General features: G+C 35.1%; 49 protein-coding genes, 1 pseudogene and 2 riboswitches (1 of these 52 running past the window's edge). Of the genes and pseudogenes, 28 read left to right on the plus strand and 22 right to left on the minus strand.

The window, feature by feature from the left end; translation table 11 throughout:
- Positions 1-105: 105 nt before the first annotated feature.
- The 3 genes and pseudogenes from HMPREF3239_RS01760 to HMPREF3239_RS01770 form a co-directional block, all read left to right on the plus strand.
- On the plus strand, positions 106-885 hold the full coding sequence (locus tag HMPREF3239_RS01760) for a hypothetical protein (protein WP_053030115.1): 780 nt from the start codon (positions 106-108) through the stop codon (positions 883-885).
- Positions 886-1060: 175 nt separating this feature from the next.
- Positions 1061-2134, plus strand: coding sequence for an NAD(P)-dependent alcohol dehydrogenase (locus HMPREF3239_RS01765; RefSeq protein WP_053030114.1), 1074 nt, complete (start codon positions 1061-1063; stop codon positions 2132-2134).
- A 197-nt stretch (positions 2135-2331) separates the two neighbouring features.
- Positions 2332-2517 (plus strand): annotated as a pseudogene (locus HMPREF3239_RS01770) (NAD(P)/FAD-dependent oxidoreductase); the annotation flags it as partial.
- A gap of 106 nt (positions 2518-2623) precedes the next feature.
- Here HMPREF3239_RS01770 and HMPREF3239_RS01775 read toward each other — a convergent pair.
- The 4 genes from HMPREF3239_RS01775 to HMPREF3239_RS01790 all read right to left on the minus strand — a co-directional run bounded on the left by HMPREF3239_RS01775 (position 2624) and on the right by HMPREF3239_RS01790 (position 6700).
- Positions 2624-3310, minus strand: coding sequence for a type 1 glutamine amidotransferase domain-containing protein (locus tag HMPREF3239_RS01775; protein ID WP_070854543.1), 687 nt, complete (start codon positions 3308-3310; stop codon positions 2624-2626).
- Between the two features lie 90 nt (positions 3311-3400).
- Positions 3401-4168 carry an SDR family oxidoreductase gene (locus HMPREF3239_RS01780; RefSeq protein WP_070854544.1) on the minus strand — a complete coding sequence of 256 codons (768 nt, stop codon included), beginning with the start codon at positions 4166-4168 and terminating at the stop codon, positions 3401-3403.
- Positions 4169-4188: 20 nt separating this feature from the next.
- Entirely contained in the window at positions 4189-5622 is a 1434-nt protein-coding gene (locus HMPREF3239_RS01785; protein WP_053030110.1) for an acyl-CoA reductase, read from the minus strand.
- A 10-nt stretch (positions 5623-5632) separates the two neighbouring features.
- Positions 5633-6700, minus strand: a complete 1068-nt coding sequence (locus HMPREF3239_RS01790; protein WP_053030109.1) for a LuxE/PaaK family acyltransferase — start codon at positions 6698-6700, stop codon at positions 5633-5635.
- A 71-nt stretch (positions 6701-6771) separates the two neighbouring features.
- Positions 6772-6871: riboswitch (TPP riboswitch) on the minus strand.
- Between the two features lie 99 nt (positions 6872-6970).
- Positions 6971-7069, plus strand: a riboswitch (TPP riboswitch).
- A 98-nt stretch (positions 7070-7167) separates the two neighbouring features.
- Between HMPREF3239_RS01790 and HMPREF3239_RS01795 the strand changes: the two genes are divergently transcribed.
- The 11 genes from HMPREF3239_RS01795 to HMPREF3239_RS01845 all read left to right on the plus strand — a co-directional run bounded on the left by HMPREF3239_RS01795 (position 7168) and on the right by HMPREF3239_RS01845 (position 18097).
- Complete coding sequence (locus HMPREF3239_RS01795) at positions 7168-7740, plus strand: ECF transporter S component (RefSeq protein ID WP_053030108.1); 573 nt, start codon at positions 7168-7170, stop codon at positions 7738-7740.
- Positions 7741-7838: 98 nt separating this feature from the next.
- Positions 7839-8351: a DUF308 domain-containing protein gene (locus tag HMPREF3239_RS01800; protein ID WP_070854545.1), complete on the plus strand. Its 513-nt coding sequence runs from the start codon at positions 7839-7841 to the stop codon at positions 8349-8351.
- Between the two features lie 153 nt (positions 8352-8504).
- Positions 8505-9701 carry a 3M3SH-releasing C-S lyase gene (locus HMPREF3239_RS01805; RefSeq protein WP_053030106.1) on the plus strand — a complete coding sequence of 399 codons (1197 nt, stop codon included), beginning with the start codon at positions 8505-8507 and terminating at the stop codon, positions 9699-9701.
- 13 nt (positions 9702-9714) lie between these two features.
- Positions 9715-10122 (plus strand): carboxymuconolactone decarboxylase family protein, encoded by a 408-nt coding sequence (locus HMPREF3239_RS01810; protein WP_053030105.1) that lies wholly within the window; start codon positions 9715-9717, stop codon positions 10120-10122.
- Positions 10123-10396: 274 nt separating this feature from the next.
- The gene (gene lpdA, locus HMPREF3239_RS01815) at positions 10397-11749 is read left to right on the plus strand and encodes a dihydrolipoyl dehydrogenase (RefSeq protein ID WP_070854546.1); all 1353 of its coding nucleotides are present in this window, start codon (positions 10397-10399) and stop codon (positions 11747-11749) included.
- A gap of 37 nt (positions 11750-11786) precedes the next feature.
- Entirely contained in the window at positions 11787-12734 is a 948-nt protein-coding gene (locus HMPREF3239_RS01820; RefSeq protein WP_053030103.1) for a thiamine pyrophosphate-dependent dehydrogenase E1 component subunit alpha, read from the plus strand.
- Between the two features lie 14 nt (positions 12735-12748).
- Positions 12749-13789, plus strand: a complete 1041-nt coding sequence (locus HMPREF3239_RS01825; RefSeq protein WP_070854547.1) for an alpha-ketoacid dehydrogenase subunit beta — start codon at positions 12749-12751, stop codon at positions 13787-13789.
- An 18-nt stretch (positions 13790-13807) separates the two neighbouring features.
- Positions 13808-15100 carry a dihydrolipoamide acetyltransferase family protein gene (locus tag HMPREF3239_RS01830; protein ID WP_053030101.1) on the plus strand — a complete coding sequence of 431 codons (1293 nt, stop codon included), beginning with the start codon at positions 13808-13810 and terminating at the stop codon, positions 15098-15100.
- Positions 15101-15359: 259 nt separating this feature from the next.
- Positions 15360-16721, plus strand: a complete 1362-nt coding sequence (lpdA, locus tag HMPREF3239_RS01835) for a dihydrolipoyl dehydrogenase (protein WP_053030100.1) — start codon at positions 15360-15362, stop codon at positions 16719-16721.
- Between the two features lie 268 nt (positions 16722-16989).
- Positions 16990-17328 (plus strand): PadR family transcriptional regulator, encoded by a 339-nt coding sequence (locus HMPREF3239_RS01840; RefSeq protein WP_053030099.1) that lies wholly within the window; start codon positions 16990-16992, stop codon positions 17326-17328.
- Positions 17321-18097, plus strand: a complete 777-nt coding sequence (locus HMPREF3239_RS01845) for a hypothetical protein (RefSeq protein ID WP_242450173.1) — start codon at positions 17321-17323, stop codon at positions 18095-18097. The genes HMPREF3239_RS01840 and HMPREF3239_RS01845 overlap by 8 nt, the downstream gene beginning before the upstream one ends.
- Positions 18098-18183: 86 nt before the next feature.
- Here the strand turns inward: HMPREF3239_RS01845 and HMPREF3239_RS01850 are convergent, their stop codons facing one another.
- The 5 genes from HMPREF3239_RS01850 to HMPREF3239_RS01870 all read right to left on the minus strand — a co-directional run bounded on the left by HMPREF3239_RS01850 (position 18184) and on the right by HMPREF3239_RS01870 (position 24682).
- Positions 18184-18942 (minus strand): SDR family NAD(P)-dependent oxidoreductase, encoded by a 759-nt coding sequence (locus HMPREF3239_RS01850; protein ID WP_075108299.1) that lies wholly within the window; start codon positions 18940-18942, stop codon positions 18184-18186.
- A gap of 521 nt (positions 18943-19463) precedes the next feature.
- The gene (locus HMPREF3239_RS01855) at positions 19464-20567 is read right to left on the minus strand and encodes a mannitol-1-phosphate 5-dehydrogenase (RefSeq protein WP_070854549.1); all 1104 of its coding nucleotides are present in this window, start codon (positions 20565-20567) and stop codon (positions 19464-19466) included.
- The gene (locus HMPREF3239_RS01860; RefSeq protein WP_033079814.1) at positions 20567-21001 is read right to left on the minus strand and encodes a PTS mannitol transporter subunit IIA; all 435 of its coding nucleotides are present in this window, start codon (positions 20999-21001) and stop codon (positions 20567-20569) included. Before HMPREF3239_RS01860 ends, HMPREF3239_RS01855 begins: the two co-directional genes overlap by 1 nt.
- Positions 21002-21012: 11 nt before the next feature.
- The gene (locus HMPREF3239_RS01865; protein ID WP_070854550.1) at positions 21013-23049 is read right to left on the minus strand and encodes a BglG family transcription antiterminator; all 2037 of its coding nucleotides are present in this window, start codon (positions 23047-23049) and stop codon (positions 21013-21015) included.
- A 73-nt stretch (positions 23050-23122) separates the two neighbouring features.
- Positions 23123-24682: a PTS mannitol transporter subunit IIBC gene (locus HMPREF3239_RS01870; protein ID WP_053030095.1), complete on the minus strand. Its 1560-nt coding sequence runs from the start codon at positions 24680-24682 to the stop codon at positions 23123-23125.
- Between the two features lie 380 nt (positions 24683-25062).
- On the opposite strand from HMPREF3239_RS01870, the gene HMPREF3239_RS01875 reads away from it, so the two are divergent.
- The 5 genes from HMPREF3239_RS01875 (at position 25063) to HMPREF3239_RS01890 (ending at position 28994) form a co-directional block, all read left to right on the plus strand.
- Positions 25063-25278 (plus strand): zinc ribbon domain-containing protein, encoded by a 216-nt coding sequence (locus HMPREF3239_RS01875; RefSeq protein ID WP_053030094.1) that lies wholly within the window; start codon positions 25063-25065, stop codon positions 25276-25278.
- A gap of 245 nt (positions 25279-25523) precedes the next feature.
- Positions 25524-26429, plus strand: a complete 906-nt coding sequence (gene rarD, locus HMPREF3239_RS01880) for an EamA family transporter RarD (RefSeq protein ID WP_053030093.1) — start codon at positions 25524-25526, stop codon at positions 26427-26429.
- A 189-nt stretch (positions 26430-26618) separates the two neighbouring features.
- Positions 26619-27224, plus strand: coding sequence for a stage II sporulation protein M (locus HMPREF3239_RS01885; protein WP_053030092.1), 606 nt, complete (start codon positions 26619-26621; stop codon positions 27222-27224).
- Positions 27225-27801: 577 nt separating this feature from the next.
- Entirely contained in the window at positions 27802-27936 is a 135-nt protein-coding gene (locus tag HMPREF3239_RS12575; protein WP_256323729.1) for a hypothetical protein, read from the plus strand.
- Between the two features lie 92 nt (positions 27937-28028).
- A complete protein-coding gene (locus tag HMPREF3239_RS01890) occupies positions 28029-28994 on the plus strand; it encodes a hypothetical protein (RefSeq protein WP_053030091.1) in 966 nt (321 codons plus the stop codon).
- A gap of 45 nt (positions 28995-29039) precedes the next feature.
- On the opposite strand, the gene HMPREF3239_RS01895 is transcribed toward HMPREF3239_RS01890, so the two are convergent.
- The 4 genes from HMPREF3239_RS01895 to HMPREF3239_RS01910 form a co-directional block, all read right to left on the minus strand.
- Positions 29040-30365 (minus strand): RNA-dependent RNA polymerase family protein, encoded by a 1326-nt coding sequence (locus HMPREF3239_RS01895; RefSeq protein ID WP_053030090.1) that lies wholly within the window; start codon positions 30363-30365, stop codon positions 29040-29042.
- Between the two features lie 400 nt (positions 30366-30765).
- The gene (locus HMPREF3239_RS01900; protein ID WP_053030089.1) at positions 30766-32001 is read right to left on the minus strand and encodes a restriction endonuclease subunit S; all 1236 of its coding nucleotides are present in this window, start codon (positions 31999-32001) and stop codon (positions 30766-30768) included.
- Complete coding sequence (locus HMPREF3239_RS01905; RefSeq protein WP_070854552.1) at positions 31994-33550, minus strand: type I restriction-modification system subunit M; 1557 nt, start codon at positions 33548-33550, stop codon at positions 31994-31996. Before HMPREF3239_RS01905 ends, HMPREF3239_RS01900 begins: the two co-directional genes overlap by 8 nt.
- A 120-nt stretch (positions 33551-33670) precedes the next feature.
- Complete coding sequence (locus HMPREF3239_RS01910) at positions 33671-36457, minus strand: type I restriction endonuclease subunit R (protein ID WP_070854553.1); 2787 nt, start codon at positions 36455-36457, stop codon at positions 33671-33673.
- A gap of 243 nt (positions 36458-36700) precedes the next feature.
- Between HMPREF3239_RS01910 and HMPREF3239_RS01915 the strand changes: the two genes are divergently transcribed.
- From HMPREF3239_RS01915 to arcC, 6 genes are all read left to right on the plus strand, one after another.
- Positions 36701-38470, plus strand: coding sequence for a zinc-ribbon domain-containing protein (locus HMPREF3239_RS01915; protein WP_053030086.1), 1770 nt, complete (start codon positions 36701-36703; stop codon positions 38468-38470).
- The gene (locus tag HMPREF3239_RS01920) at positions 38463-40103 is read left to right on the plus strand and encodes an ATP-binding protein (RefSeq protein WP_070854554.1); all 1641 of its coding nucleotides are present in this window, start codon (positions 38463-38465) and stop codon (positions 40101-40103) included. Before HMPREF3239_RS01915 ends, HMPREF3239_RS01920 begins: the two co-directional genes overlap by 8 nt.
- Positions 40104-40205: 102 nt before the next feature.
- A complete protein-coding gene (locus tag HMPREF3239_RS01925) occupies positions 40206-43322 on the plus strand; it encodes a choice-of-anchor I family protein (RefSeq protein ID WP_053030084.1) in 3117 nt (1038 codons plus the stop codon).
- A gap of 796 nt (positions 43323-44118) precedes the next feature.
- Entirely contained in the window at positions 44119-45150 is a 1032-nt protein-coding gene (locus HMPREF3239_RS01930; protein ID WP_053030083.1) for a PTS sugar transporter subunit IIC, read from the plus strand.
- A 327-nt stretch (positions 45151-45477) separates the two neighbouring features.
- On the plus strand, positions 45478-46476 hold the full coding sequence (argF, locus tag HMPREF3239_RS01935) for an ornithine carbamoyltransferase (RefSeq protein WP_053030082.1): 999 nt from the start codon (positions 45478-45480) through the stop codon (positions 46474-46476).
- A gap of 18 nt (positions 46477-46494) precedes the next feature.
- A complete protein-coding gene (gene arcC / locus HMPREF3239_RS01940) occupies positions 46495-47424 on the plus strand; it encodes a carbamate kinase (protein WP_053030081.1) in 930 nt (309 codons plus the stop codon).
- Between the two features lie 234 nt (positions 47425-47658).
- Here the strand turns inward: arcC and HMPREF3239_RS01945 are convergent, their stop codons facing one another.
- From HMPREF3239_RS01945 to HMPREF3239_RS01965, 5 genes are read right to left on the minus strand one after another with little or no spacing between them, the layout of a single operon-like run.
- Positions 47659-48681 carry a lipoate--protein ligase gene (locus tag HMPREF3239_RS01945; protein WP_053030080.1) on the minus strand — a complete coding sequence of 341 codons (1023 nt, stop codon included), beginning with the start codon at positions 48679-48681 and terminating at the stop codon, positions 47659-47661.
- Positions 48682-48692: 11 nt separating this feature from the next.
- Positions 48693-49607 carry an SIR2 family NAD-dependent protein deacylase gene (locus HMPREF3239_RS01950; RefSeq protein WP_053030079.1) on the minus strand — a complete coding sequence of 305 codons (915 nt, stop codon included), beginning with the start codon at positions 49605-49607 and terminating at the stop codon, positions 48693-48695.
- The gene (locus HMPREF3239_RS01955; protein ID WP_053030218.1) at positions 49591-50343 is read right to left on the minus strand and encodes a protein-ADP-ribose hydrolase; all 753 of its coding nucleotides are present in this window, start codon (positions 50341-50343) and stop codon (positions 49591-49593) included. Before HMPREF3239_RS01955 ends, HMPREF3239_RS01950 begins: the two co-directional genes overlap by 17 nt.
- 44 nt (positions 50344-50387) lie before the next feature.
- Positions 50388-50729 (minus strand): glycine cleavage system H family protein, encoded by a 342-nt coding sequence (locus tag HMPREF3239_RS01960; RefSeq protein WP_053030078.1) that lies wholly within the window; start codon positions 50727-50729, stop codon positions 50388-50390.
- A gap of 21 nt (positions 50730-50750) precedes the next feature.
- Positions 50751-51752 (minus strand): LLM class flavin-dependent oxidoreductase, encoded by a 1002-nt coding sequence (locus HMPREF3239_RS01965; RefSeq protein ID WP_080365538.1) that lies wholly within the window; start codon positions 51750-51752, stop codon positions 50751-50753.
- A gap of 239 nt (positions 51753-51991) precedes the next feature.
- Here HMPREF3239_RS01965 and HMPREF3239_RS01970 point away from each other — a divergent pair, with 239 nt between their 5' ends.
- The 3 genes from HMPREF3239_RS01970 to HMPREF3239_RS01980 all read left to right on the plus strand — a co-directional run bounded on the left by HMPREF3239_RS01970 (position 51992) and on the right by HMPREF3239_RS01980 (position 54650).
- Positions 51992-53185 carry an NADH-dependent flavin oxidoreductase gene (locus HMPREF3239_RS01970; protein WP_053030077.1) on the plus strand — a complete coding sequence of 398 codons (1194 nt, stop codon included), beginning with the start codon at positions 51992-51994 and terminating at the stop codon, positions 53183-53185.
- Positions 53186-53419: 234 nt separating this feature from the next.
- The gene (gene bioB, locus HMPREF3239_RS01975) at positions 53420-54385 is read left to right on the plus strand and encodes a biotin synthase BioB (protein ID WP_053030076.1); all 966 of its coding nucleotides are present in this window, start codon (positions 53420-53422) and stop codon (positions 54383-54385) included.
- A 64-nt stretch (positions 54386-54449) separates the two neighbouring features.
- A complete protein-coding gene (locus tag HMPREF3239_RS01980) occupies positions 54450-54650 on the plus strand; it encodes a hypothetical protein (RefSeq protein ID WP_053030075.1) in 201 nt (66 codons plus the stop codon).
- 76 nt (positions 54651-54726) lie between these two features.
- On the opposite strand, the gene HMPREF3239_RS01985 is transcribed toward HMPREF3239_RS01980, so the two are convergent.
- From HMPREF3239_RS01985 to HMPREF3239_RS01995, 4 genes are all read right to left on the minus strand, one after another.
- Positions 54727-55257, minus strand: a complete 531-nt coding sequence (locus tag HMPREF3239_RS01985; RefSeq protein ID WP_053030074.1) for a tubby C-terminal domain-like protein — start codon at positions 55255-55257, stop codon at positions 54727-54729.
- A gap of 135 nt (positions 55258-55392) precedes the next feature.
- The gene (locus HMPREF3239_RS12585; protein WP_053030073.1) at positions 55393-55971 is read right to left on the minus strand and encodes a hypothetical protein; all 579 of its coding nucleotides are present in this window, start codon (positions 55969-55971) and stop codon (positions 55393-55395) included.
- The gene (locus tag HMPREF3239_RS12405) at positions 55943-56110 is read right to left on the minus strand and encodes a hypothetical protein (protein WP_174841330.1); all 168 of its coding nucleotides are present in this window, start codon (positions 56108-56110) and stop codon (positions 55943-55945) included. Before HMPREF3239_RS12405 ends, HMPREF3239_RS12585 begins: the two co-directional genes overlap by 29 nt.
- A 194-nt stretch (positions 56111-56304) precedes the next feature.
- Positions 56305-57671: the 3' portion of an anion permease gene (locus HMPREF3239_RS01995; protein WP_070854555.1), read on the minus strand. 52 nt of this gene lie beyond the right edge of the window; 1367 of the gene's 1419 nt are visible here — the last part of the coding sequence; the start codon falls outside the window, past its right edge — the gene reads right to left on this strand; it ends in the stop codon at positions 56305-56307.

The raw sequence follows: 57671 nt of genomic DNA on the forward strand, positions 1-57671 counted from the left end.
TGCTAAATAGCTTCATTATATTATTTTTGTCCCATCTTTTAACTCTATGTAAATTAATGTTATGCTATTATGAAATGACTAACAGATAGAAGGTGTGAGAACATAATGACAAAAATGCTATTTTACATTAACGGTACACAAGTGACTCAAAAGAAAGTGAATAAATGGGAAACGCAACGTTTAAAAAATGTTTATAAATATTTATCGAAATATCCAGAAGCTCAGTTAAATAAAAATGTCAAATTATGGGTTAAAAATAATGATTTAGATAATATGAAACAGGAAATTGCTCAAGCTAAACTTAACATCACCTTTTCAAAACTAAGAAAATCAATGAGATTAAAATATACAGTAGGTAACTTAATATCAGCAATAGCTACTAAGCTATCGTTTGGACAACGCAAAATGAGCACAGTTGAAATCGCTATACCTAATAGTCATTTAAATGCTCAGGAAGTGATGAATGTTTTAAATCAAGTAATGATGCAGAAAACGCCAGAACATGATGAAATTAATGTGAAAGCAAATCCGGATCATTATGTACTCGAAGGCATTACTGCAGAAATTCAAGAAGTGCTTGAAACTACAGGTGGTAGTCCGTTACCGACACATTTCTTTGCTCATTATAATGATGAAACGAAACTTAAATCACGTATGTCGGAAGATTACCAAATTGAATTACCGGGCGTTGCTAAATTGAAAAACGGCATGATTATAGGCGGTATGCGTCATCAAATTCGCAATGAAAATAATGGCTTTCGTTTTAAAGCATTAGTTGAATTTCCAGCGATTTTACCAAATTATATGATTCATCAACATCAATATCATTTATGCTGTGAATTTGGAAACTGGCTGACTTACATTTTAGAAGTTGAAAGTAAATAGAGCTTTAAACTAATATTCGCTACCTAATAAAGTAGCGATTTTTTTATTGAAAAAATTATTGTGAATTCATCATTTTAGTTTAAAATTACTTTACAAATATTTATGAAATCGTTTACATACACCATTTTCAGTGAAAGAATAGTATAAGATACATAAACTTAGGAGGATGTTATTTATGAGTGAAACTATTCCGGAGAAAATGAACGTTGCATTAATGCATGAACCTTATGATATTGAAATTGTCGAAAGAGATATGCCAAAAGTAGGACCTAAAGATGTCTTAATCAAGATGATGGCAGTAGGCGTTTGTGGTTCTGATGTTCACTATTATGCACATGGTCGTGTTGGTGAATTCGTAGTTGAAAAACCAATCGTATTAGGACATGAATGTGCTGGTATGGTCGCACAAGTTGGGGATGAAGTAACAGACTTTAAAGTAGGAGATCGTGTTGCTATCGAACCAGGTGAACCTTGCCGTGAATGTGAATACTGTAAATCAGGACAATATAATTTATGTCCACATATGGAATTTATGGCGACACCACCATACGATGGTGCGTTCTGTGAATATGTAAGCCATCCGGCAGACTTCCTGTATCATTTACCAGACTCAGTGACTTATGAACAAGCAACCCTTGTTGAACCATTCTCAGTAGGTTTACAAGCATGTAAGCGTGCGGATATTAAACCAGGATCAACTGTTGTGATTATGGGTATGGGTCCCGTTGGTTTAATGGCAGTTGTCGCTGCTAAAGCTTATGGCGCAACAAACATTATCGTTTCAGACTTAGAAGATAATCGTTTAGAAGCGGCTAAACGTTTAGGCGCAACAACAACAATTAATATTAAAAATGAAGACGTCGTTGAACGCATTAAAGAATTAACAGACGGTCAAGGTGTTAACTATGCAATCGAAACAGCAGGTAACCCGATTGCCTTAAGAAGCGCATTAAATTCGTTAAAAGATGGCGGTACTTTAGCTATTGTTGGTTTACCTCAAGAAGATATGAACGAAATCAATGTGCCATTTATTGCGAACCATGAAATCAATATTGTAGGTGTGTTTAGATATGCTAATACGTACCCACAAGGTATCCAAATCTTAAGTACAACAGACGCTGACATCGATTCACTATTCACACATCAATTTGAACTTGCCGATACAAAAGAAGCGATGGAATTAACACGTACAAGTAAAGGCGATGCCTTGAAAGTGATGGTATATCCAAATGGCTTTTTAGATAAATAATGAATCACCACCATTAAGCTAAATTGAATATACATTAACAAATCAGTCTGGGACATAAATAATATAATCATGCTAATTAGCAAATTCGCAGTAGCTGACTGAACTGAGAAGACGCTTAAATCGAGCTTTTCTCAGTTCTAGTCATCCTTGCGGGGGTGGGACAACGAATTTAAAAGAATTCTGTCCCACGCCCATTTGTGTTAGATGAAAATAAACGATTGGTCGGCGCAGAAATTTATGGTATTGACGCAGCTGAGTTAGTAAACTTATTCGTATTTATCATTAATCAACGTATGACAGCACAAGATTTAAATCAATTGATCTTTGCCTTCCCTGGTGCCTCTAGTGGTGTCATTGATATGTTGAAAGTGACTATGTTGTAAATTAATATAAATCAATAAATAAGCCTACATATTGGAACTAATGCGTTATTGTTCCAAATCATGTAGGCTTGTTTTTATATTTTAACTGTACGCGCAGTCTAAAATGTTACTTTTGAGATTCTAAGAATTTTTCAGCTACGGCTTTACCAGATTGTGGATTTTGACCAGTAATGATGCGACCATCAACGACTGCAAATTCAGTCCAGTTATCGCCTTGCTCATAGTTAGCACCGCGACGTTTCAGTTCATCTTCAGTAAGATAAGGCACGACGTCTGCCAAACCAACCGCTTGTTCTTCACTATTTGAGAAGCCAGTAACTGTTTTGCCATCGATGATATAGTTACCTTCAGCATCTTTAACATTTAATAGGCCAATTGCGCCATGACAAACAGATGAAACGACATCGTTATTGTCATAGATTTCTTGTGTTAATTTCTGTAAATCTTCATTGTCTTTGAAATCCCAAATCGTACCGTGACCGCCAGCGAAGTAGATAATATCGTAATTCTCAGCTTTGACAGCATCAGGTGTAACGGTATGGCCAAGACGTGTCATAAAATCTTTGTTTTGATAGTATTTCCAATCTAAATCAGTCATCACATCCTCTTGTAGACTTTGTGGATCAATGGCAGTATAACCACCTTCTGGGCTAATGTAATGCACTTTATAACCATTTTTATATAAGACATCCGCGAAATGAACAACCTCGCCAAACCATAGACCAGTTGGACGGTTCATATCTGGATATTTCGTTACACTTGTCACAACCACTAATGCTCTTTTTGTATTCATTGATACGCCTCCTCATTTTATACTACCTTCAGTCTACCCTTTTCAGAAAAGTAGGAAACCGAAGTAGTATATAATGGTCTATTTAAAATGTTAGATAGTAAAGCCACCATCAACATAAAGAACTTGTCCTGTAACAAATTCACTCCATTGTGAAGCTAAAAATAAAGTTGGTCCTGCAATATCTTCTGGTGTTGCAATCCTTCCCAACGGAGTTTGAGTTATAATATTTTCTTTTAGCTTTTCTTTAGTATTGTACGTTCCATTAATTGGATACACTAATCCAGGCGCAATACAATTAACTCGAATGTTATATCGACCTAAGTCCATTGCAAGGTTTTTAGTGAAACTTTCTAACGCTGATTTAGCAACATTATATTGGTGATATGGAATAATAGGTCGTTTAGTTAAGTTACTAGTAATATTGATAATAGAACTTTCTACTTCTTCTTTAAGATAAGGCATGCAATAGTGTATAGTATTATATGCGTATTTAATGGCACCTTGGAATTGTGTGTCATATTCATCCCAAGAAACTTGATCAGCCATTTGTCGTTGCTCAGCATCAAATTTGAATGGAGCAAATGCGTTATTAACTAAGCAAGAAAGTTTACCGTATTTATTAATTATATATTTAATCATATCTTGAACTTCATCTTCATTGCTAATATCAGTTTTTATAGCTTCAACATTAGCACCAAAACTTTTGCATTTTTGAACTGTTTCGTTCGCAGCATTATTATTTGTTTTGTAATTGATAATGACAGTTGCTTTTTCTTTTGCAAATGCAATTGAAATTGCACGACCAATACCTCTACTTCCTCCAGTAATTAAAACAACTTTATTTTGAAAATGGGTCATTAAATTCCCTCCAGCAATTACTAAATTTCATATTCTACAAAGTTTTCACTGTCACTTAATAAATTTTGTTCAATATCTACATAAGAAACTAAATCTTTTAGATTAAACCCACCATCATGATGCCATCCTTCTTCAGGTAGAGTCATAGATTGAATGCTAGTAAAACGACTGACTCCAGTACTAGATAGTTTTTCACACCAATCAAACATTGTTTCCTTAGAAGATGCCATTCCTATCGTTTGGATGTATTTTTTATGAGGTGCTATTAATTGTATAAGTTCATTAATTTTATTAAATGGCATGATGCGAACAAAACGATTTAAAGGGGTAGGATAAAAGCATTGATTTTCATGATAAACAACCACCCATGATGAGTTTTGGTTTTTATATATTTTTAGAGAATCATCAAACATAATTTGTGTTTCAACCTCTTTAATTCTTTGCACACGTTCTATACTTTCTTCAAATGTGAGTGCGCGTATAGGATATTGCTTTTCTAATTGATGTAATGCACTACAAATTATCTGAGCAAAATTTTTAGGATTAATCTGTGCATTATCTTGTATGAATATCATTTGTGGTGAATAGCAACCTTGTTGATCATAACGCATGATTTCTAAAGCCATATTCTTAGCGACATTTTGAACTTTATTAGGTTTTAAAGATTCGCTACTTATAATAGATAAACCTACTTTTTCACCATAACTTAAGAACTTTTTAGTAATAGGAATTCGTTTAGAAATTTGGTTTAAAACTGTGTTATTACCATAACCTATAATCACATCTGAATGCTTAATGGCAATATCTTCTAAATTTGTGCTACCTCCAGTCCAATAAACAATAGCTATACTATTACCAATAATTGGATCGATTCTAGCTAAAAGTTGAACAAACCAACTAGCGATAAAAGGTTCAGACTTAGGTAATTTACAAATACTTCCAGATTTTACTATTAAACTATTGATTAGACTCCATAAAGGTAGTCCTGGAACATTTCCAGACCATATATGAGTGATAATATCTGGTGCGATGGCTTTTGAGAAGCCGCCTTTATGATTAGGAACAAAGTGTTCTAAAATATTAGGGTTATAAAAATCTTCTGATACGAAGCGTTGTAGTTCAAATTTTCTAAAAGTAGTTAAGTATTTTGTAAATCCTACTTTAAGTATTTCTGAACTATATCCTGTAGTTTGAGGTATGATTCTATCAATATTTTTTCTCCATTCGGATTGGGAATCTAGGAGTTCATGAATAGCTTGGTCAATTAAACTAATAATTTTTGAAGTTGAATAACTTCTCAATTTTGCTCTATGTTCTTTTATTTTAGAGCAAACGAATTCTAATTGATTTTCGGTTAATTCAGGCACTAAAGCGGTACAGTCTTGAAACTCGATTTCTTTATAATGTATTTCATGACTCGCTATAAAAGGCACATGTCCAACTTTTAATTTCATAAGTATCTCCTTAATTTTTAGAATTTAAAAATTCCTCTACAGCTAATGAACAACCTTTTGCCAATGATCCTTCAGTTCGACCATGTAATATAAATCCTTGCTCAGTAGGTTCTCCAACATCTTCCATCATGATTGTTGCCACAGAGTTATAGTTTGCTAAATCATAGTGAATTAAAATACCTTTTTCATTATAGGAAACATCCTTCATAGTCATTGGATTAACAACACGACTTCTACACCAATGAGGTGAAAATTTAATTGATGGAGATATTTGATTCCCTTTATCATAAAATTGTGTACTTAATTCTGTAACACCATACATATTGATACACATGTTTTTTGAGATATTAAATATATTTGATAATTTATCGTAAAATTCTTGTTGAGGTAGTTCTTTAGAACGATTTTTGTAACCTCCTGTATCTAATATACGGCTACCTTCAGGTAATATAAAAGTTAAATTATGTTCTTCTAGATATTCCATTAAATGAACAATGCTATAACTTGCACCAAGCAATGAAAATGGTGTTCCATTTGTTTCAGATTGTCTTAAAGCTTGAATAAGTTTTGTATATTGAATACCGCTATTGTCAATATATATTGCACTATTTTTTGTTCCGAATGTTGATTTCGCTACTTCAAGGTAATGAGCTAATGAAGAACTTGGAAGTTCTTTAGGAGAAGGGAATAATATAGCCATCTCAATCTCACTGTAATCTGGAAGAAACATTTTCTTAAAAAATGAAGTCATAGCTAAGTCATAAACATCTAAATCTTTATGATAGTTTTTGCCTTTAATTCCGCTAGTAGTACCGCTAGTCATATAGATAAATTGGGCATCTTCAATCGGTATAGTACTAAATGTTGCATGTTTGAATGCATTAATTGGGACAGCTGGAATATCTTTCCAATCATTAATTGTTTGAGGTGTTTTTCCTTGAGATAGGCAAAATCTTTTATAGTCACGGTTGTTATTAAATTGATATTCAAATAGTTTTAAAGCAACTGTTGGGAAATCATCAGAACTACCATTTTCAATAAATTGATAAATATATTGTTTAATTTGTTTAAAGTTCATTTGTATCTACTCCTTTAAAATAAAAAACAGGGAGCAACAATACAGTGCTCCCTGCTTTAATAGGTATAATAGTTATCTCGAAATCACTTTCCTACGTTGGTTTTAGCCATATCAGGTTCAATGGTTGAAGTTGATAACTTCTCTCAGCAAATAGCACCCATAGTGATATATAATTTTAATGTTGCTTATATTATATTAAAATATTAATTGAATTTCAAAATTAATTTTTGACAAATGAATAAAAGGTAATTATATTTAAAATAAAGCAGATATCAGTACTAGGGGTGTTTTTTAACTGAGATGGAGCAATCCAAACCCTTTGAACCTGAACTAGTTAGCACTAGCGTAGGGAAGTATATATCAAATATAAATCTATATACTTTTTTATGCGCAAACTTTCTGGTTAGATAAGTTTGTGTTTTTTTATGTACTTTTCTGCATATTTCTTCTAAAGGAGTAGGAAAAAGTTGAAAAATTTAAATTTGGCAGATATATTGGTAACTGTTTTAATTAGCTTTATTTTTGGTTTGATTTATAAGGGTGTAGGACTAACTGTTGCAGCATTAAAACCATTAGGTCTTCATTTAGATCAAATAGCTTATGGACTTTGGTTTATAGCTGCAGTAGTTGCATTTTTAATAATTCGTAAACCAGGAGTGGCGTTACTAGCTGAGCTAGCTGCAGGAGCCGGGGAGACAATTTTATCGGGAGATATTAATATGTCCATCTTATTACATAGTTTAGCGCAAGGCTTAGCATGTGAAATTATATTTTTAATTTTTAAATACAAATCTACTAAACTAGCAGTAGCTATGTTAGCTGGTGCGACTGCTGGAATATTTACTATACCAGTTGATTGGTTATTTAACTATTTGGGAGAATTATCTACTTGGAATATAATCTTACTTTATACGATTAGAATTTTAAGCGGAACGTTATTATCAGGTGCATTTGGCTACTATATTGTAAAAGCGTTAGAAAAAACAGGCGTAACGAACTTATATCGAAATTCAACTAAAGATGATATTGACGCATTATAAAAATGTATCATTTTTATAATGAAATTTTATTTATTGTTACCTGACCATAAATTTCTTATACTTGAATTATTGTTTTTTAGTTGGAAGGAGTTATTACATTGGCACAAGATAATAACAAATTGAAATGGTCAAGCTTAATAATAGGGACATTACTGTTAATTGTGGCAGTTATCATCTTTAGTTATCCTGTTAAAAACTTCTACACGCTGACTTGGCTTATTGGTTTATTTATTCTTATTAACGGTGTGATTCAGCTGTTATTCCGTCGTGCTGCAAGAGCGGTCGCTGGTAGTGGTACTGGACTTATTATGGTTATAGGAATTATAGATATTATATTTGGACTGCTAGTCATGTTTAATGTTGGAGCAAGTTCAACATTCTTTATTTTCATGTTTGCCGCATGGTTTATTGTAAGTTCAATTATCGGTCTACTTACGATTTCTAAGCAAAGCCGTTTAAAAGGACTATCTATCATAGTTAATATTTTAGGCTTGCTATTAGGAATGATTTTATTATTTAATCCTATGATGGGGATGATACTTGTTTCAACAATGATTGCGATCACATTTGCAATTTTAGGTGTAACTTATGTCATTGACGGCCTTGCATAAATTTTCAGGGGAGGGAGAGAGACAGAATTCTATATGAATTTCTTGTCTTTCTCCCAATTTTTATATTTAGAAGAGAAAATCTTAAAAAGTGAATTCATGATTTGGAAGTATTACAATAAAATATATTAAACAATGATTATAGGAGGCATTCATGTGACGTACAATTTTGATGAAATCATTGATCGCCGTGAAACTAATGCGATGAATGTTGAAGGTTATAAAGGTTACTTATTTGGAGATGCAGATACTTCAGACTTAGAAGACCATGATGAACTCATCCGTATGTGGGTCGCTGATATGGATTTCGCGACACCCGACGTTGTGTTAGATGCGATTAAAGATAGACTAGATAAAAAGATTCTAGGTTACACTAACTTATTTGGTACAGATTATTATGATGCCTTTGTCTCATGGACAGAGCGACGATTTGGTTATACATTCCCACAAGACCACCTTGTATTCTCTCATGGTATAGTTGCTGGGTTAATTGAACTTGTAAGTTATATTTGTGATGAAGATGACAAAGCGCTTATTTTAACACCAAGTTATGGACCATTTAAAATGGCATGCGATAAAAACCACATTGAAACGGTTTATTCTCCAATGATTAATCATAACGGTTATTATGAAATTGATTTCGAAGATGTACGCAAAAAAGTAGAATCAGAAAATATTAAACTGTGTATCTTTGCGAACCCACATAATCCAACAGGCCGCGTATGGTCAGAAGATGAATTGAAACAATTTGGTCAAATCATGGCAGATAATGATGTATGGATCATTTCAGATGAAATTCATTGTGACATTAAACGTGCCGGTCAAACCCATATCCCTTTTGCTAAAGCAGTGCCAGATTACGATAAGATTGTGACCGCAATGTCGCAAAGTAAGGCATTTAATATAGCAGGCTTAATGTTCTCAAACATCATTATTCCGAATAGAAGATTATTAAAGACATGGAAGTTACATCACTTTAGTTCTGAGAATCCATTAAGTATCGTTGCGACACAAACAGCTTATGAAAAAGGCGAAGACTGGTTAGCCGCTATGAATGATTATTTAGACGATAACTTCAAATATTTGGCAAACTTCTTAGAACAAGAACTCCCTCATGCAGAATTTAAAATACCAGAAGCCACATACCTCGCATGGGTAGATTTAAGCTATTACATCAAAGAAAAAGAAATCAACGAACCCATCGCGAAATACTTTATCAAACACGCAGGCGTAATCATTGAAGGACAAGAACAATTTGTCCATAACGCGGAAAGTCACATTAGAATCAATATTGCCATTCCACGTGAAGTTATGAAAAAAGGATTACAAAAAATAAAAGATGCATTGATTTAAAAGGAGATTATGCATGTCAATTATACCCCCATCGAACAACGGCCAGACACCATTTCAAAAGTTATTAGGCCATCAAGACAAAATCATGCAGTCATGGTCACAGCTAAGTGATGTGCTAGAAAGTGACGGCACACTTAGCAAGGCATTGAAAGAAGAAATACGAAGAATGTTAGCCCAGAATAATGGGTGCCAATACTGTAAGGCAAAAGGTCAACCTACCGGCAGTCTAAAAGATGAAAAATCATCCATTTGCATAGGATTTACCGAGGTGTTTATCAAAATGGGCGACCACATTCCAGACAACATTATTAAAGTACTTCAAGACAATCTAACAACAGAAGAAATCGTTGAACTCATTGCATTTATTACATTCACCAACGCACAACAGAACTTTGGTGCAATAATGAAATTACAACCATAACACAAACCTCTAGTCTATTTGGCTAGAGGTTTTTTGCTTTGAGAGACTAGTGAGATAGTTAGTGAAATCGTATAAAATCGATATGAAATTTAAGAAATAAGTATATAAAAATTTAATTTTACAATTATTTGAAAATTCAAAATCATGAGTATAAAATGTAATTAAAGAAATAAGATAGCGCTTACATTAAAAATAAAGCATATTTTATTTCTATGTTTTTACAGAGTATTTTGGGTTGCACAATAATATGTTCTTATGAGAGTAGGTGATAGTGATGACAGAATCATATGATTTGATTGTTGTTGGTGCAGGACCTGGTGGATATGTTGCCGCTATTCGCGCTGCACAATTAGGTCAAAAGGTAGCAATAGTAGAGAAAACTAATGCAGGGGGGACTTGTTTAAACGTAGGTTGCATACCTTCTAAAACATTACTTGAACATGGAACAAAGGCGCATGACATCAGTATGGCTAATGATTGGGGGATTGAAACACAATCATTAAAAGTGAACTTCTCAAAATTATTGAAACGTAAACAGCACATTGTTAACACGCTTACGGATGGTGTGAAGTATTTATTAAAGAAAAATAAAGTGACTTATATTGAGGGAGAGGCTACTGTAACAGATGATTTAAAGGTCAAGGTAAATAGTGACACTTATCAATCAAAAGATATTATTTTAGCTACAGGTAGCAAACCATTTATCCCGCCTATTAAGGGATTAGATGATATTAAATATGAAACTACAGACACATTTTTTGATTTAGATACATTACCTAAACAACTTGCCATTATTGGGGGTGGTGTTATTGCGACTGAGTTAGCTTCTTCAATGGCAGATTTGGGAGTTAAGGTCACAATGATTGAAGTAAATGAAGATATTCTCCTGACTGAGATTGAAGTGGTGCGTGAACGATTAAAAGCACATTTGAAGAGTCAAAAGATTAAAATTTTGACCAGCGCTAAGATCAGTCAATTAACCTCATCCGAAGTAATCTTAGAGAATTACGATGATGTGTCATTTGATACATTATTGGTGGCAACTGGTCGACAGCCGAATATTAAAGTAGCTGAAGCATTAGATATAGAGATGGACGGTAAATTTGTACAAGTTGATGACCACTATCAAACGAGTCGTCCACACGTATATGCTATTGGAGACCTAATTAAGGGCTATCAACTTGCACATGCAGCGAGCGCACATGGAATACATGTTGTTGAAACTTTAGCTGGATTAAATCCAAATCCAGTTTCTCCAGAAAATATTACGCGTTGCATCTATACTCGACTTGAAGCAGCCTCTGTGGGTTTATCTGAGGAACAAGCTAAGGAAGCGGGTTATGACGTGTCCGTAACACAATCTACTTTTCAAGGTAATGCAAAAGCGCTTGTAAAAGGAGAATCACAAGGGTTTATCGAAATTGTAGCTGATAAAAAGTATGGTGAAGTATTAGGTGCCTTTATTGTTGGTCCACACGCGACAGATTTAATTGGTGAAGTATTAGGTGTTAAGGCCTCAGAAGGTACGATGAATGAATTATCTAACATCATTCAACCACATCCCGCTCTATCAGAGGCTATTGGTGAGAGTGCGGATGCATACTTCGGAAAAGCCATTCACATGTAATTACAAAACGAATCATGAGTGATGGGAGGAACTAACGATGGAAAAAGAACAAGCACGTTGGATTTATAAAACGATGAATGAAATTCGATACTTTGAAGAAAAGGTGCATAAAATCTTTAGCGATGGTAAAATTCCTGGTTTTGTTCATTTATATGTAGGCGAAGAAGCCGTAGCAACTGGTGTTATGTCACAACTTGAAGATGATGACTATATCACTAGTACCCACCGTGGTCATGGACATGCGATTGCGAAAGGTTGCGACTTAAATGGTATGATGGCTGAAATTATGGGTAAACGCGATGGTCTTGGCCATGGTAAAGGTGGCTCAATGCATGTTGCGGAAATTGATAAAGGGATGTTAGGGGCCAACGGTATCGTAAGTGGTGGCTTTGGTCTTGCGACAGGTGCTGGCATCTCTATTCGAAATCAAGGTAAAAAGAATGTAGCGGTCTGTTTCTTTGGAGATGGTGCAGCAAATGAGGGGAATTTCCATGAAGGACTAAATTTTGCTTCAATTTTAAATCTTCCAGTTATCTTCGTTTGTGAAAATAACCAATTCGGTGAAGGTACAACACATGACTATGCCAGTGCCTCAGAAACAATTGCCGAACGTGCTACAGCCTATAATATGCCAGGCGTCAGAGTAGATGGCATGGATGTAGTCGAAGTGTACAAAGCAGCTCAAGAAGCCGTTGAACGAGCAAAAAATGGTGAAGGTCCTACATTAATCGAGTGTGACACATACCGTAAGTATGGACATTTTGAAGGTGATGAACAAAAAGTTAAATCTCCAAACGACCGTAATGCAGATAAAAATGCAACAGAAGACTTTAAGCGACAAGCACTCGAAGAAGGTTGGTTGACTGAAGAAGAAGCAGATGAAATTGAACAAGCAGCTGAACAAGCTGTCGAAGATGCCGTGAAATATGCAGATGACAGTGAATTGCCAGATGTCGAATCGTTATATAAAGATGTATTTGCTTAAAGGAGGTTATCGCTATGAGTGAAGAACGCAAGTTAACATTTATGGGCGCAATTAACGAAGCAATCGATCAGTCAATGGAACAAGATGACAACGTTATTCTCATTGGTACCGATGTTTCAGGTGGTGCAGGTGTTGAACATATTAAAGATGACGATACTTTTGGGGGCGTCTTTGGTGTCACAAAAGGTCTCGCAAAAAAATATAGTCGTGACCGTGTTATTGATACTCCAATTGCTGAACATATTACATTAAGTTCTGCTGTAGGTGCAGCGGCAACCGGCTTACGTCCTATTGCTGAATTAATGTTTAATGATTTTATTGGTTTTGGATTGGATCCGATTCTAAATCAAGGAGCAAAAATGCGTTACATGTTTGGTGGTAAAGCTAAAATTCCACTTGTCGTACGTACAGTTCATGGCGCTGGTGCAGGTGCAGCAGCACAACATTCTCAATCGCTATATAACATGTTCGCCGCTATTCCAGGTGTGAAAGTGGTTGTGCCGTCTAATCCTTATGATGCTAAAGGACTGTTAATGGCAGCAGTACAAGATGATAATTTGGTAGTCTTTTCAGAAGATAAAACGTTACTCGGTCAAAAAGGCAATGTACCTGAAGAACCTTATACAGTAGAAATTGGTAAAGCAAATGTGACACGTGAAGGTGAGGATTTAACAATTGTAGCAATCGGTAAAATGGTTGCTGTTGCTGAAGAGACAGCAGAGAAATTAGCAGAGGATAACGTTTCAGTTGAAGTCATTGATTTACGTTCTGTATCACCGTGGGATGAAGAAACAGTACTAGATTCAGTGAAGAAGACAGGACGATTAATTGTGATTGATGAATCGAATCCACAATGTAATGTAGCAGGAGATGTGGCATCTGTTATTGGTGATATCGGTTTCGATTACTTAGACGGACCAATCAAAAAAGTCACTGCACCTGATACACCAGTTCCATTCGCAGCTAACCTTGAACAAGCCTATATACCAAACGTAGATAAAGTGTTGGATGTTGCGTCTGAACTAATTGAAGACTTAAAACAAGTTAATTCATAGGCAGGGAGGTGTTGAACGATGAGCGAAAATATTATTATGCCAAAACTCGGTATGACGATGAAAGAAGGCACAGTCGAAGAATGGTTTAAAGCTGAAGGAGACACTGTCGAACAAGGGGAAAGCGTCTGTACAATCAGTTCTGAGAAACTAACGCAAGATGTTGAGGCACCGGCCAGTGGTACGCTACTCCAAATTAAAGTTCAAGCCGGTGAAGAAGCAGAAGTCAAATCTACTTTAGGTGTTATTGGAGACGAAGGTGAGAGTTCTGAAGATAGCAATACTTCTCATTCTGAAAATGTAGAGTTAAACAACGCTCAATCAGACAATGAAAATCAACAAACGAACGATACAACTTCTGCAAATGAAGATGATAGTAAGCATGATGAAGATACAAGAAAATCCAATAATATTGAACATAAAAATGGTAAACGTATCTTTATTTCACCACTTGCACGCAAGATGGCAAAAGATAAAGAGTTTGATATTACGCGAATTCAAGGTACGGGTGGTAATCAACGTATTACGAAACTAGACATCCAACGTGTCGAAAATCAAGGATATGATTTTGAAAATAAAGATGAGCCAACACAATCTACAGTAGAGGCTAGCTTTAACAGTGTAAATGTGGGCGAGGGATTAAATCCTATGCGTAAGCGTATTGCACAAAATATGCGTCAGAGTCTTAATGAAACAGCACAACTCACATTACATCGCAAAGTAGATGCCGACCGCTTGCTAGATTTTAAAGACAAATTATCGGCGGAACTTGAGAATGCAAATCAAGATACGAAACTGACTGTCACAGTATTGCTAGCCAAAGCCATCGTATTAGCGCTTAAAGATTATGGTGCTATGAACGCACGTTATGAAAATGGTCAACTTACAGAATACGATGATGTTCATTTAGGTGTAGCAACCTCACTCGATGAAGGTTTAATGGTACCAGTTATTAACAATGCAGATACTAAAAGTATTGGTGCCTTAGCTCAAGAAATTAAGTCTTCTGCTGAAGCGGTACGTGACGGTAACACTAACGATATTCAACTTTCAGGTGCTACCTTCACAATTACAAATATGGGTACCAGTGGTGTTGAATACTTTACACCTATTCTTAATCTAGGTGAAACAGGTATTCTAGGCGTAGGTGCACTTTCTAAAGAAGTTGTGCTGGAAGGAGATAGTATCAAACAAGTATCACGCATTCCGTTAAGCTTAACATTTGATCATCAAATTCTTGATGGTGCGAGTGCTGCTGACTTCTTAAAAGTATTAGCTAAATATATCGAAAATCCATATCTATTAATTCTGTAATAACAAACCCATTTGATTCGATTAATACCCTCAGCGCATTTAAAATGCTGGGGGATTTTCATGCCTTGTTCTAAATACGTCCCTTATTTAAAAAAGTAAAAAATCTGTCACTTACGTTTATTTGAAATTATAAAAATATAACTCTAATATATAATTGAAAGGGTGTAAAGCGCTTACACCAAATTAGGGTGATTATGTTCAAAGCAAACATTATTAAGGGATGGAAAGACAACTTCAAAGGTGAAAGGGGTAGCAAATGATGTCTAAATCATATGATTTAATCGTTATTGGAGCAGGGCCTGGAGGTTATGCAGCAGCAATTCGAGCAGCACAATTAGGAAAGCATGTAGCGATTGTTGAGAAACAACATGTGGGTGGTGTATGTCTGAACGTAGGTTGTATACCGTCAAAGATATTTTTAGAATATGGTGCGAAAGTGAGAGACATACAATCTGCAAACAATTGGGGAATTAAGACGAATCACATAGATATTGATTTAAACGGTCTAGTGCAACGTAAAGACCAAGTGTTTAAGACCGTAACGGATGACGTTCGAGATGCACTACAGCAACACAATGTTGACATGATTGAAGGCGAAGCGGAAGTACTTGAAGGATTGAAAGTCCAAGTGAATCAGACCATTTACTCGGCGAAAGATATTATTTTAGCAACAGGGACAAAGCCGTTTGTACCACCAATCGAAGGTCTAGATCAAGCACACTTTGAAACAGCTGACACATTTTTCAACATGGATGCATTGCCGAAACAACTCGTGATAATTGGTGGCGGTGTGATTGCCTCGGAAATCGCCTCTTCAATGGCTGACTTAGGCGTAGATGTAACGATTTTGGAAAAAGGCGATAACATTTTATCTAGTGAAATTGAGGAGATACATACGCATCTATCCTCATATCTGAAACAACAAGGTGTACAAATTATTACCAATTCAGAAACAACGAAAGTAAATGCTACAACCTTAGAAATAGATGGTAAAGACGGACCTAAAGAAATACCATATGAAACGTTACTCTTTGCGACAGGACGACAACCTAATGTTCATGTGGCTAAGGCGTTAAATCTAGAACAGGAAGGGAAGTGCCTCCAAGTCAATGAACATTATGAAACAAGCTATGCGCATGTTTATGCGATTGGTGATTTGGTGCCAGGTTATCAACTAGCACATACCGCAAGTGCGCATGGTAAGTATGTAGCAGAACATATTGCAGGCAAACATCCAGAGGCGATTAATCAAGAAGATATACCGCGATGTATCTATACAAGATTAGAATCTGCGTCTGTTGGTTTATCAGCATTACAAGCACAAGAGGCGGGCTATGAGGTTGAAGTGACGACTGCGTCTTTTCAGAAGAATCCTAAAGCAATCTTGAAAGGTGAAACACAAGGACTTGTTAAAATAGTAGCGAATAAGCAAGATGGCAAGATTTTAGGTGGATTTATCGTTGGGCCGCATGCGACAGATTTAATTAGTGAAATCTTAGGCATTAAAGTGGCAGGAGGTACGTTGAACGATATTGCGCACATTATTCAACCACATCCTTCACTATCAGAAGTGATTGGTGAAAGTGCAGAGGCATCTTTTGGAAAAGCAATATACCATTAAATATGAACGATCATTATCTTTCAAAAACCAAGTCAAATACATTAGCGATTTATTTATAAATTACACAAAATGAATTTTAATATTTACGTAACGAGTATGGATAATCCCCCAGGCGCGCCAAAGCTGCTGGGGGTTTTAATGTGTTATTTATGTAACTTATTAATTAGCGTAGCGATTAAAGTATCACTATATTTTATTGTAAGATAGTTGACTTCTTTTTTAAAATGCATTATCTTATATTATAAGATAGTTAACAAAAGGTGATGACATGTCAGTATCTAATCAAATGATGAAGGGGCTTTTAGATGGCGCAATTCTAGGACTTATAGCTAAGGGTGAGACCTATGGGTATGAAATTTTAGAGAAATTAAAAGAAAACCAATTTCCTGAAATTAGCGATGGTAGTATTTATCCAGTGTTACTTAGATTAAGTAAGAAAGGCTACGTTCACACAACCACGCGTAAATCAGATAACGGTGGCCCTAAACGTAAGTATTATACGATTTCTGAAAGCGGCCAAGAAGAATTGGAACGATTTAAGGAGAAATGGCGTTATCTCAACTCAGGAATGAATAATTTATTCGGGAGTGATGAATATGATGACTAAAGAACAGGAAGACTATATATTAAAGCTAAAGGCAGAATTAATGTTTAGAGGTAAGGATGAGGATGAAGTCCATGCCATTGGTGATGAATTACAAGATCACTTTGAAATGGCAGAAGCGAATGGTGGCGATGTGAGCGATATTCTGAATACGCCTGTGAAAGACTATGCGGATAATTTCTCTAAAGAAATGAGCTTCACTAAAGGGTTACCTAAATATTTAACGTACTTCGTATGCTTTATGATTGCGGTATTTACGATACCAGATTTCTTTGAAACGACCTTTACACTCACGGTGGGCTATATTTTAAATATAATTTTTATCTTCGTATTAGCGATTATTGTGCCGTGGTTCTTAATAAGAAAAGCAATTGTAAAATATGGCGATGCTAAACGTGTCTATGTCTATGCGTTTATAGGCGGTATGGTTCTTTTTACACTAATGATTGTAAGTACGTATATTGCTGAAAAATATCCAATCTATACACTTGTGCGCCTTAATCAAACGCAAAGTATCGTTACTGGACTCATATTATTAGCAATTGTCATGTTGCTATGTTTCATTGTGAAACAAAAGCTATTTGCACTTGTCATCTTTATCGTGTGCTTACCTAATTTAATTGGCCAGATTTTTAAAGCACATCATCATTCTAATGAGCAATTTCTAACGATATCACTTGTACTGTATATCGTATTACTTATTGGAATCAATATCGCATTCTTTGGTCATGCTTATTATACGAACCGAAAAGAGCGAAAGCATCATTCTTAAATGATTGATAAAAAGCGTTGAATCACTTCATTAATAGTGACTCAACGCTTTTATTAGTGACGCATCATTGAAATATGATTGCATCATTAATCGACTAACCAACCACCATCGATTGGAATAATTGAACCGTGGATGAAATCAGAATCATCACTTGCTAGGAAGAGTGACAATTGTGCAATTTCCTCTGGTTGACCATAACGACCAGCAGGTACAGAATTTGTTTTTTCCATAACATCTGCAGAACCTTCTTCAAACATCGCATGTGTCATGCCAGTATCAACGGCACCAGGTGCAATGGCGTTTGCTTTAATACCTTTAAGACCATAATCAAATGATAATTGTTTCGTATAACCTGCAATACCATGTTTCGCTGAAGTATAAGCAGCACCGCCACCGCCAGCTACAAATGCACCGATAGAAGCAATATTAATAACCGTACCTTTGCCATTGTCGATCATATGTGGCAACACTGCATTCGTTACAAGATACGTACCTTTTAAATTGATATTAATAATTCTATCCCATAATTCCTCTGACGTTTCTAGCGTTGGTTTATAATCATCTAGAATACCAGCTGTATTACTTAAGATATTGATCGTACCAAATGCTTCAACACCTTGTTTAACAGCGTGGTCAACACTTTCTTTATTAGATACATCGATCGTAACTGGTAGTGCTTCGCCACCATGCGCTTTAATGTCACTAGCTGTTTGGATCACAGTTTCTTCATTGATATCAGCGATTATAACTTTAGCACCTTCTGATGCATAAAGAATGGCCTGTGCTTTACCCATACCTGAACCTGCACCTGTAATAAATGCGACTTTACCATCTAATTTTCCCATTAATAATCCCTCCAAGATATATTCATGAACACCCTTTATTTAACTATTCCTTTAAAATGTGAAAGTATTCATATCACTTATTTATGTGTTCATAACTTTAAGTTATGAGACTTTGAATGATTATTAATTAATAATATAGGTTCAACTAAACTATTGTAGATGGCTAGAATTATAAATTTTACTTGCTAAAATACGAAGTATAGGCTGCGAGACGCTACTAGGAATAGCATTAGCACTGAGACAAAACCTAAGTAAAAAAAGAGTTAAATCACAACCTACAAGACTTTGAAAAAGGCTTATAAAGTGATTTAACTCTTTTCAATTATAAACAGATTGGCTTCACAGTGGTTGATTGGGAGTGGGACGACGAATTTAAAAGAATTCTGTCCCACTCCCTAATCAACTTTGTGGGGGCGAAAAAACGAATTCTTAAACACTAGAATTCTGTTTCGCTCCCAGCAATTCCTAGAGCAAGCGAGCAGCAAACCTGCACGCATTCAATTGTTAGAGTAATTAACGCATTATAGTTCTTCGTACACAGCTACAATTTCATCTGCTAAACGGTCATTGATTTTCGCATATTCTAATAAGAATGCTTTTACACCATGTGCATCAATATATTCACGCATTTCAACTGTTTCTTTATCGTTCATATCATCATATTTCAATAATAACGCTGCTGCTTTTAATAAGCCTTTGCGACGTAAGTTATTTTCATATAGATAAGATAAAGGTTTGATAATACGATCTTTAGGACCGATTTTACGGATTGTGCCACGACCTACACGTGTTACTTCGTCAGAAAGGTATGGATTTTCGAAACGACCAATAATTTTCTCAACATAAGCCGCTTGTTCATCTTTAGTGAAGCTGAAGTTATCTACGATATACTCGCTTGTTTCACCTAATACTTGACGTAAATCTGCAACGATAGCATCGTCTTTAACCGCATCTAGGACAGTATCTCTACCATAGAAACGACCAGCATATGCTAATAAGGCATGACCTGTATTAACAGTTAATAATTTACGTTCGATATAAGGTGTTAAATCATCAACATATTTAATATGTTCTAATTCTTCACCGTACCAAGCGTCTTTTTCGACAACCCATTCAAAGAAAGGCTCAACCATAACGTCTAAAATATTGTCATTCTTTTGAAGAGGGACAATACGGTCAACCGCAGAGTTTGCGAAGTGAATGTTATCGCCTAATGGACCAGTGATATCTAAGATTGCTTCTTTAAGCGTATCAGTCGCCATAATTGCATTTTCACATGCCACGATGTTGACGTGATTTTCTTTTTCTTTTAACACTGGTGCGAATGATTTCGCAATGATAGGAAGAATGTTCACACCAACCGCAGTTGTAATGATATCTGCTTCAAGAATTGCTTGTTTCAACTCATCTGAAGGTTGACCACTGTTAATTGCACTAACACCAGTCACGCGTGTTGTTGTTTTCTCTTCATTAGCAAGAATAACGTTATACGCGCCTTCTTTATCTAATGCAGTGATAATGTCTTCGTTAACGTCTGCAAATGTGACATCAATATTGTTATCTGAAAGAATATAGCCGATGAACCCACGACCAATATTACCAGCTCCGAAATGTACAGCTTTCATTATGCATCAGCCTCCTCGAAGACTTGTTTGATTTCTTCCGCAGATTTAGCATTGACGATACGGTCAACATTTTCTTCTTCACTGAATGTAATTGCGATTTTAGATAATAAGTCTAAGTGTTCGCCATCTTTACCAGCGATACCAACGACAACTTTCACTGTTTCGCCGTTCCAATCTACACCTTCAGGAATTTGAAGTAATGTTAAACCAGATGCTAATACATCACCTTTAGCTTCATCAGTACCGTGAGGAATTGCTAATCCGTTACCCATGAATGTAGAAACAAGTTGTTCACGTTCTTTCATTGCTTGGATATACGCTTCGTTTACAGAACCGCTATCTACTAATGCACGACCTGCTTTTTCGATGGCTTCGTCTTGGCTTCCTACAGATACGTTTAAAAAGATATTGTCATTACTAAATAATTCAGTCATTTTATACACTCCTAAGTTAATTGGTTTTGAATTCGTTTTAAAAAGCTATCTCTCAATATGTGTTTCATAGCGGCAGGGTCTTGCATGAAGTCATCAATTTGCTCGAGATGATGACCCAATTCAGCAGATAGTTCCCCGACAAGTTGTGCCATTTCATCATTATTTGGGATGAATAGGCTAACCATATATTTAATTTTGAAAAGGTCATTTTGAGTACTTTGCATGTCCATCTCTTGATTCAATATCGTGATGAGAATCAACGGACGAAGAATCAAATCATCCTTCATATGTGGAATAGCAACAGGGTAGGGTTGCAATATCCAACCAGGATTCTGATTCAATTTATCTTGCAACAGCTCAGCGAATGACGTCTGACTATTCGGCGCAATCACGCCATTGTCCTCAAGATAGTCAGCTAAATAGTGATTCCAAATAGTTACATCTTTATATTCAAATTGCATAGAGTTCAACAACGCTAAGCCTTGTTCGATGTTCCTGACCACTTGATCAGGATTTTGAATCGAATGTTTTACTTCGCGTATTTCATGTTGTTTTGCTTTATGCTCAGTCGTCTTTAAGAATGATGCCACATAGGTCACGTCAGCTTCTGGTAGTAGCGGGTTAACCGTAATAAATGGTGCTGAAATATCCAATTTAACGGTTGAAATAATACCATCGTAATCTTCAAGATTTAATCGTTTCAAATCACTGACGGACGCTTGTGTAATCTTCTCTATTTCATTAAACGATTGTTGTAGTCGTGTTGCTAATAATCGACTTGTTCCAATACCACTACTGCAGACAACTAAAACATGTAGCAGTTGGCTCGACTGACTTTTTAAGGAGCCACCAAAATGCAAGACAATAAAGGCAATCTCGCTATCTGGGAAGACTAGCTCCGGCCACGTCTGATCAATCGCTTTATGCACGATGTCGAAGAGACGAGAGTACTTGTACTTAATCATCTCAGTGAGTGGATTATATGTCTCAATATTGGCTTCCAAACGATTAATCGCTGGATTGATGTGCAATGATAAGCCATGAACAAGTGTCGCATAGTCTTCAAATGTTTGGCCTGATAGACGTTCAACACGGTTTACAAATGCTTGTATTTTACGGTCGTCAAATTCATTATTCTCAAACATCTTGGAGGTTGTTCGGCGGTTTGCACCGCGTAAATGAATGGTGATAAATGTAACTTCCGCTTGATTAAAGTCGATATCGTATAGTGTCTCTATACGTTTCGCAATTTCTGTAGCAATTTGATGTTCAAATGTGTCTTTAACAGAATGATGAATATCTTCATTTATGGATACATATTCTCCATTTTGAATGCGCGCAATACTCAATACAATATGGACGGTTAAGGTAAGGTAGCTCGACTCCGTTAAGGTGTACGGCAATTGGCCTAAGTAATCCATTAAGATACGTTCAATCTTGAAGATGCTATCCAAATTGACTAACGCTTGTTGTGACTGATTAATCGATTGATAGACAAAGTGATTCTCGATAACGGAGTAAACACTTGTACTATTTAAGTTATTTACCATCAATTGACTTAAGAACTCACGTTTCTTCGATTCAGGGCCATCAAGATATACCCCTTCACCACGTTTGCGATAAAGGTTAAGTTGATAGCTTGCGAGATCTTTCTCTAGGTCATCAAGTAATTTGGTTAATGATTGAACAGATACGCCAATTTCTTGCGCCAAGCTGTATTGCTTCACCGCATGCTTGGATTGAATCAGTGCGTATAAGATAATCGCTTTTTGTTCTTCAACAGACAAGTCAATCGTATCGTGTTGGGCCATTTCTTGTTTTAAAAGTTGAATTTGGTCATCGTTACAAGACAACTTAATGCCTTTTTTATTCGCACGTTCAAGTGTCATATTGAATCCTTGAAGATAGGATTCAATGCCTTTTAATTCACGATGAATTGTACGAGAGGACACGCCAAGTTGTTGAGCAATTTCATAAATCGTGACGTATTGACCGTAATACTTAATTAGCAGTTCAATGATTTCCTTTTCACGTGTACTCATTAACATGGTGTGTCCCCCCTTTGAAGGAAGTCTGAACATAGGAAGCAATCGCGCTATGTTCGACTCCTAAACTATTTAATTATGCTTTGTCTTGATCTTTCTTCAAGTTGTTTAATAATTCTTCATAACGTGGAGAATTTAAGAAGTTATCCACTGAGATATGAATTGCGTTTGGAACTTGTTTGATTGCACGGTCTGTTAATGTTTTTTGTGTAATAACAAGTTGTGCATTATTTGGTAATTGGTTAATCGCAGTATTTGTAACGTTAACGTCTGAAATGCCTGCTTTTTTAAATTTATTACGTAACATACTTGCACCCATTGCACTAGAACCCATACCCGCATCACATGCGAAAATAACATGGTCAACATTGCTATAGTCATGCGCGTCTACGTCTTCAGTGTTGTAGTTATCAAGTAAGTCTTCTTCTTCATCTTCTGATGAAGCTTCTGTATGATTGTCACCTTCAGCTTTGTTTGCTGCTACGCCAGCTGCGCCAGTACCAGTAGTGGCACCAGTTAATTTAGATGACACGCTAGATTTTTTACCTTTAGTAGATTCCATTTTTGCTGTTGCTGCTTCTAAATCTTGTTTAGGTTCTTTCGTAAATTTCATAATTAATGCGGCAACTACGAATGAAACAAGTGCTGCTAAGAATACGCCTAATACCATGTGTAAGAACTCGCCTTTAGGTGCATTTAAGCAATACACGATGAATGAACCTGGTGAAGCCGGACTCTTGAATCCGAAACCAGTTGCTTGATAAGTTGCTACGCCAGTCATACCACCTAAAATAACAGCGATGAATAATAATGGACGCATTAATACATATGGGAAGTAAATTTCATGAATACCACCGAAGAAGTGGATGATTCCTGCACCATATGAAGTTGCTTTAGCTGTCCCTTTACCAAAGATCATGTACGCTAATAAGATACCGATACCTGGTCCAGGGTTTGATTCGATTGCGAATAGAATAGATTGACCTGCACTTGCGGCTTGGTCAGTACCAAGTGGTGTGAATACACCATGGTTAATTGCGTTGTTAAGGAATAAAATTTTAGCTGGTTCTACGATAATACTTACAATTGGTAATAAGTGTAAGTGTACTAAGAATTCAACTGCTACTGATAAGATGTGCATGATGAATTGCATAATTGGCGCCAATAGTTTGAAGCCAAGGATTGTCATAATGAATGCTAGAATACCTGCTGAGAAGTTATTGAATAACATTTCAAAGCCTTGTGGTGTTCTAGGTTGTAAGAATTGGTCAACTTTCTTCATTAACCAACCAACAAGTGGTCCCATAATCATTGCACCGAGTAACATTGGTGTATCTGGTAATGCAACAATAACCCCCATAGTTGCTGTCGCTGCAACGATACCACCACGTAAGTCGTGAATTAAACGACCACCACTAAATGCGATAAGTAATGGAATTAAGTACGTGATCATTGGTCCTGCTAATTGAGATAATTCTTTATTAGGATACCAACCATTATCAATGAAAATCGCAGCAATAAAGCCCCATGCGATAAACGCACCGATGTTTGGCATAATCATACTACTAAGGAATGAACCAAACGCTTGAACTTTACGGCCGAGACCTTTTTTCTCTTGTGTCTCTGTTTGAGCCATAACTACACCTCTTTTTTTATTCTGATTTGATACTTCAATTGTAAGGGCTTAAGAAAGCGTCTTCAACACAAAGAAAATGCCACTTTGTCACAGTAATTGTGACAACAGTGTGGCAAGGTCGTGGCGAATGGGTTTAGGGTTTGGATTGAAGTAATTAGCGAGCAAATCTGAAAGCCAAGTTTTGCATATATTTTGTCGAGAATCCTGCATTTAGATTGTTATTTATAAGATGACTTACCTATAATTTGAGAATTAAAGGAGTGATGCCAAACATCTTTTAAAACAAACGTGTAATTCAACTGGAGATATTTAATATCTAAAGATTAGCGATTAATAAATAGGCTATAAAATAAGTGAGAAACAATAAAGGAGTGTTGTTTATGACTGGAAACACAGGAGACGGTTGTGTGAAATGTGGACATACAGAAGTGGAAGAAGGGACATTATCGGCAACAGGTTCAGGACTTTCTAAAATGTTTGATGTACAACATAACAACTTTAAAACAATCACTTGTAAGAATTGTGGTTATACAGAGTTTTATAAAACTGATAAAAATAGAACGAGTGATATAGTCGATTTATTCTTTGGTGGATAATTGAATACGACGCTTTATGGTAGGACCAGTGACTTTCATGGCGCTGGTTCTTTTTATATTGAAAGGAAGACTTCGGGTTGTGTGATGTTAGAGAGATGGATGTCTAAATTTGGGTTAATTTGATCCGATTTACTGGGAATTTAAGAGATTTTGAGCAGTTTATATATCTAACTTTCTTAACTATTGGTAACATAGTTGTATTACTAAATACATATTTCCAGGGTTATACCAATAGGAGGGTTTGGATGAATTCCAATACTGAATTCAAAAAAGGGATTCTATATGCGTTAGGGGCATATGTACTATGGGGTATCTTGCCAATTTATTGGAAATTAATTGGTGGCGTTAGTGCATTTGAAATCCTAGCTTATCGCATTGTATTATCCATGATCTTTATGATTCTAATGATCGTCGTTTTAAAGAAATCACAAACATTCAAGCGTGATTTACAACATTTATTCTCACATCCAATTGAACTTATCGTCATCATTATTGCCGGTTATGTGATTACGGTGAACTGGGGAACGTTCATTTGGGCTGTATCTAATGGACACGTCCTTCAATCTAGTTTAGGTTATTACATTAATCCATTAGTCAGTATATTATTGGCGTTTATTTTCCTAAAAGAAAGATTTAATAAATTTGAATCTTTAGCCATCGTATTTGCGGCAATCGGAGTACTCTATATGACGATACGCGTTGGAGAATTTCCAGTTATCTCATTAATGCTTGCTTTCTCATTCGGCATTTATGGCTTGTTGAAGAAGATTGTTAAAATCGAAGCCATCAGCAGTATTGCGATTGAATGTATCGTCACAGCGCCAGCGGGATTAATGTATATGATTTATTTATGGAAGACAGGAACGTCATCAGTCGGTATGAACATGGATACCTTCTGGCTACTATTCTCAGGGGCAGTAACAGCCATTCCACTAATTCTATTCTCAGCAGGTGCCAAACGAATTCCATTATCTCTAACAGGATTTATTCAATACGTTGGACCAACGATCATGTTCTTCTTAGGTATCTTTGCTTTTAAAGAACATTTTGACGCACAACAGTTAGTTACGTTCGCACTTATTTGGTTCGGAATCATACTATACAGTATCTCTCAATATGTGAAGATGAAACGCAATCCAAGACCTCAATAATCACTTCAATTTAGTTAAAATAAGCTATGAAGAAACCGATAATGCAAGGTTTCCTCATAGCTTTTATAATGTTAGAGCGCTAATGTGAACGTGTACAAGCGAACATTAAGTCTACCTTAAATCTCTGAAAAAGATATTAAAATACCGTATGAGATTTGTTAGTATATGTGGTGACAGAGGAGGTCGCTTATGCTGAAATCAATTGACTTGGATATTGTTAAACGTGCCGTAAAAATTTTTATAGTGGCTACGATATGTGTAATCATTACTACGCTATTCTGTTATTTTGTTCATCCGTCAATTAATGACTTGAAGAATATGGGAAATGCGAGCGAAAAGATTGGCGAAGCTAAAGGACTTGAAAAAGTGTGGAAATATATCGTTAATAACGGCTTTCAAGTGCCACTACAAATGTTTATCTTAGCCTTACTACCTATACCTTATCTTTATTTGATCAATATAGTGGTTACCATTCTTATGCCTGGCATAATGTTTGGTTTTATTCTGAGTTTTGATTTACATAAAGGCTTGATAGGATGTATTGCATTTATTCCGCATTATACATTTGAAGTCATGGGCTTTTGCATTTTAGCAAGTGCATTGTATATGTTGAACAAAGCCATCACACGCCGCTTTACCAATCTCTTCAGGAAAAGTAAAAAAGAAAATTACGCGATAAAAGTTAACTTAATCAACGTAATCAAATCATATGTATTGATCGCATTACCCTTAATCATCATCGCTGCATTTCTAGAAACATATGTAGCTAATTTTATATTTGAATGGATGAGTTGATTCTTATACAAGAAGCCAAATGAACTATTTCTGCGTTCATTTGACTTTTTTAATGCACTTTTTTAGTTTTGGTTGGATGTTAAGAAGTTCGTGGTTGGAATATTTATTTTGACTAACATTAACGTCAGCGAATGTTAGTGAGAACTCACAACTCTGAGGACTTAATGTTTTATATAAAAGTCATAATGTACATCTATAACAGAAAAATATTAATTGTTACTATAAGTAATTTAATAGGTTTCATAGGTGGTTATTACTTACACCAATTAATCATGAGCACAAAACCACCTAACAATGCCTGGCACTTTATTTGACCAACTTTCGTCTAACAAACGTGCTAATGCTCATCTTCGCGTTTATCATTATGCACCGCTTGGCAAAAAAATATATAAAACAGATATACTTAGCGCTCTAAATTCAGTGGAATAAATATTTAAATTTAAAAAAGTATAGTAAATATAAGTTTTTAGACTTTCGTTAATGAAATTTTTTAATTTACTACAAAAAGTTTTCTTTTTTGATTTATATTGATAGTTTATACTTAATAATAAATTTATTTAATGAAGAGGTACATAAAATGAAGTATGAAATTGATGATTTTAATTTTAACAATTTAAGTAGCAAATTATCACACTTAAATACTAAAGAAGTTGTAACTTTAATTAATCGATATTATGCAGAAGAAAAAATAAATAACTTAATAAATGAATAAATGAATACTCTATTACGGTGCAACCAAGTAAGTTAGTCTCACTATTTCCATATCTAATAATAGATGAAAAATGTATTTATTGTAAATCAAAAATGAATAAAAAGTTAAAGGGTAGAACTGTATCTGCACATTTATATAATGATATTTCATTTTGTTTAAAATGTGGACATGATAACTCTAATAATTGTATTTGTGAAAATTGTAAAAAAAATAAAGATAAAGAACAAAAGCTTATTAAAGAGTTAGAAGAAGAAATTATTTCTAGTTATGGTAATAGGGATTGTAAAAGTATAGAAGAATTAAGTGAAACAGATCGATTTTATTTAGCTTGTCTCTTAAGATGTGGTCTCAGTGATAATTTGGAATATATTGTTCCTTTTAATCAATTGAAAGGTAAGTTAGCACCCACAGGTAAAATGATTAGCGAAATATATGACCATTTATTTTTAGAAGGGATTATATCTCCAAATTTTAATATGAGCAATAATAATGATTTAGTTTTTGATTATAAAAATAAAACTATAGAAGAGTTTTATACATATAAAGTCTATTATTCAATAAATATAGACTTTAAAGGAAAGGGTATTGACTATATAAATATGTTAGAGCAATTAGTTTACCCAAGTAAATCACTATTTTCCAATGAATTTTATTATTCTATGTGGAAGGTTATCGCACTAAATGAAAGTGTTGAAAATTTAAAATATTTAATGGAAGAAGTAAATTTTCATAATTATTCAATTGATAGTGCAGAACAAGTTTTTAAAAAATTACTTGAAAACTTTTCCACGGGCGAAATTTCATACATAATTAATCATGAAATAAAAAATGCTACTAAATTAATACGTACTAAGAAATATACTTTAAAACATGTACAAAATATGGTTGTTTATGGATGTGAACAATATGGAGAGAGAGTTATAGCAAATAATTGGAGTGTAATGAATTTTACACGAAATAGAAATATTGAGCAATCTCAAGTAAGTCTAATTTTATTTAATTATTTAATGCAAATTGATGAAATTGGTTACAATCACAAGCCTATTGAAGACATATAACCTCTCTTGATAAATTAAGAGAGGTTTTTACAAAGATAATATTCCTTATAATCTCGAGTGAATTTTATAGCCAAGTAGCTTTTCAATTTTCTTCTTTCGATTATTTATTTGTTGCATTATTATATTGTTAGTTTGTGGCGATAATTTATCAAAGATTAGTTGTGCTCTTTTAGCATAATCAATAAAATTATTTTTACCATTATTAGATGTACCTAAATCAGTATAGAGTTTATAAATTCGTTTTCGATATGGAAGTTTATTTAAATCACTTTTCAACATTCTATCTTTGGCGAATGAAATTTGTTTTTTAGCATTTCGATAAAATTTATAAGGACTTTTACTTCTCATTTTTACTGACTGACCATCAAAAACGAATCCTAAATAGTCAAGTTGATGTTTACTATCATTGTTTAAGCTTTTTATTTTCGAGTTATCAAATAAATAAAGGTCGGTTTTTTTATCTTGTAAATCTATTTTATGTTTCGCAGTTAGTTGTTTAACAAAAGAAACAATTTCTTCTTCAAACGGTGAATCGATAAACTGATAAGGTATAATTAATATAAAGTCATCAGAGTATCTTCTATATAATCCTAAATATTTTTCAGTAAAATTTTTCATTTTTATATCAAAATTTATAGCATAAATATTAGCAAATACAGCACTAATTGCTGTGCCTTGAGGAATACCATACTTCTCGTTATTAAATTTAGGCTTATATATACGTTGGAAATTTCTAAATTTCTTAACACTTTCAAAAAAACTTCTTTTATTTAAGGATCTCAACATTTTTTCAGTGCCAATCTTTTCTTCTAGAAAATCTTTATCATAATATCCATACTTAGTAACTGACTTGAATATATTAAACCAATCTTTATTTAAATAATTTGTGTTAAGTACTTTTTTTAAATTCGCTTTTAAAATCGAATGGTCAATATAGTTGAAATAATTTGAAAAATCCCCAATCAAAATATAGCACTTTTCATACATAACTATGCTGTTAATAACTTCAGCAGCAAAATGTATATTAGATTGTCCTGGTTTATTATTACGATACGCTATTATACAATCATCTATTTCATTATTTTTACAAAATTGATTATAGTAATGAGTATTTAGTAATTCAGCATAATATTTATAAATGAAATTATCTAAGTGTCCAGCATACATTATTTTTCTAGTTTTAACTTTAACTGGTCTGTCATTATAAAACGTTTTATGGGATTCATCAAACTTTTCGAAGTTTAAGTCACTATGAATTAATGGGAGAAAACTATGAGTAGCTATTGAAGTAGGGCTAGAAATATATTCTTTTACTTTGCCATAAGAAATTTTTGAATCAATATGTAAATAATTTTTAGAAATAAATTTCATTATATATACCTACTATATGTGAAGCTATAAAGAGTCACAGACCCAATTTCTGTTAAACCGACCCTTTTAGCACTCTATTTGTCGATACTTTATGCATTACGACAATTTTTTATGCATAAGATTGGGAAAATAACAAATATGTTATCATCTAATAGAAGAATATCTGAAAGGTGTGAATGATATGGATGTTGTATTCTTTGTAATAATCTTCTTCTGCTTATTCATGTGTAGACTAATTGGCACAAGAATGAGCAACAGACAACTCTATGTTCAAATCAGTCAATTAGAGTTTGACAATTTGAAACAAAATTTTCTGTTACCATATGTAACAGGCATATTTATTTTATCATTTTTGTTTATAAACTTAAATATTTAATAAGCTTGTGAAGCGTTATCAGAATTACATGAACATTTTTTGAAGTAATCCTTGTTTGCGCTCTTTTAAATTTCTAATCTTGTTTACTAAAACTTCAATTTGAACGTCAATTTTAGAGAAAAATAAACCTATTTTTTCTTGTTCTTCTAAACAAGGCATTGTTATTATTCCGTTTTCTAAATCTTTTCTAGATAAATTACCTATTGAACCATTGCCACCTTGAACTTTATTAATAATCTTTTTATATTCTTTTGTATTCATCCATATTTGAATAAACTTAGTATTTTTTGATTTTAAGAGGTACATAAATCCACCAGCTACACTATCTTGTTTTAACGCTTTTATTAAGGCGTGTTTGCCTACTAATTTTGGACTTCCATTTGCAGCTGTAATTAATATATCTTCTTCATTTGCTAAAGGAATCTTCACTACATTTTCATCTACAAAAATATCATCTTCATATGTATGAAATTTGTCATTAACAATATTAGAAGACCTTAAAACCCTCACACCTTTTTGACGAATATCTGAAGGTTTATAGGTTAGCCCTCTATTAATTGTAGCTACATTATCTAATTTTTTAGTTTTCCAATTAGGATATTCATTACCATTTTCATCTTTAAATCTTAATTCTTGTGAGAATATTTTTTGTATATATCCTTTTTTCTGTTGCTCTAAAAGTTCAAGTTTCTCTTCTTCTAACTCTATCTGGCGGTCGAGTTTGCTAAAGAACTCTCCAATTTTCAATTGTTCATCAAAAATTGGTACAAAGTATTTTAATTTTCTTAAATCTCTAGGATATATTGCAGCTACGCTTGTAGTCCCTACTGCTAGCGATTTAACTTTATGAATCATCTTAGTAGTATTGTATAAATAGTTAAAAAATACTGTATCCATATTTTCTAAAGTTAATCTTGCTATATTACTATTAAAAGCAAACTTATTACTTTCACCTATCCATGTTGCACTTTTGCCTACAAGTTCCATCGTATTTAGAGTATTAAACAAAAAATCTTTATTTTGAATTAAGTGTTCATTATTAACTACTTCATCTTTTTTTAATTTTTCAAGTTTATTGAATGTAAAATTTCCACGCTGTATATTCCCCATTTTTAATAATGGAAGACCTGAAAAATCTTCTGACCCAAGCTTATTAGTCCCTGTCTCTATTTTGCTAAGATGCGATTGAAATTGATATTCTGTCCATTCCCCTTCAAACTCTGGAAATCTGAGTTCTGGAGTATTTTGTGGTTCAGTCATGTTTTAACACTCCTAGTTCTTTGAGGTATTCATTGATTTCTGATTCTACGTCTGCGATTTCTTTATCGATGTCTGTGAGTTGCTGTTGGACTTGGTCTAGATCAATCGGTTCTTCTTCTTCGAATGTGTCGACGTATCTTGGGATATTAAGATTATAGTAGTTTTCTTTAATTTCTTCTAATGTTGCTATATAGCTGTATTTATCAATGGTTTCTCTATTGCGGTAGGTATCAACGATTTTGTTAACGTCTTCGTCGGTAAGATGGTTTTGGTTTTTACCTTTTTCAAAGGATTGAGAAGCGTCAATAAACACTACGTTGTCATTCGCTTCACGACATTTCTTAAATACTAGAATGCTTGTTGGGATACTTGTACCATAGAATAGGTTAGCAGGTAAGCCGATAACGGCATCTAAGTAATTCTTCTCTTCAATTAAATATTTACGAATGGTACCTTCTGCTGCGCCACAGAATAAAACACCGTGCGGTAAGACTACGGCCATAGTGCCATTGTCATCTAAGTGGTAAACCATATGTTGAATAAAGGCAAAGTCGGCTTTAGATTTAGGCGCAAGTTTACCGTAGTTACTGAAACGTTCATCGTCTAAGAATGAAGGGTCAGCACTCCATTTCGCGCTGTATGGTGGGTTAGCTACAACGGCACCAAAGCGTTCTTCATGTACTGCAGGACTTTCAAGCGTATCGTCATTTTCAATTTGGAAACGTTTATAGTTCACATCGTGAAGTAACATATTCATTCGAGCTAGGTTGTATGTCGTACTATTGTATTCTTGACCATAGTATTGACGTACTTTAGCTTCTGCACCAACACGAAGGAGTAAGGAACCAGATCCACACGTAGGGTCGTAAACGCTTTTTAAGTCATGCTTTCCTGTTGTAACAATTTTAGCTAAGATTGTAGATACTTGTTGAGGTGTATAGAACTCACCAGCTTTTTTACCTGCACTTGCTGCGAATTGACCGATTAAGTATTCGTAGGCATCACCAAGCATGTCGATTTCAAGGTCACTATGTACGAATGGTAGTGTTGAAATTTGAACCATTACTTTTGAGATGAGTTGTGTACGTTTCGCGTTTGTATTACCAAGACGGCTTGATGTTAAGTCCATGTCATCGAAGAGGTGTATAAAGTCATCTTCACTTTCGTGACCACGTGTAGAGTTTTCAACGTTTTTCACGGCATTGCTTAAGTCTTCAATTTGGAATGTTTGTTTTTCAATTTCTTTAATTAAATTACTAAATAAGTATTGAGGTTCAATGACAAAACCAATACGTGCGATTAATTCTTTCTCAACGATAGGTTTATATGTATCATTATTCATTGCTTCTTCATATGAGATACCATCTTCTTTAAGCAAGTCTGAAGCGATTTCTTCATTCTTCTCACTTAAGTAACGATAGAAGATTAAGCCTAAGATATAGTTTTTGAATTCATTTGCGTCCATGTTTCCGCGTAAGTCATTGGCGATGGACCATAATTTTCTTTGTAGATCAGCTTGTTGTTGACGTTGTTTTTCTGTCGTTGACACTGATGTTTCCCCCTTAATAAAAATAGTTATATTGTTTGATATATTGCTTTCTTTTTTATATGTTATAACTTATTTTAAATCACAAATTAAAATAAGTTAAGCGGGAAACCGCCTAACTTATCAATTCGCTGCGCCATATTTTTCTGTTGTTTCTTGAACGAAGGATTTAACGTTTTCAATCTTCTGGGTACGTACCAGTAAGCCCCCTGTAATACCTTGTTCAACAACGGTATTGTCTAATTGTCCGCTAAATTCATATTCATTAATGACTTCTTTAAGCAGTTCGACTGGATATTCTTTTGAATCTGCGAAGTCTTGAATTTCCTTTTCTTTGACCGTTTCCTCGAAATTAAAGTAAGCATCTTCTACAACGGCATCTTCATCTAAATGAGGAATGACTTTATCTAAGAATTCTCTAATTAATTCGGCTTTAAGGCGAAGTTTGTCATCGTCAGCTTTATCTAATAATTGCTTAATTTGATTACGCACGCGCTCAGTTTGTTTTTTATCAGTTAAGTCGTTGTTGTTGAGAAGGTCTAAGATGTATTGAACATTGATTAAATCGTTTCTAAGTACTTCGATTTTAAAGTCAATATCTTCTAAAACAGATGTCTTTTCAGTAGTATTGGTTGCTTTGACTTGATCATAAATGTTGAGATATTTACTCTTATAATCTTCGTACGTTTGTTCATCAATACCTACCACATCTGTTGTGAAATAGAATTCGTCGAATGTTTTAAGTCGTTGCATAATACTCGCTAGGGCACGATAAATCATTACAAATTGATACTTGTCTTCTTCACGCTCTAAGTCATCTACACTATCTGGCGTTGGGGCAAGTTTGAATAATTGTTCTAACTCTGACTTGAATTGTGACAATATGACATCAAATGATGGACTTAATACGGTATCCGTATCGTTTGTTTGTGAAAAGAGCTCAATGGCTCTATCTGTATTGTCTTTCAAATTTCGATAGCAAACGATATTACCATAAGGCTTCATTTCTTTCTCAACACGATTTGTACGTGAATAGGCTTGGATTAAGCCATGATATTTTAAGTTGCGGTCGACATATAGCGTGTTTAGCTTCTTGCTATCAAAACCAGTTAAGAACATATCGACAACAATCAGGATATCTAGACGTTCAGCAGGGATGCCTTGTTTGACACGTTTTGAAATATCGTTGAAGAACCCATCGAATGAATCGAGTGAGTAATTCTTGTCGAAGGTCGCGTTATAGTCTTTCATTATTTCGGCAAGTTCATCTTTAGTATGTTTATTATCTGTTTGTTGTTTACTATCCTCATTCGCTCCGTAAGTAAAGATGGTAGAAACATTTAAATCATGTTTACCTTCTTCTTTAAGTTGTTTGAAGATTTTATAATATTTAATTGCCATCGGTATACTTTGCACAGTAAATATGGAAGTATACATTTGATTACGCGTCTTCTTATGATGATTATCAATCATATGTTGTGCTACTAATTTAAGACGGTCGTCAGCCATCCATAATTCATTTTCATCGATATTAGCGACATAAGTGTCGTCCATCTCGTGTAATTCCTTTGCAAATGTACTGATATATTCTACTGAGAAACCAAGTACGTTGCCATCACGAATCGCATCTTTGATGAGATAGGTGTGTAAACACTTTTCGAAAATATCTGCAGTCGCACGCCCATCTTGACTTGAATTCTCTTCAAAGCGTGGCGTACCAGTGAAACCGAAATATTGAGCGTTAAGGAAGTGTTGTCTAATAAGACGATGCATCTCGCCAAATTGTGTACGGTGACATTCATCAATAATGAAGACAACTTTATCTTCCTTATATTTATCCATTACTTTAGCGCCAGTCTTAACCGCATTGGACATCTTCTGAATCGTAGTAACAATGAGTTTCTGATAAGGATCATCAAGCTGCTTTAAAAGTTTATGTGTATTATCGGTTAAATCAACAGAGTCCATTTGGAATTTATTAAATTCTGCGAGTGTTTGACTGTCTAAATCTTTACGGTCTACGAGGAAGATGACTTTCTTAATGCCAGGATCTCTAGATAGAATTTGGCTCGTTTTAAATGATGTCAGTGTTTTACCACTACCAGTCGTATGCCAAATGTAGCCATTATTATTCGTTTCCGTAGCACGATTGATGAGTGCTTCCACTGCATATACTTGATATGGTCGAAGCGCCATTAATAATTTATCAGTTTCGTTTGTAATCATATAGCGACTAATCATTTTCGCTACGCGACAACGGTCAAGGAAGTCTTGGATAAACTCTTTTAAATTGTTAATTCGACGATTGTCTTTATCGCTCCAATAGAACATAAAACTTTTGAATATTTCTTTATCACTGTTCGCATAATAACGTGTTTCCTTCTTATTACTTACGACGAATAATTGAATGAAGCGGAACAAGCCTCTGTAGTTATGTTTACGATAACGTTCAATTTGATTGAACGCTTGTGTAATCGCAATACCACTACGTTTAAGTTCAATTTGAACAAGTGGCAGACCATTAATGAGAAGCGTCACATCATAGCGACCTTTATATTTATCATCGACTGATACTTGATTCGTAACTTGGAATTTGTTTTGACACCAATGTTCCGTATTAATGAAGTATAAGTACACCTTCGATTCGTCATCTCTTTCAAGCGTGTAACTATCGCGCAGTTGCATTGCACTTTCAAAGACACTCTTATCACTAATGTCAGTCATCAAACGCGCAAACTCAGTATCAGTGAGCGGTTTATTATTAAGTTTGTCCATATTTCGTTCATTTAAAATTTGACGAAAATTGTTAACCAATTGGTCATGATTTCTTAAGATTACTCTTTCATAACCTTGAGACTCTAGTTGCTTAATCACTTCATTCTCTAACGCCAATTCACCTTGATAACTCATAACATCACCCGAAAAATAGTATTTGGTTTAAATATAGCATAAGAGAATAAAGTGTTGTAGAAAACAATTAAATTAACTAAATACGCAGACTGAATTATATATTTTAGAGTGAAATACTACACTTATTTTCAAATTGTAAAAAATATAAAAATATTTATAAAAATTACAATGATTTTTAACTAATTTTATGATTGTTGTGCTAAACTAATTTCGAAAAATAAGTATTTTAAGGGGATAATTGAAATGAAATTTTGTCCGGAATGTGGAAATAAATTAATTGAAAATGCTAAATTTTGTCCGGAATGCGGATTTAAAATTGCAAGTATAAACAATAGTAGTCAAAAAATCGAAGAAGTGGATGTAGTAGAGAAGTTAAGTTCAGATGTGTATATTAAGTCATTATTAAATGAAACAAATCTAACAGATATCATGATTACACCTGATATTCCTGAAAAAGTTCTCATAAATGCATCAGTCAGTATTGCAGAAGGTATTGATCCAAATACTGTTATAGCATTAATCGATACTAGTTTATTAAATAATGGTAAATCAGGAGTAGTGTTTACTGGGGCTGAAATGTATTTAAAAACTACGTTTGATAGTGTTAAGAAAATCCCTTTTGAAAATATAATATCAGCTGAGTATGATTCTGACAGAACAATCAATAATAAGGGAAAAGTAATTGAATATCATCGAGTAATCGTTTCATATAAAAACGGTGAAGATATAGAATTTAGCTCTGAACAATTTGATAGTGATTTGCCATATAAACTTATTGCAAAGTTATTGAATGATTTTAATAAACGTGTAGATAATATTGCTTCTAAAAATCAAGTAGTGCAAATTAGTCAAATGAGTTCAGAAATATTGGAATTATATTTCAGAATTGTTATTGCATATTTAAAAGATGATGATGGCATTATTGATAGTCGGGAGTATAAAGAACTCATCAGTTTGATGACCAAAATAAAAGTTAGCAAACAATTGGCCAATGATTTAAGAAAGTATCGATTCGAAGATAAAGAAGATTTAACTATTGAAGAATTAATAGATCAACTTAAAAGTCAAACTAATAAAGATAATTTTTCAGAAGCTGCAGTAGAACAAACTTTGGCTATGGATATTATAGGAATGAATAGTGATAAATTAGACAGTATTAAGGATGACGAAGTATTAGTTAGAATGCTTAATAGATTAAATATTTCAGATAAACAACTGAAGTTTATTTTGAGAAAAATTAAAGCAGATAAAGAAATTATTGAAAGTAGAATGACAGATAGTCAAATTAAAGAGGTAAACAAAGAACTTGCTGCTGTGGCTAGTGGTGCCGGGTTAGTGGCTCTGGGACTACTTACGAGTGGTGGAACTGTTTACCTGGGAATTATAGCGGGATTTGGTGTTTATAGAGGCCTTAAATACTTCTCTGGCACAGGAGAAGCAGAGAAGTTCGGTATTAGAATGCAAACGCTTAATGACCGTATTAGTCAACTACGTATTGCTAATGCCTACATTATTGAAGATATCAATTGGTTAAGTCAAAAAATGACAGATTTTGCTTTAAAATTACGTGAATCAAACGAACTTAGTTCAGAGTTGTATAAAGAATTAGAATTAATTATAAATCAAAATCAATCATTAGCTGATGCTGGTAGTTTGATTGAGGAGGATGAAACTTATTCTGAACGTGAATTGTTATTAACTATGATTCCTGAAAGTTTAGATATAGGAAAATATAACGAATTATTAGCTAAAAATATTAATAAAGTTTATGCGGATGAAGTAATTAAAAATGTTTATTTGATAAATGGAGATTTAGATAATCAATCTGAAGCTGACGATGTCGCTTTAAGAGAGAATATCGAATTGGATGAATTAAAAGCAGTGCATACTGTTCTTGAAGATATCGGTTACTTCGATACAAAAGCATCAAGTATTGCTCAAAGTAAATCACTTGCTAAAAAAGGATTTTCAGGTTTGAAAAAATCATTGTTTAGTGGAGAAAAAGATGAGTAGACAGGGGAGAAAAGATAAAAAAGAACTAAAAGGTTTAGCAGAAAATCTGTTAGTAGATTATGAATTACGTAATCAAGCTAATGACAACCTTGATAAGTCTTTGCATAATATTGATGTTATGAAAGAGAATATTGATAATCAAATTAATATGAAAAAAGACTTATTGAATGAATTAAGAAAACGAAGATTAAATAATACTCAGTCTCAAGATTCTAATCTCACAAAATTTAATGATGAAGTGTTGAGAAATAAACTGAGAGATGGCCAAATTTATGCTTCAAAATCTATTGATTTGGTAGAAACAAAAAATGTTAAAACAATAGATATTGATAGAGATGATTTTAATTCTTACGAATATAATAGACAATTCGCATTAGAAAATAATATAGACTTAACAAGTCCATTTTTAAATTTATATAGTAAACATGAGCAGGTTGAAGTGGCTCGTAAAATGATAGAAAAATTTGACTTACTAGAACTTGAAAAAGAGGACTATGGATTCGCAGCATGTGCAGCGTTAATTGCAGGGATTGTAGATTGTGCGCTTGTAGGTACGATATCTCATAATAATCCAAGTGTATTACAGAAAAAAGTGGATGAAAAATTTTATTCAATTGTACAGAAATACTCTAATAACAGAGAATTACCAGAGTTGAAAGCGAAATTCGAAAAAGTTCAATCAAGGAAAGATGTTAGTTCAGATTATATTAAAGAGTTAGAAAATAAAATTAAAGCCATTGAAAATGGAACTCAATCAAGAAAAGATATGGTTGGTTATTTAGAAAAGAAATACAGAGTTAAATATGATGCGGTACATGATAAGTCTATAGCTGGAATGTATGTCAATAATCATCATAATGCTTCTTTAGCACATGATTTTTCACCTTTAGGTTTATTAGTTGGTATTATGGACCAGTTAACTGGGAAATCAACTTTTATTTCTGCTAAGACCGGGGAAATATCAAGAATTGCAACAAAGAATAAAAATACAGAATTACAAGGAAATATTATACAGAAAATTATTGGAGCCACTAACAATTGGTTTGGTCATTGCATGAGTGATATTGTTGGTAGTAGTGGCTCAAAAGGTAGAGGGCAAGGCTTACCCGCACCTTTTTGGCCCTATTTGCAAAAATTAAATTTCGGTAAAGTTAAACTTTCTAATAATAAAGAATTATCTATTGGACAGTTAACAGATTGGATGTTTCAAAATGGCTATGACACAAGGGCTTTTGTTGCAGAACTAATTCCTGTTATCATATTTGAAACTTTAATTAGATGCTATTGGTTTTATAAACAAAAATTCTATTATGGCAAATCATTTAAAGAGAGCCTACCTATAGCAAATAGTCGTGAGTTATCTCGCTTATTACTGGTTGGTAATGCAACTTTTACTTCAATTGATACTACACATGCAACTATTAAAGGGGTAATGAAAACTGGTGGGCATGGCGTTGATATTGGAACGTTTGTAATGACTGTAAATAAACCTGGTCTTGTTGATTTAGGATTTAGAAGTTTTCAAAATGCCCGGTTAGAACTTGAACATAAAAAACATGTTAATAAAATTATAGATGAAGACATTGTAGTAGAGTATAAGAGAGTGATGTCTTCTAGGGGTGTATTTGAGTAACATTTGCACTTTACCATTTCTTTACTCACCCCCAATAATCCATAAATATTCCTCTTGTAAGATGGTGGTGTATACACTTTTATCTTACAGGGGGATTTTTTTATGGATAAGAAGCAGTTTGGGAATAAGCGTGAGGCGTATTCGATCCGTAAATATTCAATCGGGGCGGCGTCTATTCTTGTTGGGAGTTTATTATTTATAGGTGGGGGTCAAGCGTCTGCTGCGGAAAGTCATGAGGCGAATACTTCTGAAAAGGTTTCAACTGAACAAACACAATCAACTGAGGAACAACCGAGTCATGAAGCCTCAACGCAACGTGTGGAACAACCACAAAACAAAGTGATAGCAACACAAGAAATTCAAACTAAGGAAGACGCATCTACTGAACAAGTACCGTCTCAAGAAGCGGATACAGATGGAAATAAAGCGATACATAATAAGAATCAAAATAGTAATCAAACAGAACAAGTAACTAAAGAAACGACACAACAAAGTAAATCATCTAACGATGTAACAACATCTCAAACACCAACTACACAAGAACAACCTAAAACAGAACAATCACAAACCCAAGAACAACCTCAACATGAAACCAAAAAAGCATCATCACAAAACAACACACAAGAAGCACCTACACAAGAAACTAAAAAATCAACACAACCAGCGACTAATTTCAGACAAACAGAAAAACGTCATACGACACAACAATCTAACCAAAATGCACATTCTGATGTATCTCAATCCAACGTGACATCGACTGAAAAAGTACGAAACTCAAATGTAGCACGTACGAACGCACACCCTTTTTCAAAAGAAACGCAAATGAATAAAGTAACGGCTACAGAAGCGCGTGATGTCACAGTTGCGGATGTTCCTAAATCACAACTGACGCATATGTCTCCGCAACAAAAGCAAGTGCTCTTCAATGCGTTACAACGTGATGCGAACGCGCAAGATCAACAACCGAAAGCAATCCTTTCTACAACACCTGAATGGACATCGGCACAACGTACAAAGAATGCGTCTCGCACTGGTCAAGATCAATTGAACATCACGCATACAGGACGTTATACAAGTGGTGCGGATTTCGATAAGGGTGGAACTGAAATTGTGAAATACAATCCAAAGAATGGCTATGCGTATTCGGTAAATGGTGATAAGGAAGCGTTGGATATTATTGATGTGAAGCATCCTGGAAAGGATGGCGCAATTCATTTAGTGAAGCGTATTTACCTGCAAGATAATGGGATTGAAGCGGGTGACTTAACGAGTGTGACGGTACATCCGAGTGGAGCGTATGTAGCTGTGTCGGCGCCAGCAGTGGATAAGACGAAGCCCGGGCATGTTGTATTTTATGATTCAAATGGTGAATATATCAATAACGTGACGGTCGGCAGTCTACCAGATATGGTCACTTTTTCAAAAGATGGCAAATATTTATTGGTCGCTAATGAAGGGGAACCAAGTGACGATTATACCGTCAACCCACCAGGTTCTGTGTCAGTGATTGATGTGGCGAATGGTCCTGAAAATGTAACTGCGAATGACGTGCGTACGGCAATGTTCACGAAAGAACATCAAGAAGGTATTCGAGCTTTAGGACCTAATGCGGAAGATGCTTATTTGAATATTGAACCAGAATATATTGCGGTTGATAGTCAAAGTAAATATGCCTATGTCACGTTACAAGAAGTGAGTGCTATCGCGAAGATTGATATTGCGAAAGGAAACATTGTCCAAGTGAAAGGGTTACCGTATAAAGACCATTCACTTGCCCAAAATGCGATGGATGTATCTGATGAAGATGGTAAATCAGAGTTGCGACGTGTACCAGTATTAGGACTGTTACAACCAGATGGCATCGATACGTATGACTACAATGGTGAAACCTATTTATTGATCGCAAATGAAGGTGATTCTCAAGATTATGAGGGTTATTCTGAGGAAAAACGTGTGAAGAAATTGAAAGATGATATTCAATTGGATGCACGTTATTATCAAGGCTACACGCAAGCAGAACTAGATGAAATGGTGAAAAATGGCTTATTTGATGATGAGCAATTGGGTCGTTTGAAAGTTACGACGTCACATGCATTTAAAGATGCAAATGGTAAATACAATGCGCTTGTATCATACGGTGGACGTTCATTCTCAATCTTAAGAGCGTCAGACTTAGAAATGATTTATGACAGTGGCAATGATATTGAGCAACGCGTTTTAGACTTATTGCCTGAGAGATTCAATGCCAATTATGAATCAGCTGATGACATTAAAGTAGATGACAGAAGTGATGATAAAGGTCCAGAAGCTGAAAATGTGGTAGTTGGTAAAGTAGGCAGTCATTCATATGCCTTTGTCGGTTTAGAACGTGTGGGTGGTATTATGATTTATGATATTACAAACCCTAATGAACCGTATTTTGTGAAATATTTATATGACCCAGATAATAAAGATATTTCACCTGAGGGCATCACGTTTGAAAGTGCTGAAGACAGTCCAAATGGTAAACCAATGTTGATTGCATCATTTGAGTTATCTGGCACAACATCCGCTTGGGAATTAGAGGATTTAACAGGTGATCAAGAAAGTGATGATGGAGAAGATAGTGATAACCCGGGAAATACTAACGGGGCGTCTAAAGATGATTCAGATAACCCTACCTCTGAAAATGAAGCACCCAATACTAATCATGGTGTAGATAATGACGAACAACCTAATAACGGAAACGATACTTCAAGTAACGAAGAAGGCAATCATGCTTCTGATAATAATAATGGAAATGATGAGGGCTTAGAACCACCTTATGAAGTCGGTGGTGACATTTATGAAGATGATAGTGACGCGATTATCTCAAATCAAGAAGATAACAATGCACAGGCACATAAAGAAGTAGAGAGTAAAGATTCTTCTCACAATATGAATCATAGTGTCCATAACAATCATCAAGAAGAAAGCTATAATCAACAAACAACAAAATCTAACAATCATAACTTGAGTGTGATAAGTACTCAATCTCCAAGTCATCATGAAGTGATAACTCATCATGCAAGTGAAGTATCTGATAAGGTAACCCATTCAAATACTTCGAGTGACAACGTAACAAAGGTACTACCAAAGTCAGGTCAAACTGATACAAACACAACATTATGGTCAGTACTTTTAGGAGGCCTAGGCCTTGCATTAATTAAAAAACGCAAAACGTCAAAATCTGAGAAATAATGCTTCAGAGAGTGAGGCTGGGACATAAATAATATAATGAAGCTATTTTGCAAATTCGCAGTAGCTGACTGAACTGAGAAGGCGCTTAAATCGAGCTTTTCTCAGTTCTAGTCATCCTTGCGGGGGTGGGACAACGAATTTAAAAGAATTCTGTCCCTCTCCCATTTTTCACACAACAAAAGCACTTATAGCATTGGGAGAACTATAAGTGCTTCAACGGCCATATTGGCGTTTTGGGAAAATATAAAAATTGGGTTTTTAATAAAATGTACGTATGGATACATTTTATTGGCATGGGATTACTAGTAATTCATAAATGTACTCAATAATTTAAAGAAGTTTGAGTAATTCAAACTAAATTGAAAAGAAAAGAGCATGTAATTGATCACGTAAAGAACATTACGAATGCAATTAGTCTCCCAAAACAAATACATAAATCATGTATCTACTTTTGATAAATACCCATTCAATTTAAAATAAAACTCTTTTTACAAACAAAAAGGATAAAAATATTAATTTTATTGAAGATAAAGATATTATCTTTAAGCGTGCCATGCTATATACGATTTCTAAGTTTTTCCATTACAAAACGATACAATTAAATGCGATTTACGTATATATGATTTTGCATAGTATTTATTTTGCTTTTTACATAAAAAATAATAAATTCCGTGGAATATAATTTGTTTTTTTAGTAAAATAGTCACTAAACGAGGATAAAAGATAACTTTAGGGGTTTAAAATAGTTAACTTATATTCTCTTTTTTTATTATCTATAAGGGGATGGAAAAATATTATGGATTTACTTATTGGTACGTTATTCTTAATTTTAGTTCTTATTATTTTTACATTATTTACGTATAAAGCGCCCAATGGTATGCGTGCGATGGGAGCACTAGCAAATGCGGCGATTGCAACGTTCTTAGTCGAAGCATTCAACAAGTATGTAGGCGGAGAAGTCTTTGGCATCAAGTTTCTTGAAGAGTTAGGAGATGCTGCGGGAGGCCTTGGTGGCGTTGCTGCAGCAGGATTAACTGCACTTGCGATTGGTGTGTCTCCAGTCTATGCACTAGTGATTGGTGCTGCCTGTGGTGGTATGGATCTCCTACCAGGTTTCTTCGCAGGTTATCTGATTGGTTACGTTATGAAATACACAGAGAAATATGTTCCAGACGGTGTCGATTTAATTGGTTCGGTTGTGATACTTGCGCCACTTGCAAGATTAATTGCAGCTGGTTTAACACCAGTCGTTAATAATACACTCTTGAAAATTGGTGACATTATTCAAAGCAGTACAGACACGAATCCAATCTTTATGGGTATCGTTCTCGGAGGTATCATTACAGTTGTTGGTACAGCGCCATTAAGTTCAATGGCATTAACCGCATTACTCGGATTAACAGGTATACCGATGGCAATCGGGGCAATGGCTGCATTTAGTTCAGCATTTATGAACGGAACATTATTCCACCGTTTAAAACTAGGTGACCGTAAATCAACAATCTCAGTAAGTATTGAACCGTTATCTCAAGCAGATATTGTATCAGCTAACCCAATTCCAATTTACATAACCAACTTCTTCGGTGGTGCTGCAGCAGGTCTAATTATCGCATTATCTGGTATGGTTAATGATGCGACAGGTACAGCGACACCGATTGCAGGTTTCCTTGTCATGTTTGGCTTTAATAATCCAATGACAGTCGTTATATACGGTGTAGTGATGGCTATCGTTGGTGGACTTGCAGGTTGGATTGGTTCACTCGTATTTAAGAAATACCCAATTGTTACTAAACAGGACATGATTAATCGAGGCGCTAAAGACGCATAATATCAAAATAAACCTTCTTTGTACCATTGTGACAAAGAAGGTTTTTTTAGTATATAAATTTAAAAAATGGAACAAGTATTGCCAATGAGAAACGAATTACTAAATAAGTTTAATAATACTATTTTATGTGTAATAATAAAAATATAAAAATTGGAGTAATCTCTTTCATTATAACGCTATAAAATGTAAAAATATCTAAAATCATGTTATTGTAAACATTTTGTCAATTATACATAAATAATTTATAAACTTATTTAAAAAGTGTTGTATTATATTTTGTTATCGCTTACAATACATGTGAAAGATATCACAAAGGAGTTGTACAAGATGCAAAATTTAAGAAATAGAAGTTTTTTAACACTATTAGACTTTTCACAAAAAGAGGTTGAGTTTTTACTAAATCTATCTGAGGATTTAAAACGAGCGAAATACGCTGGTATAGAACAACAAAAGCTTAAAGGTAAAAACATCGCTTTGATCTTTGAAAAAGACTCTACGCGTACACGTTGTGCGTTTGAAACTGCAGCATATGATCAAGGCGCTCACGTGACATATCTTGGACCAACTGGAAGCCAAATGGGTAAAAAAGAATCTGCTAAAGATACTGCTCGTGTATTAGGTGGTATGTATGATGGAATCGAATACCGTGGCTTCTCACAACGTACTGTTGAAGAATTAGCGAAATATTCAGGTGTGCCTGTGTGGAACGGCTTAACAGATGAAGATCATCCTACTCAAGTACTTGCTGACTTCTTAACAGCAAAAGAAGTATTGAAAAAACCATACCACGAAATTAACTTCACATATGTTGGAGACGGACGTAACAACGTTGCAAATGCATTAATGCAAGGTGCAGCAATTATGGGAATGACTTTCCACTTAGTTTGCCCTAAAGAATTAAATCCAACAGATGAATTATTAAATCGTTGTAAAGAAATCGCAGCTAAAAATGGTGGCGAAATCTTAGTAACTGATAACATCGATGAAGGTGTTAAAGGTTCAGACGTTATCTACACAGACGTTTGGGTATCAATGGGTGAACCTGATGAAGTTTGGGAAAAACGTATTAAATTATTAGAACCATATCGTGTAACTAAAGAAATGATGGAAAAAACTGGTAACCCACGTGCAATTTTCGAACACTGCTTACCATCATTCCACGATACTGAAACTAAAATTGGTAAAGAAATTCAAGAAAAATATGGCTTAACTGAAATGGAAGTTGCTGACGAAGTCTTTGAAAGTGAACAATCTGTTGTCTTCCAAGAAGCAGAAAACAGAGCACACACTATTAAAGCTGTGATGGTTGCAACTTTAGGAGAATAATCGAAGGGAGACCTACCTATGTCTAAAATCGTAGTGGCTTTAGGTGGTAACGCTTTAGGACAATCACCTGAAGAGCAATTAGAATTAGTTAAAGGAACAGCTAAATCATTAGTTAGCTTAATCCAAAAAGGTTATGAAGTTGTAATCAGTCATGGTAATGGCCCACAAGTCGGCAGTATTAATTTAGGATTAAATTACGCAGCTGAAAATGGCCAAGGACCAGCGTTCCCATTCCCAGAATGTGGCGCAATGAGTCAAGCTTACATTGGCTATCAACTACAAGAAAGTTTATTAAATGAACTTCATGAATTAGGTATCGATAAACAAGTTGTTACATTAGTAACCCAAGTAGAAGTTGCTGGTGATGACCAAGCATTCGATAATCCAACAAAACCAATTGGTCTATTCTATACTAAAGAACAAGCGGATCAAACAATGCAAGAAAAAGGTTATCAATTTGTAGAAGACTCAGGACGTGGCTATCGTCGAGTTGTACCTTCTCCAATGCCAATCAACATTGTAGAATTAGATAGCATTGAAACATTGATTAAACACGGCACACTCGTTATTGCAGCTGGTGGTGGCGGTATCCCAGTTGTTAAAGAAGAAGGTAACTACAAAGGCGTCGATGCTGTTATCGATAAAGATAAAACAAGTGCTTTATTAGCAGCACACTTAAAATCAGATCAATTAATTATCTTAACAGCAGTAGACTATGTTTACATTAACTATGGTAAAGATAATCAAGAAGCTTTAGGTGAAGTAACAGTAGATGAAATGAATAAACACATTGCTGACGGTCAATTTGCAAAAGGCAGTATGTTACCTAAAGTAGAAGCAGCATTACAATTCATCGAGAAAAATCCAGAAGGTAGTGTATTAATCACATCTCTTGAAGACTTAGGAGATGCCTTAGATGGTAAGATTGGTACATTAATTAAAAAGTAATGTTATGTGAATGACTTTTGACATGGTTATAAAATAACACTCAATACATTTTAATAAATAAGTTAAACCTGGGCTTAATGTATGTGATTTACATACTAAGCTCAGGTTTTTTAGTGGTCATTTAATTATTAAAAATCCCCTCACTAAATAGCGTAGTGAAGGGAATGAGGTTTATCAAATGTGATTTAGTTGTTAGTAACATTCAAAATGTGACTTAAAATTGCTCTGCTACAATTAACTCAATATAAATGCCACAAATTCTTCTACGCTAAGATTGCCAAAGTAGAAGGTCAAATCAATGTCATTCAAACGTTCAATTAAATCTGCTTTGACCATGCGTGTCCCAATTAAATGTGCTTCAACATCGTGAATGTTGCCTTGACCAAAGAAATCGCCATAAATACGACAAGCGGCAATACGGTTATGTTCAATTGATAGGGAAATATCAATTGTGCCACAACTAAAGCGCTCATTTCGATTGTATTCGTATCGTGGTGAACGGCCATAGTTCCATTCCCAATTATCATACTTTTCAGCGACTAATTGATCGATGCCAGCCCAATCTTCATCAGTTAATTCATAGCGTTTAGCATCTTTAATGTCATCAATGCCCATAATTTGCGTAATCATCAGATCTTTAAATTCGTGAATAGTGATGTCTTGATATTTAGGATCTAATGCATCACGAATTTGACCGACACGGGCACGTACAGATTTAATACCTTTAGATTCAATCTTCTTACGGTTTGGTTTCAACACATTGACCATGGCGTCATAATCAACATCTAATAATAATGAATAGCCACCATAAATACGATCATTCAATAATGTCATCGCAGCGCCTGAAATTTTCTTGTCATTTAAAGCAAGGTCATTTCGACCACTTTGAATGACGTCAGTGGCACCTAAATTGTGTAGTGCTTGAATGGCCGGACGATAGAAGCGTTGGAAATCTCCGTATATGGATGTATCTTGTTCTAAAATACAACATACGTTGACGGCACCATCATCCACGTAAACTGCGCCACCGCCTGTATCACGGCGCACCACTTTAATATGATGCGCATCGACATAATCTTGATTAATTTCTACTGCAGTATTCTGGAAGCGACCGATTTCTACTTTCGGTTGGCAATAATATGGAAGTAATATATCTTCATCTAAAAAGATGTGGTTATTAACATATACTTGCATCGCCAAGTTAACGGCGCCATCATCGATATATTTACCATTACGAATAGGTTCTATTAAATACATGTTCTCGTCTCCTAAGTTGTTAATTGTCTTTGTGCATGAATGATTAACGACGCAATATCTTCAGTAAGATGAATCGTTCTATCTTGGATTGATTTAGGGATGCGATATGCTTTCTTATTTAACGTCATAAACACAGCATTTGGATTTTGGCGTGTCATACGTTGGAACGGATGTTTCACAAATTGTGGTGTCGTATAACCAATACCGATTTCAAGATATAACACTTTGCCATCTTTATGCGTGTCTAGAAAATGGTTGTAGCGATCTAGTTGTGCATGGAAGTCCGCATCTTCAACCATCCCTACTTGTGCTTTACGTTTATTAATTTCCATAGGCGCATCACATTTAGGGCAATGTGGAATCAGTTCATATGGAATTTTCATGTCTTCTTGTTGGGCTACCATTTCGCGAATTGCATCATCGTCACGATACGTTTGTGCATGACAGTGTTGGCTACATTGCCAGAGAATGTATTCTCCTTGAATATGGAACACTTTGTCTAAATCATAATCTGCGACGAGAAAGGCATTATCTGCATTTGTCGTAATGATATGATAATCCTTTTGCTGAAGCATCTGTTTAAGTGCCACGTAAGAAGGACCTACAGGTTGATCTAAGTAGTTTAATTTCACGAAACGACTTTCAAATGCCCAATACTCCTGCCAACTTTCAAATGGATGCAGACTCGCTTGTAGCATATCGAAGAAGTTATATTTCTCGATAAAATCAGGGAAATTCTGCGTAAAGCGTTCACCAATATAAGTGAAGCCGTCTGATGCAGACATCCCCGCACCTATACCTACAACAATGGCATCTGCTTCATCAATCGCTTGTGCTAAAATATCCGTTTGATTAGCGTCTGCTTGTTGCGCCTTATCAAGTGCAATCCAGTTCTGTTTCTGTGTTATGTTATCTGTTGTTGTCATTGAAAGCCTCCTTATAAAGTGCTAAATCTCTGTCTGTGAATACGTTAAAGAGTACTTTCATCTTTGAGCCAGTTTCATGCAAATAGTCGCGTGTGGTTTGAATTGCTATGCGACTCGCTTCATCTTGAGGGAATCCAAAGACACCTGTTGAAATACAACAGAATGCTAGGTGCTTTAAGCCATGTTCGTCGGCGAGTGCCAGACAACTTCGATAACAACGTGCGAGCAAATCTTTATTCATCTGTGACACAGGTTGTTTATGAATTTGAGGCCCGACTGTATGAATAACATATGTCGCTGGTAGATTATAAGCAGAGGTAATCTTTGCTTTCCCCACACCTTCTTTACGGCCTTGTTGCGCAATAATATCAGCGCAATCAAGACGTAACTGTACACCAGCTTTAGTGTGAATGATATTATCGATGCAATCATGATTCGCTTGCATACATCCTAAGAATCGGCTGTTCGCTGCGTTGACGATACCGTCAATAGCAAGTGTTGTGATGTCGCCTTGCCATACATATAGTGACGCATCTGAAATAGGTGTTAAATCATCGATATGTGTGATGTCTTGTTGGTTGTTCAATGTAGATAAAAAGGCATCTTGTATCTCTAAGTACTCAGAACTTACAGGCTCAGGTGGACGAACATTGGCCAAACCACGATACAATTCCCACTGTTCTATGTCAGTCTCAGGGAGGTCTAAAGGTTTGTCACCATATTGTTCTTTCCACATGGCTTCAATTAGATAAGCTAAACGTTCTTGTTGATTCACTGCATTTAGTCCTCATCTGGATCTGGTAATGCGTCGTATGCTGCTTCATCTACATTTTCTAATTTAACTAACCAATTTTCTTCTGGTTTTTCTGAATTTAAAATGGCTGGTTCATCTTCTGCTTTCGTATTACGTTCGACGATTTTACCTGCAAGTGGAGATTGCACATCTAATACAGTTTTAGATGCTTCGATGCTGACGATTTCATCATTAACATTAACATCGTCTGCACCCATAAATTCGACATAACCTACAGTACCTACATCATCTTGTAATTCAGGTGTCATACGATAAATATATTGGTTACCTACTTTTTCTACATATAAATAATTAGCTAATTTAGCCATTACATATCATCCTTTCTTTCTTTATAAATACGCTTGTGCTATGCGTTCGATTGTACGACATCGTTGGTCGATGCCTGGTAATAGTGGTACAACTAAGACTTCATCCGCCTTAAATTCTTGGATCATTGCATCCAAGCGGGGTTTCACTTGTGCTATTGTTCCAGCTAGAATTCGTGAGCGGTGTTGAGCGATAATGCGTTTATCACGGTCACTTAATTTATATTGTCTAGCTGTTTCAATAGAAGGGAAGCGGTCAAACTCAGCAAATTGTTGTTTGCCTAATAACCAAACGTCAAGTGCATGTAATAAGTCTTGCGCCTCTTCTTCAGTATCCGTAACGATGACAAACGTGGTTAACATGACTGTGGGTGACATGTTTAACGCAGTCGGTTGAAAATGTTCGCGATACGTTTCGACGGACGCTTTAGCTGCATCAATCTTATCTTGGCTTGGTAATAAGAATGTCCCTAATGTGTAGCCCATGCCTTGTGTAGCAGCTAATTTAGCTGAACGTTGACTTGCGCTTAAGAGCCACATATCAGGATGACGAGATAGCTGAGGTTGACTAATGACCTGTCCTACGCGTTGGGCTTCTGGTGCTTGCGTCAAGTAATGGCGAATATCTTCAATACTTTGTGCATAATCAAGATAATCACGTTTGTCCTCGTCCATTGCGCGTTTAACCACCGATGTACCTGGATTATTGCCGATACCCAAGTCAACCCGACCAGGGTGGAGTGCCTCTAACATCTTGAAATTTTCGGCCACTTTAAACGGGCTATAGTGCGGTAACATGACCCCGCCAGACCCCAATTTAATGCGTTTCGTTTCCCCTAACAAATGCATCATTAAGAGTTCAGGACTACCACTCGCAAACGCTGGTACATCATGATGTTCCGTTAACCAGAAACGTTTATAACCAAGTTCGTCAGCGCGTTTAGCAAGTCTTGTTGTATCTTGTAATGCTTGTGTCGCATCCTTACCTTCATCAATCATGGCATAATCTAATATATTGAAATCCACTTGGTGCTCATCTCCAAAGCTTAATTGTTTAGTCCCTTATTATAATACCCACCACCATTTTAACGTGTTTAAAGAATTTTTGTAGTAATTTAGTTTATACGTCACACAAATGTTCTACTGGTATTTTCTTTTCCCGAAAAGGGGCCAAAAAATCGTTCACAAACAAGTCGATTGTGTATTGTCATAAAGCATGATACTTTGAAAATAATACAAAAATGAACGAAAGAGGATGTCATAAAATGTCGAAGTACGCACCATTGCTAGAACCCATTACATTATCTAATGGCATTACATTAGCCAATCGATTTGTCCTTTCGCCAATGACGACGAACTCATCTACGAAAGAAGGACATATCACAGAAGAAGATTTACGTTATGCGAAACGACGCGCAAGTTCAGCAGGATTGCAAGTAACCGGCGCAGCATATATTGAGCCATATGGACAATTGTTTGAATACGGCTTTAATATCTCTGATGATGCTTGTATTTCTGGTCTTAGAAAAGTTGCGCAAGCGATGAAACAAGATGGCAATAAAGCGATTATTCAACTTGCGCATGCTGGAAGATTCTCAAATACTGCAATTATGAATTATGGAGAAGTGTATGGCCCCAGTCCAATGACCTTGCATTCACCAATTAAACATAACGTATTAGAGATGTCAGTTGATAAAATTCATGAAGTTACACAACAATATGCAGATGCGACATCTCGTGCGATCCAAGCGGGCTTTGATGGTGTTGAGATTTCAGTCGCACAACGTTTAATATTACAAACATTCTTCTCAACATTCTCTAATCAACGTCATGACCAGTATGGTGTTGATTCATTAGAGAATCGAGCACGCTTTGGCTTAGAGGTCATGCAAGCAGTACAGAAAGTGATTGATGATGAAGCACCAAGTGATTTCATCTTCGGCTATAGAGCAACACCTGAAGAAACTAGAGGTAGTGACTTAGGCTATACCGTCGATGAATTTAATCAACATATCGATTGGGTTATGGACGTTGCCAATATTCATTATCTGGCTATCGCAAGTTGGGGGCGTAATATTTATCAGAATAAGACACGTACACCTGGCGCACATTATGGACGACGCGTTAATCAAGTCGTATATGAACATTTAAATGGTCGTATACCACTCATTGCAAGCGGCGGAATTAATTCACCTGAGACGGCACTAGATGCTTTAAGTAACGCTGATATGGTTGGTATGTCTTCACCATTTGTCACAGAACCAGATTTCGTGCGTAAATTGGCAGAAGGACGTGAAGACGCCATTGACTTACATGTACATCCAGATGAGTTAGATGAGCTAGCCATTCCACATGCAGCATTCAAAGACATTGTTCAAATGATGGATTATGGCGAAGGCCTGCAGAAGAAAACACGTGATGAATTGCGTAAATTAGAGAAAAATTATGATGAAGAGTAGGACGCAAGGCATAAAACGAATGTGTTAAAAGATTTTGTTGCATTGCCCTACAATGATGAATAGAACAAGAATATGTTGATATAGGTTGGGATGTTTTAATACGTTCCAGCCTTTTGTTTTGTTTAATTTCCGGCTAAATATTTAATTTTTTACGTCGTTAATGTAAACTTATTTATATATAAAGTTTACTTTTAGGGTTTAGCGGGATTTTTTAAGGATAAGGGGTTTAACAACATGACATTAAATTTGGCAGAACGTATTTTAAATCAAGATGTTTTAAGTAAAGAAGAGGCGTTAGCATTATTTGAAGATGAAGCGATAGATACGTTTGAATTATTAAATGAAGCGTATGTTCTTCGTAAACACTTTTTCGGGAAAAAAGTGAAATTAAATATGATACTTAATGCGAAAAGTGGCATTTGTTCAGAAGACTGTGGTTATTGTGGTCAATCTGTGAAAATGAAAGACAAACAGCGGTACGCCTTAGTGGAACCAGAAAAAATTAAAGCAGGTGCACAAGTAGCGACAGATAACCATATTGGTACATACTGTATCGTGATGAGTGGGCGTGGTCCTACAAATAGAGAGGTTGATCACATTTGCGACACAGTAGAAGAAATTAAAGCGTTACACCCACAACTTAAAATTTGTGCTTGCTTAGGACTAACGAATGAAGCACAAGCGGAGAAGTTAAAAGAAGCGGGCGTGGATCGCTATAATCATAATTTAAATACAAGTGAACGTTATCATAGCGAGGTTGTAACGACACATACATATGAAGATCGTGTACGTACGGTTGAAATCATGAAAGCGAATCAAATCTCGCCGTGTTCAGGTGTGATTTGTGGCATGGGTGAGACCAACGAGGACATTATCGATATGGCGTTTGCGTTGAAAGATATTGACGCTGATAGTATTCCAATTAATTTCTTACACCCAATTAAAGGAACAAAATTCGGCGGACTCGATTTATTATCGCCAATGAAATGTTTAAGAATTATCGCGATGTTTAGAATTATTAATCCATCTAAAGAAATTCGTATTGCCGGTGGTCGAGAAGTGAATTTACGATCACTCCAAGCCATCGCATTAAAGGCAGCCAATTCCATCTTTGTAGGTGATTATTTGATTACAGGCGGACAACCAAACGAACTCGACTATCAAATGATTGAAGATTTAGGATTTGAGATTGATGGGTAGTTTAGAATACGTTTGAAATTTGCTACGATAGAAGAGAAGAACATTTAGAAAAGGATGAAATAACATGTCATCTAAACAATCATCATTTGGAGATAAACGTTGGCATAACATTTTACTTATTGTAGTAGGCATATTGGCATTCTGTATATTCCATTTTGTAATGGGTGTTAATGTGGCATATGCATTAATGTTTCTATATGGGCCACTTATCATAGGGATTGTTAATTTAGGAAAGATTAGAGAAAAAGAAAATAATAATGACTGAATCATAGACATAAACCACACGTTTTGAATTTTAAGGTAAAAAAACGTGTGGTTTTTAACATTAAAACACAAAATCATTAATATTCAAAAATAGTATTGAAGATACCTAAAAATAATAATTGATGTTGCGCCATAGTGGGATCTAATAACTCAAAATATACTTGCTTATTTGGTTCTCTTATTAACTTCCAACTTGCTATTGTAGTGCCGGTATCTTCGTTTACAATCGTGCTCCATCCAAAAAAATCATATCTTAGAGTATAAAGTTCATCGTTAAAATAAAAATAAGGATAGTCTGTTTTCTCGGGAAATAATTTTTGGTGGATGGTTATATCATGCGTTACTTGCGGTTCCGATTCAAAATAATTAACGATATAATTTTTGGTGATAAATGGAAATTTGCGACGCCCTTTGAATACTAAGCGTTGTTCATTGTCAAAAATACGCCATCTTGCTTTGAAAAAAAGACGCATATCCTCAATGAATAGATATTCATAGCCATATACTTCAAAACGTTTAATGGTTCCTAACTGTTTGTTAGGATCGTCTACATCAACAATGTTTTTTAATTTTGGTGATAAGACATGCCCAATTTTATGTGTATACATACTGCGCACCTACTTTTAAAGAATTACAAGAAGTATCATTTATTTTAAACATAAACAATTTATATATTTCATGCAAGAGGAGAAAGAAAAAGATATAGCTTATTGGTGGAGATCATATGAAATGAATTTTTTCGATTACTCAAATTTATAGAAGGCCGAAACAAGTTTACCTTTATCAGTAACTTTATATTGAAATATTTTAAAGCCACAATCTTCACAATAAAATTTATCTAGTTTGAAATGATCGTACCAGTCAACGCAAACATGTTTCAATGCAGTTTTTTTATAAATATCATAAGCTATTGAGAATGCATATTTTAAAATTGTTTTCCCTGAAACTAAACCTTTATATTGGTCGTTTCTAGCGAGTTTCGTAATTAATAAAGATGGAAATTCATTGTTTTTCATAGCATCAGAAGAAATTTTCTTTTTAATATTTTTACTTACATTAATTTCAAATTTTATGATGACTATTTTTAAACAAAAATATCCGATGAGTTCTGAAGTATCGGAATCAATTATTAAATACGTGCGGATTGAATTTTGTTTATTTAAAGAAAGAGCTTTGTCTTGCAAGTAAGATGCAATAGAAGGGTTTGAAGAAGTTTTAAATTTACTTATATTTCGTCGGATAAGTTTGAGAAGAAATTCATCTTCCATCTCATAGTTAGTAAGTTCAAAGATATTACAAAGTTGATGGTTTATCTTTTTCATTTTCTACTAGTTTTTTAAATGGATTTGGTTGTGGTGTATCTTCTTCAAGTCGGTTATGAAAAGGCTTAAACTTTGCAGTTGCAAATATGATAGCTTCTTCTTCAGTTAAAGTATATGAACTTCTTTCTTCAGGAATCATAGTATCATCTCCTTTTGTTATAATATAATGTTTTTATAAATTATAATACGCATTGAAATATTTGGCAATAGAAAAGATATGTAAGTAAAAGTCTTTATTTGTTCAATAGTATTGACTAAGGCAGAGATAAATATAAAGGAATAAAGAACAAAAAAGGAGGGAAACAGAATTCACTGTTTCTCTCCTTAATATAGTTACATCAATCCTATCAATTTCATCCATAGTGAGCCTAAACCGAGCCAGATGACAAAGTACACAACGCCTAAAACAAGGTTCATCAGCCACCAACGTTTCTGAGTGACATAACCAGCGGCATAAAGGATAGGTGCTGGACCGCTACTGTAGTGTGTTGTAGAGGCCATTAAATTTCCAAAGAAGCCAAGCATTAATGCACTGAATAATGGTGGTGCACCTGCGGCAACGGCTACGCCAAGCAATGCAGCGTACATGGCACTGACGTGAGCGGTTGAACTGGCAAATAGGTAATGTGAATAGAAGTAAAAGATAATGAGTATGACAAGAACGACTGGCCAACTGAGTACACCTAAGCTTGTTGCGATAGTATGGCTTAACCATGGAATAAAGCCTAATTGATTGAGTTGATCTGCCATCATAACTAGCACTGAGAACCAAACTAATGTATTCCAAGCACCCGTTTCATTTAAGATATCTTTCCAATCTAATACACCTGTGATAAGCAATAAAGATAATGCAATAAATGCAGTTAATGTTGCATCTACACCAATAAAGCTGCCGATGACCCAGAGTAGTAAGGCGATGATAAATACACCAATCATAAATTTTTCAGCTTTAGCAATTGAACCCATTGCTGCTAATTCATTTTCAGCCCAATGTTTCGCATCCGGTGTCTCTTTCACTGTTGGCGGATAGAGTTTATAAATAATGTAAGGTATGACAATCAGTGACACAATTCCAGGTACAACTCCTGCTAAGAACCAGTTCATCCAAGTTAAGTGAACATGCGCGGTTTTCTCTGCTAAATTTTGAGCGAGTGGATTACCGGCCATTGCTGTTAAGAACATGGCTGCAGTAATAAGATTGCCGTGAAATTCGGTAAAGATTAAAAATGAGCCCACCTTACGTTCGGTGCCTTGTTTTGGGTCAGAACCAAATGATTTAGATAGGGACTGAATGATTGGGAACATAATACCACCAGCACGGGCAGTATTACTAGGTGTTGCTGGCGCCAATATTAAATCTACACCGACGAGTGAGTATGCCAGACCAAGTGTCTTTTTACCAAATAGTCTTATAAACTGAAGTGCGATACGTCGACCTAGTCCAGTCTTAACAAACCCTCTAGAGATAAAGAATGCCATTGCAATCAACCAAATACTTGGATTACCGAAGCCTTGAACCGCTGTCTTAGTATCGATAACGCCAACTAATATAGTTAACGTGAATCCTATAATTGATACGGCACCAATCGTCATCGGTTGGGTGATACAACCGATAATGGTACCTACGAATATAGCAAACATAAGCCATGCATCCAGACTGAGTGATTCGGGTCTGAAGGGGGCAAGCACAGCGATAAGTA

Source organism: Staphylococcus sp. HMSC34C02, assembly GCF_001838705.1.
Lineage (GTDB): Bacteria > Bacillota > Bacilli > Staphylococcales > Staphylococcaceae > Staphylococcus > Staphylococcus borealis.

What these genes read in the sequence shown, in the direction of transcription:
- HMPREF3239_RS12575 (WP_256323729.1), top strand. Translation starts at nt 27,802, where the DNA reads ATGAAGTATGAAATTGATGATTTTAATTTTAACAATTTAAGTAGCAAA.
- argF (WP_053030082.1), top strand. Translation starts at nt 45,478, where the DNA reads ATGCAAAATTTAAGAAATAGAAGTTTTTTAACACTATTAGACTTTTCA.
- HMPREF3239_RS01830 (WP_053030101.1), top strand. Translation starts at nt 13,808, where the DNA reads ATGAGCGAAAATATTATTATGCCAAAACTCGGTATGACGATGAAAGAA.
- lpdA (WP_053030100.1), top strand. Translation starts at nt 15,360, where the DNA reads ATGTCTAAATCATATGATTTAATCGTTATTGGAGCAGGGCCTGGAGGT.
- HMPREF3239_RS01840 (WP_053030099.1), top strand. Translation starts at nt 16,990, where the DNA reads ATGTCAGTATCTAATCAAATGATGAAGGGGCTTTTAGATGGCGCAATT.
- HMPREF3239_RS01980 (WP_053030075.1), top strand. Translation starts at nt 54,450, where the DNA reads ATGTCATCTAAACAATCATCATTTGGAGATAAACGTTGGCATAACATT.
- HMPREF3239_RS01820 (WP_053030103.1), top strand. Translation starts at nt 11,787, where the DNA reads ATGGAAAAAGAACAAGCACGTTGGATTTATAAAACGATGAATGAAATT.
- lpdA (WP_070854546.1), top strand. Translation starts at nt 10,397, where the DNA reads ATGACAGAATCATATGATTTGATTGTTGTTGGTGCAGGACCTGGTGGA.
- HMPREF3239_RS01915 (WP_053030086.1), top strand. Translation starts at nt 36,701, where the DNA reads ATGAAATTTTGTCCGGAATGTGGAAATAAATTAATTGAAAATGCTAAA.
- HMPREF3239_RS01950 (WP_053030079.1), bottom strand. Translation starts at nt 49,607, where the DNA reads ATGACAACAACAGATAACATAACACAGAAACAGAACTGGATTGCACTT.
- HMPREF3239_RS01765 (WP_053030114.1), top strand. Translation starts at nt 1,061, where the DNA reads ATGAGTGAAACTATTCCGGAGAAAATGAACGTTGCATTAATGCATGAA.
- HMPREF3239_RS01790 (WP_053030109.1), bottom strand. Translation starts at nt 6,700, where the DNA reads ATGAACTTTAAACAAATTAAACAATATATTTATCAATTTATTGAAAAT.
- HMPREF3239_RS01775 (WP_070854543.1), bottom strand. Translation starts at nt 3,310, where the DNA reads ATGAATACAAAAAGAGCATTAGTGGTTGTGACAAGTGTAACGAAATAT.
- HMPREF3239_RS01780 (WP_070854544.1), bottom strand. Translation starts at nt 4,168, where the DNA reads ATGACCCATTTTCAAAATAAAGTTGTTTTAATTACTGGAGGAAGTAGA.
- HMPREF3239_RS01855 (WP_070854549.1), bottom strand. Translation starts at nt 20,567, where the DNA reads ATGAAAGCTGTACATTTCGGAGCTGGTAATATTGGTCGTGGGTTCATC.
- HMPREF3239_RS01960 (WP_053030078.1), bottom strand. Translation starts at nt 50,729, where the DNA reads ATGGCTAAATTAGCTAATTATTTATATGTAGAAAAAGTAGGTAACCAA.
- HMPREF3239_RS01850 (WP_075108299.1), bottom strand. Translation starts at nt 18,942, where the DNA reads ATGGGAAAATTAGATGGTAAAGTCGCATTTATTACAGGTGCAGGTTCA.
- HMPREF3239_RS01930 (WP_053030083.1), top strand. Translation starts at nt 44,119, where the DNA reads ATGGATTTACTTATTGGTACGTTATTCTTAATTTTAGTTCTTATTATT.
- HMPREF3239_RS01910 (WP_070854553.1), bottom strand. Translation starts at nt 36,457, where the DNA reads ATGAGTTATCAAGGTGAATTGGCGTTAGAGAATGAAGTGATTAAGCAA.
- HMPREF3239_RS01865 (WP_070854550.1), bottom strand. Translation starts at nt 23,049, where the DNA reads ATGTTAATGAGTACACGTGAAAAGGAAATCATTGAACTGCTAATTAAG.
- HMPREF3239_RS01845 (WP_242450173.1), top strand. Translation starts at nt 17,321, where the DNA reads ATGACTAAAGAACAGGAAGACTATATATTAAAGCTAAAGGCAGAATTA.
- bioB (WP_053030076.1), top strand. Translation starts at nt 53,420, where the DNA reads ATGACATTAAATTTGGCAGAACGTATTTTAAATCAAGATGTTTTAAGT.
- HMPREF3239_RS01890 (WP_053030091.1), top strand. Translation starts at nt 28,029, where the DNA reads ATGAATAAAAAGTTAAAGGGTAGAACTGTATCTGCACATTTATATAAT.
- HMPREF3239_RS01860 (WP_033079814.1), bottom strand. Translation starts at nt 21,001, where the DNA reads ATGACTGAATTATTTAGTAATGACAATATCTTTTTAAACGTATCTGTA.
- HMPREF3239_RS01870 (WP_053030095.1), bottom strand. Translation starts at nt 24,682, where the DNA reads ATGGCTCAAACAGAGACACAAGAGAAAAAAGGTCTCGGCCGTAAAGTT.
- HMPREF3239_RS01885 (WP_053030092.1), top strand. Translation starts at nt 26,619, where the DNA reads ATGCTGAAATCAATTGACTTGGATATTGTTAAACGTGCCGTAAAAATT.
- HMPREF3239_RS01810 (WP_053030105.1), top strand. Translation starts at nt 9,715, where the DNA reads ATGTCAATTATACCCCCATCGAACAACGGCCAGACACCATTTCAAAAG.
- HMPREF3239_RS01920 (WP_070854554.1), top strand. Translation starts at nt 38,463, where the DNA reads ATGAGTAGACAGGGGAGAAAAGATAAAAAAGAACTAAAAGGTTTAGCA.
- HMPREF3239_RS01785 (WP_053030110.1), bottom strand. Translation starts at nt 5,622, where the DNA reads ATGAAATTAAAAGTTGGACATGTGCCTTTTATAGCGAGTCATGAAATA.
- HMPREF3239_RS01945 (WP_053030080.1), bottom strand. Translation starts at nt 48,681, where the DNA reads ATGTATTTAATAGAACCTATTCGTAATGGTAAATATATCGATGATGGC.
- HMPREF3239_RS01875 (WP_053030094.1), top strand. Translation starts at nt 25,063, where the DNA reads ATGACTGGAAACACAGGAGACGGTTGTGTGAAATGTGGACATACAGAA.
- HMPREF3239_RS01925 (WP_053030084.1), top strand. Translation starts at nt 40,206, where the DNA reads ATGGATAAGAAGCAGTTTGGGAATAAGCGTGAGGCGTATTCGATCCGT.
- HMPREF3239_RS12405 (WP_174841330.1), bottom strand. Translation starts at nt 56,110, where the DNA reads ATGATTCCTGAAGAAAGAAGTTCATATACTTTAACTGAAGAAGAAGCT.
- HMPREF3239_RS01760 (WP_053030115.1), top strand. Translation starts at nt 106, where the DNA reads ATGACAAAAATGCTATTTTACATTAACGGTACACAAGTGACTCAAAAG.
- HMPREF3239_RS01955 (WP_053030218.1), bottom strand. Translation starts at nt 50,343, where the DNA reads ATGTGGAAAGAACAATATGGTGACAAACCTTTAGACCTCCCTGAGACT.
- HMPREF3239_RS01825 (WP_070854547.1), top strand. Translation starts at nt 12,749, where the DNA reads ATGAGTGAAGAACGCAAGTTAACATTTATGGGCGCAATTAACGAAGCA.
- rarD (WP_053030093.1), top strand. Translation starts at nt 25,524, where the DNA reads ATGAATTCCAATACTGAATTCAAAAAAGGGATTCTATATGCGTTAGGG.
- HMPREF3239_RS01895 (WP_053030090.1), bottom strand. Translation starts at nt 30,365, where the DNA reads ATGAAATTTATTTCTAAAAATTATTTACATATTGATTCAAAAATTTCT.
- HMPREF3239_RS12585 (WP_053030073.1), bottom strand. Translation starts at nt 55,971, where the DNA reads ATGAAAAAGATAAACCATCAACTTTGTAATATCTTTGAACTTACTAAC.
- HMPREF3239_RS01985 (WP_053030074.1), bottom strand. Translation starts at nt 55,257, where the DNA reads ATGTATACACATAAAATTGGGCATGTCTTATCACCAAAATTAAAAAAC.
- arcC (WP_053030081.1), top strand. Translation starts at nt 46,495, where the DNA reads ATGTCTAAAATCGTAGTGGCTTTAGGTGGTAACGCTTTAGGACAATCA.
- HMPREF3239_RS01970 (WP_053030077.1), top strand. Translation starts at nt 51,992, where the DNA reads ATGTCGAAGTACGCACCATTGCTAGAACCCATTACATTATCTAATGGC.
- HMPREF3239_RS01900 (WP_053030089.1), bottom strand. Translation starts at nt 32,001, where the DNA reads ATGACTGAACCACAAAATACTCCAGAACTCAGATTTCCAGAGTTTGAA.